The organism is Streptomyces roseolus (assembly GCF_014649855.1).
GTDB lineage: Bacteria > Actinomycetota > Actinomycetes > Streptomycetales > Streptomycetaceae > Streptomyces > Streptomyces roseolus.
In genome coordinates this window covers 114,974-160,501 of record NZ_BMTV01000021.1, presented here as the reverse complement: position 1 = coordinate 160,501, position 45,528 = coordinate 114,974, and the positions used below count along the sequence as shown (strand labels likewise).

Annotated in this window: 44 protein-coding genes, 1 pseudogene and 1 riboswitch (1 of these 46 running past the window's edge); of the genes and pseudogenes, 19 read left to right on the top strand and 26 right to left on the bottom strand. The window is 73.7% G+C overall.

Annotation, left to right across the window (positions count from 1 at the left end):
* Positions 1-603: 603 nt before the first annotated feature.
* Positions 604-2,244, bottom strand: a complete 1,641-nt coding sequence (locus IE245_RS24450) for a recombinase family protein (protein ID WP_189951124.1) — start codon at positions 2,242-2,244, stop codon at positions 604-606.
* Between the two features lie 28 nt (positions 2,245-2,272).
* Here IE245_RS24450 and IE245_RS24445 point away from each other — a divergent pair, with 28 nt between their 5' ends.
* Positions 2,273-3,910, top strand: a complete 1,638-nt coding sequence (locus IE245_RS24445) for a DNA repair helicase XPB (protein ID WP_189951122.1) — start codon at positions 2,273-2,275, stop codon at positions 3,908-3,910.
* Positions 3,911-3,951: 41 nt separating this feature from the next.
* Here IE245_RS24445 and IE245_RS24440 read toward each other — a convergent pair whose 3' ends face one another.
* Both IE245_RS24440 and IE245_RS24435 read right to left on the bottom strand, forming a co-directional pair.
* Positions 3,952-4,248 carry a hypothetical protein gene (locus tag IE245_RS24440; protein WP_189951120.1) on the bottom strand — a complete coding sequence of 99 codons (297 nt, stop codon included), beginning with the start codon at positions 4,246-4,248 and terminating at the stop codon, positions 3,952-3,954.
* A gap of 170 nt (positions 4,249-4,418) precedes the next feature.
* Positions 4,419-4,610, bottom strand: a complete 192-nt coding sequence (locus IE245_RS24435) for a hypothetical protein (protein WP_189951118.1) — start codon at positions 4,608-4,610, stop codon at positions 4,419-4,421.
* Between the two features lie 244 nt (positions 4,611-4,854).
* On the opposite strand from IE245_RS24435, the gene IE245_RS24430 reads away from it, so the two are divergent.
* Entirely contained in the window at positions 4,855-6,894 is a 2,040-nt protein-coding gene (locus IE245_RS24430) for a HelD family protein (RefSeq protein ID WP_229851478.1), read from the top strand.
* A 124-nt stretch (positions 6,895-7,018) separates the two neighbouring features.
* Here the strand turns inward: IE245_RS24430 and IE245_RS24425 are convergent, their stop codons facing one another.
* The 4 genes from IE245_RS24425 to IE245_RS24410 form a co-directional block, all read right to left on the bottom strand.
* Positions 7,019-7,453, bottom strand: coding sequence for a DUF6892 domain-containing protein (locus IE245_RS24425; RefSeq protein ID WP_189951116.1), 435 nt, complete (start codon positions 7,451-7,453; stop codon positions 7,019-7,021).
* 166 nt (positions 7,454-7,619) lie between these two features.
* Positions 7,620-8,540: an aminoglycoside phosphotransferase family protein gene (locus IE245_RS24420; protein ID WP_189951114.1), complete on the bottom strand. Its 921-nt coding sequence runs from the start codon at positions 8,538-8,540 to the stop codon at positions 7,620-7,622.
* Between the two features lie 65 nt (positions 8,541-8,605).
* Positions 8,606-9,298 (bottom strand): copper homeostasis protein CutC, encoded by a 693-nt coding sequence (locus IE245_RS24415; RefSeq protein ID WP_189951112.1) that lies wholly within the window; start codon positions 9,296-9,298, stop codon positions 8,606-8,608.
* Between the two features lie 51 nt (positions 9,299-9,349).
* The gene (locus IE245_RS24410) at positions 9,350-10,279 is read right to left on the bottom strand and encodes a DUF8832 domain-containing protein (protein ID WP_189951111.1); all 930 of its coding nucleotides are present in this window, start codon (positions 10,277-10,279) and stop codon (positions 9,350-9,352) included.
* A 191-nt stretch (positions 10,280-10,470) separates the two neighbouring features.
* Here IE245_RS24410 and IE245_RS24405 point away from each other — a divergent pair, with 191 nt between their 5' ends.
* From IE245_RS24405 to IE245_RS24395, 3 genes are all read left to right on the top strand, one after another.
* The gene (locus tag IE245_RS24405) at positions 10,471-10,749 is read left to right on the top strand and encodes a heavy-metal-associated domain-containing protein (protein WP_189951109.1); all 279 of its coding nucleotides are present in this window, start codon (positions 10,471-10,473) and stop codon (positions 10,747-10,749) included.
* Positions 10,750-10,873: 124 nt separating this feature from the next.
* Positions 10,874-13,141, top strand: a complete 2,268-nt coding sequence (locus tag IE245_RS24400) for a heavy metal translocating P-type ATPase (protein ID WP_189951107.1) — start codon at positions 10,874-10,876, stop codon at positions 13,139-13,141.
* 31 nt (positions 13,142-13,172) lie between these two features.
* On the top strand, positions 13,173-13,454 hold the full coding sequence (locus IE245_RS24395) for a metal-sensitive transcriptional regulator (RefSeq protein WP_189951105.1): 282 nt from the start codon (positions 13,173-13,175) through the stop codon (positions 13,452-13,454).
* Positions 13,455-13,542: 88 nt separating this feature from the next.
* Here IE245_RS24395 and IE245_RS24390 read toward each other — a convergent pair whose 3' ends face one another.
* Entirely contained in the window at positions 13,543-14,172 is a 630-nt protein-coding gene (locus IE245_RS24390; protein WP_189951103.1) for a histidine phosphatase family protein, read from the bottom strand.
* A 284-nt stretch (positions 14,173-14,456) separates the two neighbouring features.
* On the opposite strand from IE245_RS24390, the pseudogene IE245_RS24385 reads away from it, so the two are divergent.
* Together IE245_RS24385 and IE245_RS24380 are read left to right on the top strand one after the other, a co-directional pair.
* Positions 14,457-15,665: pseudogene (locus tag IE245_RS24385) on the top strand (serine hydrolase domain-containing protein).
* Positions 15,666-15,690: 25 nt separating this feature from the next.
* The gene (locus IE245_RS24380) at positions 15,691-16,011 is read left to right on the top strand and encodes a hypothetical protein (RefSeq protein ID WP_189951101.1); all 321 of its coding nucleotides are present in this window, start codon (positions 15,691-15,693) and stop codon (positions 16,009-16,011) included.
* Between the two features lie 83 nt (positions 16,012-16,094).
* On the opposite strand, the gene IE245_RS24375 is transcribed toward IE245_RS24380, so the two are convergent.
* From IE245_RS24375 to IE245_RS24365, 3 genes are all read right to left on the bottom strand, one after another.
* Complete coding sequence (locus tag IE245_RS24375; RefSeq protein WP_189951099.1) at positions 16,095-16,709, bottom strand: LysE family transporter; 615 nt, start codon at positions 16,707-16,709, stop codon at positions 16,095-16,097.
* Positions 16,706-17,017, bottom strand: coding sequence for a DUF2087 domain-containing protein (locus IE245_RS24370; protein WP_189951097.1), 312 nt, complete (start codon positions 17,015-17,017; stop codon positions 16,706-16,708). Before IE245_RS24370 ends, IE245_RS24375 begins: the two co-directional genes overlap by 4 nt.
* Positions 17,018-17,298: 281 nt before the next feature.
* Entirely contained in the window at positions 17,299-18,732 is a 1,434-nt protein-coding gene (locus IE245_RS24365; protein ID WP_189951095.1) for an MFS transporter, read from the bottom strand.
* A 200-nt stretch (positions 18,733-18,932) separates the two neighbouring features.
* Between IE245_RS24365 and IE245_RS24360 the strand changes: the two genes are divergently transcribed.
* A complete protein-coding gene (locus tag IE245_RS24360; protein WP_189951093.1) occupies positions 18,933-19,613 on the top strand; it encodes an HD domain-containing protein in 681 nt (226 codons plus the stop codon).
* Positions 19,614-19,860: 247 nt separating this feature from the next.
* Here IE245_RS24360 and IE245_RS24355 read toward each other — a convergent pair whose 3' ends face one another.
* Both IE245_RS24355 and IE245_RS24350 read right to left on the bottom strand, forming a co-directional pair.
* Positions 19,861-20,133 carry a DUF4031 domain-containing protein gene (locus IE245_RS24355; RefSeq protein WP_189951091.1) on the bottom strand — a complete coding sequence of 91 codons (273 nt, stop codon included), beginning with the start codon at positions 20,131-20,133 and terminating at the stop codon, positions 19,861-19,863.
* 28 nt (positions 20,134-20,161) lie between these two features.
* Complete coding sequence (locus IE245_RS24350; protein WP_031015735.1) at positions 20,162-20,518, bottom strand: DUF8819 family protein; 357 nt, start codon at positions 20,516-20,518, stop codon at positions 20,162-20,164.
* A gap of 101 nt (positions 20,519-20,619) precedes the next feature.
* On the opposite strand from IE245_RS24350, the gene IE245_RS24345 reads away from it, so the two are divergent.
* Genes IE245_RS24345 through IE245_RS24335 form a run of 3 tightly spaced genes read left to right on the top strand, consistent with a single transcriptional unit; the run spans position 20,620 to position 24,057 of the window.
* The gene (locus IE245_RS24345; RefSeq protein WP_189951090.1) at positions 20,620-21,543 is read left to right on the top strand and encodes a MurR/RpiR family transcriptional regulator; all 924 of its coding nucleotides are present in this window, start codon (positions 20,620-20,622) and stop codon (positions 21,541-21,543) included.
* A 25-nt stretch (positions 21,544-21,568) separates the two neighbouring features.
* Positions 21,569-22,495 (top strand): N-acetylmuramic acid 6-phosphate etherase, encoded by a 927-nt coding sequence (gene murQ, locus IE245_RS24340; protein ID WP_189951088.1) that lies wholly within the window; start codon positions 21,569-21,571, stop codon positions 22,493-22,495.
* Between the two features lie 38 nt (positions 22,496-22,533).
* Positions 22,534-24,057 (top strand): PTS transporter subunit EIIC, encoded by a 1,524-nt coding sequence (locus IE245_RS24335; protein WP_189951086.1) that lies wholly within the window; start codon positions 22,534-22,536, stop codon positions 24,055-24,057.
* 60 nt (positions 24,058-24,117) lie between these two features.
* Here the strand turns inward: IE245_RS24335 and IE245_RS24330 are convergent, their stop codons facing one another.
* Positions 24,118-25,062, bottom strand: coding sequence for a helix-turn-helix transcriptional regulator (locus IE245_RS24330; protein WP_189951084.1), 945 nt, complete (start codon positions 25,060-25,062; stop codon positions 24,118-24,120).
* A gap of 120 nt (positions 25,063-25,182) precedes the next feature.
* Here IE245_RS24330 and IE245_RS24325 point away from each other — a divergent pair, with 120 nt between their 5' ends.
* Complete coding sequence (locus IE245_RS24325) at positions 25,183-25,377, top strand: hypothetical protein (protein ID WP_189951082.1); 195 nt, start codon at positions 25,183-25,185, stop codon at positions 25,375-25,377.
* Here the strand turns inward: IE245_RS24325 and IE245_RS24320 are convergent.
* The 5 genes from IE245_RS24320 to IE245_RS24300 all read right to left on the bottom strand — a co-directional run bounded on the left by IE245_RS24320 (position 25,374) and on the right by IE245_RS24300 (position 29,156).
* Positions 25,374-25,829 (bottom strand): S26 family signal peptidase, encoded by a 456-nt coding sequence (locus IE245_RS24320; protein ID WP_229851477.1) that lies wholly within the window; start codon positions 25,827-25,829, stop codon positions 25,374-25,376. The genes IE245_RS24325 and IE245_RS24320 overlap by 4 nt on opposite strands.
* Before the next feature lies 1 nt (position 25,830).
* On the bottom strand, positions 25,831-27,672 hold the full coding sequence (locus IE245_RS24315) for an ABC transporter ATP-binding protein (protein WP_189951079.1): 1,842 nt from the start codon (positions 27,670-27,672) through the stop codon (positions 25,831-25,833).
* A gap of 20 nt (positions 27,673-27,692) precedes the next feature.
* The gene (locus tag IE245_RS37170) at positions 27,693-28,232 is read right to left on the bottom strand and encodes a TlpA family protein disulfide reductase (RefSeq protein WP_229851476.1); all 540 of its coding nucleotides are present in this window, start codon (positions 28,230-28,232) and stop codon (positions 27,693-27,695) included.
* Positions 28,233-28,284: 52 nt separating this feature from the next.
* The gene (locus tag IE245_RS24305) at positions 28,285-28,878 is read right to left on the bottom strand and encodes a MauE/DoxX family redox-associated membrane protein (protein WP_189951078.1); all 594 of its coding nucleotides are present in this window, start codon (positions 28,876-28,878) and stop codon (positions 28,285-28,287) included.
* Positions 28,879-28,976: 98 nt separating this feature from the next.
* Entirely contained in the window at positions 28,977-29,156 is a 180-nt protein-coding gene (locus IE245_RS24300) for a hypothetical protein (protein WP_189951076.1), read from the bottom strand.
* 306 nt (positions 29,157-29,462) lie between these two features.
* Between IE245_RS24300 and IE245_RS24295 the strand changes: the two genes are divergently transcribed.
* Entirely contained in the window at positions 29,463-30,188 is a 726-nt protein-coding gene (locus tag IE245_RS24295) for a transporter substrate-binding domain-containing protein (RefSeq protein WP_189951074.1), read from the top strand.
* A 6-nt stretch (positions 30,189-30,194) separates the two neighbouring features.
* Here IE245_RS24295 and IE245_RS24290 read toward each other — a convergent pair whose 3' ends face one another.
* Positions 30,195-31,184 carry an NAD-dependent epimerase/dehydratase family protein gene (locus IE245_RS24290; RefSeq protein ID WP_189951072.1) on the bottom strand — a complete coding sequence of 330 codons (990 nt, stop codon included), beginning with the start codon at positions 31,182-31,184 and terminating at the stop codon, positions 30,195-30,197.
* 338 nt (positions 31,185-31,522) lie between these two features.
* On the opposite strand from IE245_RS24290, the gene IE245_RS24285 reads away from it, so the two are divergent.
* Positions 31,523-32,269, top strand: coding sequence for a class I SAM-dependent methyltransferase (locus IE245_RS24285; protein WP_189951070.1), 747 nt, complete (start codon positions 31,523-31,525; stop codon positions 32,267-32,269).
* Positions 32,270-32,335: 66 nt separating this feature from the next.
* Here the strand turns inward: IE245_RS24285 and IE245_RS37165 are convergent, their stop codons facing one another.
* Positions 32,336-35,455 carry an FG-GAP repeat domain-containing protein gene (locus IE245_RS37165; RefSeq protein ID WP_229851475.1) on the bottom strand — a complete coding sequence of 1,040 codons (3,120 nt, stop codon included), beginning with the start codon at positions 35,453-35,455 and terminating at the stop codon, positions 32,336-32,338.
* Positions 35,456-35,662: 207 nt separating this feature from the next.
* Here IE245_RS37165 and IE245_RS24275 point away from each other — a divergent pair, with 207 nt between their 5' ends.
* Positions 35,663-35,995 (top strand): deoxyxylulose-5-phosphate synthase, encoded by a 333-nt coding sequence (locus IE245_RS24275; protein WP_189951068.1) that lies wholly within the window; start codon positions 35,663-35,665, stop codon positions 35,993-35,995.
* A gap of 106 nt (positions 35,996-36,101) precedes the next feature.
* Here the strand turns inward: IE245_RS24275 and groL are convergent, their stop codons facing one another.
* The 4 genes from groL to thrC form a co-directional block, all read right to left on the bottom strand.
* Positions 36,102-37,724 (bottom strand): chaperonin GroEL, encoded by a 1,623-nt coding sequence (gene groL, locus IE245_RS24270; RefSeq protein WP_043226129.1) that lies wholly within the window; start codon positions 37,722-37,724, stop codon positions 36,102-36,104.
* Between the two features lie 546 nt (positions 37,725-38,270).
* On the bottom strand, positions 38,271-38,474 hold the full coding sequence (locus tag IE245_RS24265; RefSeq protein WP_030498267.1) for a cold-shock protein: 204 nt from the start codon (positions 38,472-38,474) through the stop codon (positions 38,271-38,273).
* 414 nt (positions 38,475-38,888) lie between these two features.
* Entirely contained in the window at positions 38,889-39,167 is a 279-nt protein-coding gene (locus IE245_RS24260; protein ID WP_128985002.1) for a MoaD/ThiS family protein, read from the bottom strand.
* Between the two features lie 32 nt (positions 39,168-39,199).
* Positions 39,200-40,540, bottom strand: coding sequence for a threonine synthase (gene thrC / locus IE245_RS24255; protein WP_189951066.1), 1,341 nt, complete (start codon positions 40,538-40,540; stop codon positions 39,200-39,202).
* Positions 40,525-40,667: riboswitch (SAM riboswitch) on the bottom strand. (Overlaps the previous gene by 16 nt.)
* A 121-nt stretch (positions 40,668-40,788) precedes the next feature.
* On the opposite strand from thrC, the gene IE245_RS24250 reads away from it, so the two are divergent.
* The 3 genes from IE245_RS24250 to IE245_RS24240 all read left to right on the top strand — a co-directional run bounded on the left by IE245_RS24250 (position 40,789) and on the right by IE245_RS24240 (position 44,883).
* Positions 40,789-41,730: a glucosyl-3-phosphoglycerate synthase gene (locus IE245_RS24250; protein WP_189951146.1), complete on the top strand. Its 942-nt coding sequence runs from the start codon at positions 40,789-40,791 to the stop codon at positions 41,728-41,730.
* Positions 41,731-41,840: 110 nt separating this feature from the next.
* Positions 41,841-43,343, top strand: a complete 1,503-nt coding sequence (locus IE245_RS24245) for a hypothetical protein (RefSeq protein ID WP_189951063.1) — start codon at positions 41,841-41,843, stop codon at positions 43,341-43,343.
* Positions 43,344-43,434: 91 nt separating this feature from the next.
* Entirely contained in the window at positions 43,435-44,883 is a 1,449-nt protein-coding gene (locus tag IE245_RS24240; protein ID WP_189951061.1) for an alpha,alpha-trehalose-phosphate synthase (UDP-forming), read from the top strand.
* Positions 44,884-44,920: 37 nt separating this feature from the next.
* Here the strand turns inward: IE245_RS24240 and IE245_RS24235 are convergent, their stop codons facing one another.
* Positions 44,921-45,271: a winged helix-turn-helix transcriptional regulator gene (locus IE245_RS24235; RefSeq protein ID WP_189951059.1), complete on the bottom strand. Its 351-nt coding sequence runs from the start codon at positions 45,269-45,271 to the stop codon at positions 44,921-44,923.
* A gap of 95 nt (positions 45,272-45,366) precedes the next feature.
* On the opposite strand from IE245_RS24235, the gene IE245_RS24230 reads away from it, so the two are divergent.
* A protein-coding gene (locus tag IE245_RS24230; RefSeq protein ID WP_189951058.1) for an NAD(P)-dependent oxidoreductase crosses the window boundary here: on the top strand, positions 45,367-45,528 show its 5' end (the start). Its footprint extends 723 nt past the window's final position; 162 of the gene's 885 nt are visible here — the first part of the coding sequence; its start codon is at positions 45,367-45,369; the stop codon falls past the right edge of the window.

The following is a 45,528-nucleotide window of genomic DNA, read 5'->3' as shown; positions in this document are numbered from 1 at the left end:
CCCAGCCTCACGGGCACCGCGACCCTGCACTCTGGGAAACCAGCGATAACCCACCGATGCAGGTGAAAACGACCTCTCACAACCCGTCTCATAACCCGAAGGGATTCGAGCGAGTTCTGAGACGGGTTTTGCTACACGGTTTCGAGAGCCGAGAGGGGGTGACGAGATCGTCTCAATAACCATCGTTTCCGAGACGACCGCCGATCGTCACACCGAGCTACGCTGCCTCCGCGAAAACACCCTGACGAGCCAGCGGAGAGTTTTCGCTCCCACACGCGCTGGTCAAGCGTGGAAGGGGGCCACCGCCCACCCCCTCACGCGCAAAGGGATGCGGCTGCGGCTCTCACCCCGCTACTCACACACGCGCAGCGTGCGTGACTCACCCTCAGCTGCACAGGGTTGCGATGACGGGATGACGGATGTACCCCCTGATCTGTTCTTCTCTTATTTTTCTATGTGCAATCAAAAAAAGTAGGGAGAACCGTCATTCCGTCATCGCTCCGCCGCTGAGAGAGCAGCAAGCCGGCGGCACCCCCTGGGAGCGCGGACGGCCCGCCGCCAGGGGTTCCCCGGCAACGGGCCGCGAACAGTGGTCAAGAGAGCTCAGAACAGCTCAAGCGCCTGAGCCGCAGCGCGCTGTACGACCGCTTCGACGTCCTTGCCGTCGGCGTCCGCGCGGCGGATCTCGCCGTCCTCTCCGAAGTGGACCGCGAGGCGGGAAGTGTCCAGTCTCGGGCCGCCCTTGCGGGCCATGCCGACCTCGACGTACGCCCCCGCGTTCAGCAGCAGATCGCGCTTGCCCGCCGTGTCCGCGTCCTTCCAGAGCTGTGCGTGAGTCCGGCCGGTCGGGACCGCCTCCACGCCCGCAGGCTTGGCGGTGCGCTGCTTCTCGTTCAGTGATGCCAGGCGTTCCTCCAGCTTGGCGTACTGAGCCGCGTACCTCGCGTCCCCCTCCTCGCCCTTGAACAGACCACGGTCGTACCGGTCCTTCTCCAGGTCCTCCAGCGCTTCCCTGGCCTGCCGGATCTGCGGGCGGAAGTCCTCCCCCACGTGCTCCACCATGCGCACCACGGGGAACGCCCCGAACTTCTCAAGGAACAGCGCCGTGACGTGCTGCTCCATGCCCTCACCCGCGATGCTCACGCCGTAGCAAGTCAACTCCGTGCCCGCCTGCCGGGCCTTCAGCCGGCCGATGCACCGGTAGCGGATGCGGCCCTTGGCGACGTACGTGTACATGCGGTTGTGGCACACCGCGCAGTAGACGATCCCCCGCAGCAGCGCCGTTCCTTCGCGGCGTCGGTCCCCCGGATTGGCTCGCCGGCTCAGCTCGTCCTGCAACGCCTGCCAGGTGTCCATGTCCAGGATCGGCGTGCGGTTGACCAGCGGTAGTCCGTCCGTCATCAGGATCGGCTTGCCGTCCTCGATCACCTGCCCCAGCAACTGGGGGTTCCCGAGAAGGCTCCGCAGCGTGGAGGGGTACCACCGTTTGGAGTCGCTGCGCTTGCCCGTGGTCTGACGCGACGAGTGGCCGGGCGACGGCTTGTCGGACTCCGTGAGGTCCACTGCGATCTTGAGCAGCGAGTCCTTGTTGAGGACCCGTTCCACGATCTCGCGAATCGTCTTCGCTTCCTCGGGGTTGACCTCCAGGACCTTCCCCGCGCCGTCGGGGTTGGGGGCCACCCGATACCCGTACGGCACCCTGCCGCCCGTATAGCGGCCCTCCCGCCGCAGGTGTTCATGGGCGCTGGAGACACGCATACCGATGGTGTCGGACTCCAGCTCGGCGAAGACCGCGATCACCTTCGCCATCGCGCGCCCCATGGAAGAGGTGAGGTCCAGCGGCTCAGTGGCGGACGCGAGAGCCACGCTCTCCGCCTGCGTCACCTTCATGATCTCCGCGAAGTCCACCGTGGAGCGGGCCAGGCGGTCGATCTTGAAGAACACGATCACGTCGAACTCGGCGAGACGGGCCAGGATCCGCTGAAGCCCGGGACGGTCCAGGCCGCGCGAGTAGCCCGAGACGTCGATGTCCTCTTCCACGGCTATGACCTGCCAGCCACGGGCCGCGCACAGTGCCTCACAGGCCGCACGCTGACGCTCGGGCGAGGTAGAGTTTTCTGTTTCCCGCGAAAGGCGGACATAGATGGCTGCGCGCATTCCCGGCGCGTTGGCCGAGACGCCCTTGGGGCGACGGGCACGGGGCAAGGCCCGGGCCGTAGCGGTGGCAGGTGTGGTGTCTGTCACGCTGACGATCCTATCTGCGGAGGTATGTGTGTCCTGCCTGATCGTCCAGAGCGACAAGACGCTGCTCCTGGAGGTCGACCACGAGCTCGCCGACGCGTGCCGACGGGCGATCGCGCCGTTCGCCGAGCTGGAGCGGGCGCCCGAGCACATCCACACGTACCGGGTGACGCCGCTCGGGCTGTGGAACGCGCGGGCCGCCGGACACGACGCCGAGCAGGTCGTGGACGCGCTGGTCGAGTACTCCCGGTACCCCGTGCCGCACGCGCTGCTCGTGGACATCGCCGAGACCATGGACCGGTACGGGCGGCTCACGCTCACCAAGCATCCCGCGCACGGACTGGTGCTGACCACGACCGACCGGCCGGTCCTCGAGGAGATCCTCCGGTCGAAGCGGGTGCAGCCGCTGGTCGGGGCGCGGATCGACCCCGACACGGTGGTCGTGCACCCCTCCGAGCGCGGCCAGATCAAGCAGACGCTGCTGAAGCTGGGCTGGCCCGCCGAGGACCTCGCCGGGTACGTCGACGGCGAGGCGCACCCGATCGAGCTCGCCGAGGACGGCTGGAGCCTGCGGCCGTACCAGCAGCACGCCGTCGAGGGGTTCTGGCACGGCGGCAGCGGCGTCGTCGTGCTGCCCTGCGGCGCCGGCAAGACGCTGGTCGGCGCCGGGGCGATGGCCAGGGCGAAGGCGACGACGCTGATCCTCGTCACCAACACCGTCTCCGCCCGGCAGTGGAAGAACGAGCTGGTGAGGCGGACCTCGCTGACCGAGGACGAGGTCGGCGAGTACAGCGGGACGAAGAAGGAGATCCGTCCCGTCACCATCGCCACCTACCAGGTCCTCACGACCCGGCGGAAGGGCGTCTACCCGCACCTGGAGCTCTTCGACTCCCGTGACTGGGGCCTGATCGTCTACGACGAGGTGCACCTGCTGCCCGCGCCGGTCTTCAAGTTCACCGCCGACCTCCAGGCCCGGCGGCGGCTCGGCCTGACCGCGACGCTGGTGCGCGAGGACGGCAAGGAGGCGGACGTCTTCTCGCTGATCGGGCCGAAGCGGTTCGACGCGCCGTGGAAGGAGATCGAGGCGCAGGGGTACATCGCGCCCGCCGACTGCGTCGAGGTCCGGGTCAACCTCACGGAGTCGGAGCGGCTCGCCTACGCGACGGCCGAGGCGGAGGAGAAGTACCGCTTCTGCGCGACGACGGCGACGAAGCGGCGGGTGACGGAGGCGCTGGTGAAGAAGTTCGCCGGGCAGCAGATCCTCGTCATCGGCCAGTACATCGACCAGCTCGACGAGCTCGGCGCGCACCTCGACGCGCCCGTCATCAAGGGCGAGACGACGAACAAGGAGCGGGAGCGGCTCTTCGACGCCTTCCGCAACGGCGAGATCAACGTCCTCGTCGTGTCGAAGGTCGCGAACTTCTCCATCGACCTGCCCGAGGCGACCGTCGCCATCCAGGTCTCCGGCACCTTCGGCTCCCGCCAGGAGGAGGCCCAGCGCCTCGGCCGGGTGCTCCGCCCGAAGGCGGACGGCCACCAGGCGCACTTCTACTCGGTCGTCGCCCGCGACACCATCGACCAGGACTTCGCCGCCCACCGGCAGCGGTTCCTGGCGGAGCAGGGGTACGCGTACCGGATCGTCGACGCGGACGAGCTGCTGGCGCCGTAACCCGGCCCGTCCGTCTCCCGGTCCGTCCGTCTCCCGGCCCGTCAGTCCATCAGGGCCAGGACCGGGCCCGCGAGGGCCAGGACGTACTGGGCGGTGACGAGGGCGCGGCGGGGCACGACGAGGGCCGCCACGCCCGCCGCGGCGGCGAGGCCCACGGCCCAGAAGCCGGCCGCGACGAAGCCGCCGCCGACGCCGTCGCCGGAGATCGCGTCGTCGAGGGTGACCGCCATGGCCGCCACCGTGCAGACCGCGACGAGCAGCAGGCCGAAGGCCGCGAAGGCGCGGAGCGCCAGCGGGCTCGGGGCGTACGGGTCGGGAGCGGGGCGCGGTGTCGTCATGGCCCCATCCCAGCACCATGCCGGGCCGCCGTCAGGGGTGCGGGTACTCAGCCGGTGCCGGACGCGTACTCAGTCCCGGTCCCGGTCCCGCGGGTGGGCGGGGACGCCGACGCCCACGTCAGGCCCGTGTCTCGCGGGTGCGCGCGAGGCGGGGGTTCCCGACGCCCGCGTCAGGTCCGGTCCCGCAGGTGCGCCGGGCGGGGGTTTCGGACGCCGGCGCCCTCCGGGCCCAGGTCGCCGAGGAGGGTGACGCCGACGGCGGCGGAGCCGAAGGCGCGGGCCGCGCGGAGGGCCGTGGCCGCGAGGCGGCCGGGCCGGGGGCGGGGGACGGTGGTCACGAGGGTGAAGGTCGTCGCGCTCATGACTCCATTCTGGAATCCGGACATTCGCCGCACATCGCCCTGGGGGCGGAACCCGGCTCACCCTTACGGCGGACCCCGTCCCCTACGGGAAACCGATTCGCCCGGCCCCCCGGTCCGGAGTTAGACTCACCGGCTTCCCCGCCTCCCGTCCGCGTACGGAGAGCGCCGCCGTCCGGTCGGAAACCGGCGGCCACATCGACGTGCCCGTGTGTCCGTGATCCGTGTACCGACCGGAGGCTTCACCGTGTCCGCTGCCGTGCCCACCGACGATCCGCTCGTACGCGAGCGGGCCCACCTCGCCTCCTCCCGTGCCGCCCTGCGCGCCATGCGCGAGGAGGTCGAGGCGCTGGACATCAAGGACGTCACCGCGAACTGGGTGAACTCGATCGTCCTGGAGCGGCAGATCGAGGACCGCATCAAGGCGCTCGCCGACCTCTCCCACACGCCGCTCTTCTTCGGCCGGCTCGACTACCTGCCGCCCACCCAGCACGGACAGCGCTTCTACATCGGCCGCCGGCACGTCCACGACGCGCACGGCGACCCCATGGTCGTCGACTGGCGCGCGCCGGTCTCCCAGCCGTACTACCAGGCGTCGAAGAAGGACCCGCGGGACGTCGGGCTGCGCCGCCGCTTCGGCTACACGGGCGGCGAACTCACCGCGTACGAGGACGAGCGCCTCTCCGACCCGGCCGAGCTCGAACGCACCAGCCGGCTCCTCCAGGCCGAGATCGAGCGCCCGCGCGTCGGCCCCATGCGGGACATCGTGGCGACGATCCAGCCCGAACAGGACGAGATCGTCCGCTCCGACCTGTCCGGCACGCTGTGCGTGCAGGGCGGCCCCGGGACCGGGAAGACGGCCGTCGGCCTCCACCGCGTCGCCTACCTCCTCTACGCGCACCGGGAGCGGCTGGCCCGCACCGGAACCCTCGTCATCGGGCCGAACCGGTCCTTCCTCCAGTACATCGAGCAGGTGCTGCCCGCGCTCGGCGAGCTGGAGGTGAAGCAGGCGACCGTCGACGACCTCGTCGCGCACGTGGAGGTGCGGGGCACGGACGAGGCACCGACCGCGGTCGTGAAGGGCGACGCCCGGATGGCGGAGGTGCTGCGGCGGGCCGTCCGGTCGCACGTCACGATGCCGACGGAACCGCTGATGGTGGTGCGCGGCTCGCGGCGCTGGCGGATTCCCGCGTACGAACTGGAGGAGATCGTCCGGGAGTTGGCCGCGCGCGACATCCGCTACGGGGCGGCCAGGGAGGCGCTGCCGCAGCGCGTCGCGCACGCCGTCCTCGTACGGATGGAGCAGGCCGGCGAGGCGCCCGACGACCGGGTGCAGAACGCGGTCGCGCGGAACGCGGCGGTGAAGGCGATGGTCAAGGAGTGCTGGCCGGCGGTCGACCCCGCGAAGCTGGTGCTCCGGCTGCTCGGCGACGCGGAGTTCCTGGCGGAGCACGCGGAAGGGGTGCTGAGCGAGGAGGAACAGAAGCTGCTGCTGTGGACGAAGCCCGCGCGGAGCGTGAAGACCGCGAAGTGGTCGGCGGCGGACGCGGTGCTGATCGACGAGGCGACGGACCTCGTCGAGCGGACGCCCTCGCTCGGCCACGTGGTCCTCGACGAGGCGCAGGACCTGTCGCCGATGCAGTACCGGGCCGTGGGGCGGCGCTGCACGACCGGTTCGGCGACCGTCCTCGGCGACCTGGCGCAGGGCACCACCCCGTGGGCCACGGCGAGTTGGGAACAGGCCCTGACGCACCTCGGCAAGCCGGGGTCCCGCGTCGAGGAGCTGACGGCGGGCTTCCGCGTCCCCACCGACGTCATCGCCTACGCCTCCCGCCTCCTCCCCCACATGGCGCCGGGCCTCGCGCCGGTGGAGTCCGTACGGGAGAACCCGGGCGACTTCGAGATCCGCGAGGCGGCGGCGCCGTCCGACGCGGCGGTCGTCGCCGCGTGCGTGGACGCGCTCGCGCACGAGGGCTCGATCGGTCTGATCGCCGCGGACGCGCGGATCGCGCCGCTGGCGGAGGCGCTGGAGGCGGCGGGCCTCGCCCACCTCTCCCCCGGCGAGGAGACCACCGCCGAGTCCCGCCTCACCCTCGTCCCGGCCTCGCTCGCGAAGGGCCTGGAGTACGACTACGTGGTCCTCGACGAGCCGGCGGCCGTCGTCTCCGGCGAACCCGACGAACGCACCGGGCTCCGCCGCCTGTACGTCGCCCTCACCCGAGCCGTCTCCGGCCTGACGATCGTCCACGCGGCCCCCCTGCCGGGCCAGTTGGCCCCGTCTGCCTGACGCCACCATCGCCCCTGTGCCTTGGCCTGCGCCCACCGCCCCGGCGGAACGCGGGCCCCTGACGGAACGGCGGCGGCGGGGCGCCCGCGAACGGGAACGGCGGCGGGGGCACGGTGGCGCGGGGTCAGTCCGTGGTGATGCCCCGTGCGGCGAAGACGTCCGCCGCGCCGGGCACCGCGAGGACGCCGTCCTCCACGAACGTGACCTCGCGGAGGTTCGGCAGCAGGTCGAGGTCGTCGAGCGACCGCACGTCGAAGAGGTCGTCCTCGCCGTCCCACGCGGGCGCGCAGTGCCGGAAGACGTCCGCCCCCGCGTCGAAGCACAGTTCCTCGACCGTGGCGAGCAGCTCCGCCGGGATCTCCAGCGCCTCGAAGTACTCCCGGGACTCCGGCAGCACCTCCTCGTGGAGGCCGTTCTCCAGGACGTGGGAGGCGGCGTCGGCGATGCCCCGCCCGGCCATCCGGGCGTGCAGGTCGTAGACCGGGGAGAGGGTCCCCGCCTGGTACATGAGCTCCTCGATGACGAGCAGCTTGAGGTTGAAGTCGTGGAACCGGGTCATGGGGACATGGGTACCACGCCGCTCCGACAGCCCCGGCGGTGGCGTCGGTCGTCGAAGGGCCGGACGAGGGACCGCGTCCGGCACGTCGAGGCGGTGTCCCGGGCGGGGGCGTGCGCCTCGGCCGGGCGGCCGGCGGCGGCGGGCGCTTCGGCGCGCGGCCCGGCCGTCACCCGAACTCGGGGAGGGCCTCGGTCCAGGCTCGGCGGGCCACGGCGGCCAGGACGGGGTTGGGGACGGGGGCGGTGCCGGGGCCGGGCAGGGCGCCGTAGTAGTGGTCGGTGACGAGGCCCCAGCAGAGGGCCCAGCCGCGGCCGCGGGCCCAGGTGGCTGCGTCGAGGCGGGAGGCCTCGCGGAAGAGGGGGCGGGTGGCGGCGGTGAGGAGGGTCCAGGCGGGGAGGAGGTCGGCGGCCGGGTCGCCGGTGCCGAGGCCGCCGAAGTCGATGACGGCGGTCAGGCGGCCGTCGCGGGTGAGGAGGTTGCCGGGGAGGAGGTCGCCGTGGAGCCAGACCGGCGGCCGGTCCCAGGCCGGGAGGGCCAGCACCTCTTCCCAGGCCGCGAGCGCGGTGGGCGCGTCCAGGAGGCCCGCCGAGGCGAGGGCCTCCACCGCGGGCGGGAGGGCGCCGCCCTCCCAGTCGGTGACGGCGCCGCCGCGGAAGGAGCGGGGGCCGCCGGTGGCGTCGGCCGCGCGCAGGGCGACGCCGAAGCGGCCCAGTTCCTCCGCCGCGTGGGCCGGGTCGGTCACCGGCGCCGCCCAGGCGTCGGCGCCGTCGAGCCACCGGTACACGCCCCACGGGCGGCCGAAGCCCTCCCCCGGGACGCCGGTGCCCACGGGGACGGGGGTCGCGAGCGGCAGGGAGGGGGACAGCCTCGGCAGCCAGCGGTGTTCCTTCTCGATCTGGCCCGTCGCCCCTTCCGCCTTGGGGAGGCGTACGACGAGGTCGTCGCCCAGCCGGAACAGCGCGTTGTCGGTCCCGGCCGAGGCGACCTCTCGTACGTCCAGGGCGGCCCACTGGGGGAACTGGGCCGCGATCAGCCGCCGTACCCGTGCCGTGTCGATCCCGTCCGGTGCGTTCCGCGCGTCCGCCATGGGCGGGAGGCTAGCGCCGCGCGTCGCGGCGGCGCACCGGCTTTTCGGGCGGCCCGGCCGCCGGGTCAGGGGGTGTCGATCGCCTCGCGCCAGGTGCGGACCGCTTCGGCGGAGACCGGGGCGGCCCAGCCCCGGGGGCGGGCGGCGCCGCCGATGTGGAAGGCGGTGAGGCCGGCGGCGCGCAGGCGCGGCAGGTGGTCGAGGCGCAGGCCGCCGCCGACGAGGATCCGGGGCTCGTAGCCGGGTTCCCCGGCGCGGGCGGCCTCGGCTTCGAGGACGGGCAGGCCGTCGTCGACGCCGGCGGCGGCACCGGCCGTCAGGTAGGTGTCGAGGCCGGGGAGGTCGGCGAGGCGCTTGCGCAGGCCGTCGCGGTCGGCGGCGCGGTCGATGGCGCGGTGGAAGGTCCACGGGGCGCCGTCGAGGACGGCGATGAGCCGTTCGACGGCGACGAGGTCCGGTGCGCCGTCGGCGGTGAGGAAGCCGAGGACGAACGCGTCGGCGCCGGCGGCGCGGAGCTCGGAGGCCCGTGCGACGAGCGCGTCGACGTCACCGGCGGCGAAGCCGTCCGCCAGGCGGAGCATCACGCGGAGCGGGATGTCGACGGCGCGGCGGACGGCCGTGAAGGTGGCCGTCGACGGGGTGAGGCCGTCCGCCGCCATGTCGGTGACGAGTTCGAGGCGGTCGGCGCCCCCGGTCTGGGCGGCGACCGCGTCCTGCTCGTCGAGGGCGATCACCTCCAGGACAGCACGGTTGCTCATTGCGCCCATTCCTCCATGAATGACGGCTACAGGTCTAGTCCAATGACCAGACTAGCCGTGCGTGTGGCCTCCCGCATCGTGCTCGGCCGTCTCCGAGGGCGCCGGGGAGGCGGTCCGGTCGCCGGCCTTCACCGTGAAGGCGGCCGTGCGGACCTCGCCCCGGTGCTTGAAGTCGAGGAAGAGGCGGTACGTGCCGGGGGTCGGCGCGGTGGCGGTGAAGGAGACGTCGGGGCCGGGGCCGCCCTCGTTCGGGTGGACGTGGAGGTAGGCGAGGTCGCCCTGGCGCAGGGCGACCAGGTGGCCGTACGCACCGAGGTAGGGCTCCAGGTCGGTGACCGGCTCGCCGCCCCTGGAGACCGTGAGGCGCAGCTCGCCGGGCTCGCCGGGGTCGAGGGTGCCGCCGAGGCGGACCTGGTAGCCGTCGACGGTGGCGGTGGGCGCGGGGGCGGGGAGGGGCTGGGGGGCGTAGGCGCCGGGGACGCCGAGGTCGACGCCGAGGGTGAGGGCCTCGGCGCCCTTCGCGGCGGGCTTGAAGTCGGCGAAGGCCTTGTAGGCGCCGGCCCGGGGCAGGTCGGCCTCGACGGTCCAGGTGCCGTCGGGGGCCTTCTCGGGGTGGAGGTGGCGGAAGACCGTCAGGTCGCGCGAGGCGACGATGAAGTGCAGCTCCTTGTCGTGCTCGGTGGTGAAGGCGGTGACCTTCTCGCCCGCGGCGTCCCGGACGGAGAACTTCAGGGTGCTGCGGCCGACGGGCGGGGCGGGGGTCTCCAGGGCGAGGGTGTAGCCGCCCTGGGAGACCTGGAGGCCGCCGGGGAGTTCGGCGGGGGCCGTCTTCTCGGGGGTTCCGGCGGCCGTGGCGTGGTCGCCGTGCTCCGCCTTCCGGGGCTCGTCCACCGGTCCGACGCCCTTCCCGACCCCGTACGCGGCGCCGAAGGTCGCGGCGAGTGCGGCGGCGAAGGCGGTGATCTTCATTCCGGTGTTCATGGCTGCTCTCCCTGTACGGGTGCGGTCTCGGGCGCGCGCTCTCGCACCCTCACTTCACCATACCCCTAGGGGGTATCAAGTCAAGCCGGTCCGACACTTGCGCCGGATACCACTGGGGGGTATACATGGACTCGCACCGCCGATACCCCCCGAGGGTATCCGGTCCCACTGGACACACGATGGAGGACGACATGGGTTCCTGCTGCACCCCCGACCACAGCTGCTCCACCGGCACCACCACGGTCGCCGTCGCCGAGGCCACCAGCACCGTCTACGCCGTCTCGGGCATGACCTGCGGCCACTGCGCGACCTCGGTCAGCCGGTCCGTCGGCGCGGTGGAGGGCGTCCTCTCCGTGGCCGTCGACGTCGCCGGCGGCCTGGTGACCGTCACCACCGACGGCGCCGCCGACGACGCCGCCATCGGCGCCGCGATCGACGAGGCGGGCTACGAGCTGACCGGCCGCGCCTGACCACCGGCCCACCAGTCACCGGCCCCACCGGCCGCCGACCCACGAGCCGCCGGGGCCCGACCCGGACCGCCGCCCGGGCCCCGGCCCCCCGAACCCCCGACCCCGCTGCACCGAGGAGCAGGAAATGACCACGACCACTCCGGGCACCGCCCAGGTCGAGCTCGCCATCGGCGGCATGACCTGCGCCTCCTGCGCCGCCCGCATCGAGAAGAAGCTCAACCGCATGGACGGGGTGGAGGCCACCGTCAACTACGCGACCGAGAAGGCGAAGGTCACCTTCTCCGCCGACATCGACGTCGCCGACCTGATCGCCACCGTCGAGGCCACCGGCTACACCGCCGCCGAACCCGAGCCGGAGCGCCCCGCGCACGACGGCGCCGGGGAAGGCCCCTCCGACGAGGAGAGGGCCGACGCCGAACTGCGGCCCCTGAAGCAGCGGCTGGTCACCGCCGTCGCCCTCGCCGTCCCCGTCATCGCGATGGCGATGGTCCCGGCGCTCCAGATCGAGTACTGGCAGTGGCTGAGCCTCACGCTCGCCGCGCCGGTCGTCACGTACGCCGCCTGGCCCTTCCACCGCGCCGCCTGGACCAACGCGAAGCACGGCGCGGCCACCATGGACACGCTGATCTCGGTCGGCACGACCGCCGCGTTCCTGTGGTCCCTGTGGGCGCTGTTCTTCGGCACCGCCGGCACGCCGGGGATGACGCACCCCTTCGAGTTCACCATCGCCCGCACCGACGGCGCCGGGAACATCTACCTGGAGGCCGCCGCCGGCGTCACCGCCTTCATCCTCGCGGGCCGCTACTTCGAGGCCCGCTCGAAGCGGAAGGCCGGCGCCGCGCTCAAGGCGCTGATGCGGCTCGGCGCCAAGGAGGTCACCGTCCTGAGGAACGGGCGCGAGACCACCGTCCCGACCGCCGAACTCCAGGTCGGCGACCGCTTCCTGGTCCGCCCCGGCGAGAAGATCGCCACCGACGGCACCGTCGTCGAGGGCTCGTCCGCCGTGGACGCCTCGATGCTGACCGGCGAGTCCGTCCCCGTCGAGGTCGGCGTCGGCGACTCCGTCACCGGAGCCACCCTGAACGCCGGCGGCCGGCTCGTCGTCGAGGCCACCCGCGTCGGCGCCGACACCCAGCTCGCCCGGATGGCGAAGCTCGTCGAGGACGCGCAGAACGGCAAGGCCGCCGCCCAGCGCCTCGCCGACCGGATCTCGGCCGTCTTCGTGCCGGTCGTCATCGCGCTCTCGCTCGGCACCCTCGGCTTCTGGCTGGGCACGGGACAGGGCCTGACCGCCGCGTTCACCGCCGCCGTCGCCGTCCTGATCATCGCCTGCCCGTGCGCCCTCGGCCTCGCCACCCCGACCGCCCTCATGGTCGGCACCGGGCGCGGCGCCCAGCTCGGCATCCTGATCAAGGGGCCCGAGGTCCTGGAGACCACCCGCAAGGTCGACACCATCGTCCTGGACAAGACCGGCACCGTCACCACCGGCCGGATGACCCTCCTGAAGGTCCACACCGCCGCCGGCACGGACGAGACCGACGTCCTGCGCCTCGCCGGCGCCCTGGAGCACTCCTCCGAGCACCCGATCGCCCAGGCCGTCGCCACCGGCGCCGCCGCCAAGGTCGGCGCCCTGCCCACCCCCGAGGACTTCGCGAACGTCCCCGGCCTCGGCGTCCAGGGGATCGTCGACGGCCACGCCGTCCTCGTCGGCCGCGAGAAGCTGCTCCAGGAGTGGGCGATGGAGCTGCCCGCGGACCTCGCGTCCGCGAAGGAGGCGGCGGAGAAGGCCGGGAAGACGGCCGTCGCGGTCGCCTGGGACGGGGAGGCCCGCGCGGTCCTGGAGGTCGCCGACGCGGTCAAGGAGACCAGCGCGGAGGCGATCCGCCGGCTCAAGGGCCTGGGCCTGGCGCCGATCCTGCTGACCGGCGACAACAAGGCGGTCGCCGAGTCCGTCGCCGCCGAGGTCGGCATCGGCGAGGTCATCGCCGAGGTCATGCCGCAGGACAAGGTCGACGTCGTCAAGCGCCTCCAGGCCGAGGGCCGTTCGGTCGCCATGGTCGGCGACGGCGTCAACGACGCCGCCGCGCTCGCCCAGGCCGATCTGGGACTCGCGATGGGCACGGGCACGGACGCCGCCATCGAGGCCGGCGACCTCACCCTCGTACGAGGCGACCTGCGGGCCGCGGCGGACGCCATCCGGCTCTCCCGCAAGACCCTCGGCACCATCCGGTCCAACCTCTTCTGGGCCTTCGCCTACAACGTGGCCGCCCTGCCGCTCGCCGCCGCCGGACTGCTCAACCCGATGATCGCCGGTGCCGCGATGGCCTTCTCCTCGGTCTTCGTGGTCGGCAACAGCCTGCGGCTGCGCGGCTTCCGGGCCGCCGGCGAGTGACCTCCGGACCCCTGACCCGACGGGAGCCCCCGTGGCCGGTTACACCCAGCACAAGGAAGACGTCATCCGAAGGCTCCGCCGGATCGAGGGACAGGTCCGGGGAGTGCAGCGGATGGTCGACGAGGACACGTACTGCATCGACGTCCTGACGCAGGTCTCGGCCATCAACGCCGCCCTCCAGTCCTGCGCCGTCGCCCTCCTGGACGAGCACCTGAGCTGCTGCGTCACGGAGGCGATCGCCGCCGGCGGGGACGAGGCGAAGGAGAAGGTCGGCGAGGCGTCCAAGGCGATCGCCCGGCTGATCCGGAGCTGATAGCACCGAAGCGCACGACCGAGGTTCACGACCGCCCCCGTCCTCACACGGGGGCGGTCGTCGTTCCCGGGGCGGAACCGGCGCGGGGTCAGACGTGGAGCGCCGGAGGGAAGCCGGTCCAGCGGAGGTCCTCGGGAAGGTGCCGGGCGTCGTTGAGGACGAGGACGGACGGCGGGCGGCCGGGGGCGTAACGGATCACCGTCAGCGCCGCGTTCGCCTGGTCGACGCCCATCCACCGCCACGCCGGGGCGTCCAGCGCCGCCCGCACCAGCCAGCCGACGAGGAAGTTGTGGGTGACGAGCAGCTCGTGGCGCGGCTCGTCCCCCTCCACCGGCCCCGTGAAGCGCGCGACCGCCTCCGCCGCCAGCTCCGCGCCGCGCGCCCGCTCCTCCGCCGGGAACCCCTCCAGGAAGCCGAGCATCGCGTCGGCCGCCCCGGCCGGCAGCTCCTCCCGGGAGGGCACGTACGGCACGTAGTCCCCGGCCTCCTCGCAGGCGCCGACGGGCACGCCGTCGAGCTGCTCGCCGATCAGCCGGGCCGTCTCCGCGGCGCGGGGCAGCGGCCCGTGGTGGACGGCCGCCAGCGGCACGCCCCGCAGCCGCTCCCCGAGCAGCACGGCCTGCCGCCGCCCCGCCTCCGTCAGCCCGCTCTCGTCGGACGTGGCCTCGCCGTGCCGGGTGACGTAGAGGAAGCGGTCGGCCGTGCTGTCGCTGCTCATGGAGGAGTGCCTTCCGTACGGGACAAGAGAAACGATCTTGCTGTTCTCCTCCCGGACGCGCTTCCGGCGCCCGCCGGTTGCGGGGCGCGCCGCGCCGACCGGGGCGGGCGGCGCGGACCGGGGCGGGCGGCGCGGACCGGGCGGCGCCGAACGAGTGGACTCGCCCCGCTTCCGTCGGCGGGCGGCGCGGCGGCACGGCCGTCGGTGCTGATCTGGCAGCGCGCGTACCCGCTCCTCTCGCTCCCTCGCCCCCACCCCTCGCCCCCCCCCGGAAGACCCTCCCCATGCGACGACGCACCCCCCGCCGGCTCCTCGCCACCGCCCTGCTCCTCGCGGCGGCCGTCCTCGCGCCCGCCGCGCTCCCGGCGACCGCCGCCCCCGTCCCCGTACCGCTCCGGCACGGCGGCGGGGACGACTGCCGGGACGGGGACGGGCTGCCGCCCGCCATGGCCGAGCGCCTCGACGCGACCGTCGAGAAGGTCCGGCGGCAGGCCGGGATCCCCGGACTCGTCGTCAGCGTCCGGATGCCGGGGAAGGGGTGCTACGTCCGGGCCACCGGGGTCGCGGACAAGAGGACCGGCCGGCCGATGTCCGCCGACGGGTACATCCGGATCGGCAGCGGAACGAAGGCGTTCACCGTCACCGCGCTCCTCCAGCTCGTCGACGAGGGGAAGGCCGGGCTCGACGACCCGATCGACGACTACGTCCGGGGCGTGCCGAACGGCCACCGGATCACGCTGCGGCAGCTCGCCGGGATGCGCAGCGGCCTGTTCCCGTACACCGCCGACCAGGACTTCGTCCGCGACCTGCTGAGCGACCCGAAGCGGCCGTTCGACCCGTGGGAGGTGCTGTCGTACGGCTACCGGCACGCGAACACCTTCGAGCCGGGCGCCACCTTCCAGTACTCCAACTCCAACCTCGTCCTCCTCGGCCTCGTCATCGAGAAGGTCACCGGCCGGCCCCTCGCGTAGGTGCTGCACGAGCGGGTGATCCGGCCGGCCGGGCTGCGGCACTCGTTCCTGCCGAAGGGCGCCGAGTTCCCGGAGCCGCACCCGCGCGGCTACACCGACCAGACGCTCGGCGGCGCCGTCGCCGACGCCACCGACTGGAACCCGAGCTGGGCCTGGGCGGCCGGCGCGATGATCTCGGACCTCGACGACCTGAACCGCTGGGCGAAGGTCCTCGCCACCGGCGAACTCCTCAGCCCCGCCACCCAGGCGCAGCGCCTCAAGACCCTCCCGACGGGCTTCCCCGGCACCTCGTACGGCCTCGGCATCCTCGACACCAACGGCTGGATCGGCCACAACGGCTCCCTCCCCGGCTACGAGACCGTGACCGTCCACCTGCCGTCCCGGAAGGCCACGCTCGTCCTGATGCTCAACACCGACGCGCTCAGCGGCGGCCAGGAGCCGTCGACGCTGGTGGCCAGGGCCGTCACCGAGGTCATCACGCCGAAGAACGTGTACGCGGGCTCGGTCACCCCGCGCCGTTGACCGCGGCCGTGTCTACGATCGGGCCATGAGCGCTGACGGTTCACACCGGTCCATCGGTTCGCGGAACTCCTTCCTGTCCATCGGGTCGGTCGGCTCGACGCTGTCGATCGGCTCGGTGGGCTCCTTCCTGTCCGTCGGCTCGGTGGGCTCCTTCCTGTCCGTCGGCTCGGTCGGCTCCGCGGTCTCCGTCCTCTCGGTCGGCTCCTGGGCGAGCCTCGGCTCGCTGCTGTCGGCGGAGTCCCGGTGGTCGGCCCTGTCCTGGCGTTCCCGCGGCGCCGTCCTGGCCGCGGGGGCGGCCCTCACGGCCGTCGCGCTGCCGGCCCTCGCGGCGGCCCGCCGCGACTGAACGCGCCGAACTCCCCTGCCGGGACCAACCGTTCGGCTCCCTCCACCCGGGCGCCGCGCGCGTCCTGGTCCAGCCCTGCCGGGTCACCGGACCACCAGTCCCACCGCCAGGACGGTGATGAGGGCGCTCGACGCCAGGCCCGTGAGGAGCCGGGCCCGGGCGCCCGCCAGGGCGCGGCCGAGGAGGGTGCCGGCGGCGGCGAGCAGCAGCTGCCAGCTCGCCGAGGCGGCGAAGGCCGCGGCGACGAAGACGGCCGCCTCGGCCGGGCCCGTCGTCGCGTGGCCGCCGAGGACGAGCGCCGTGAAGTACAGGACCGTCATCGGGTTCAGGACCGTGATGCCGAGGAAGGTCCAGAAGGCCCGGTGCGGTGCCGTCACCGGCCGGTCCTCCGCCGGGGTCCCGGCGCGGTGGGCGTGGAGCGCGGTACGGGCCGAGGCCGCCGCGAGGGCCAGCAGGACGAGCGCGGACACCCAGCGCAGGGGCGTCGCCACCGGCGCGAGGAGCGGCACGAGCGCGGCCCCGCCGACGACCGCGACCAGGGCGTACGCCCCGTCCGCCGCCGCGATGCCGAGCGCCGCGCCCGCCCCCGTACGCCATGGGCTGCGGGCCGCGACCGCCACCAGGTGGGCGCCGACGGCGCCCACCGGGATCGCGATGCCGTAGCCGGCCAGCAGGCCGGCCACCGCCGCGCCGGTCACGCGACGGCGGGGGTCGCACCTCCGGTGACCGGGGCCGTGCGCTGTCGGTGGTAGGCCGCGCCGTCCTTCGTCCGGGCGAGGAAGCCGCCGACGACGAGGTAGCGGCGCAGGGCCGGGTAGTCGTCGTGGACGGTCTTCAGGGCCTCGTTGACCTCGGACTCGCGGTAGACGCGGCCGGTCTCGAAGAGGCTCTCGGCGAGGTGCGCGAGAAGCGCCTCGCGGCGGGCCGGGCGCCGCGGGATCGCGACGAGCCGCCCGTCGGCGGCGAAGAGATCCGCGACGGGGCGCGGCGAAGGATGACTGCTCATGGGGGAAGGGTCGTCGGCCGCCCCTTCCCCCGCAAAGGGTTTTCGACGGGGGCGGACGGTCATGCGACCGGACGCCCTGCGGGCCCCCCGCACCGCGGGCCCCACACACCGCGGGCCCCCCGCACCGCGGGCCCCGCACGTCGACGGTCCGACGCGCCGGAGGCCGTCACCGCCCGGAGGCCGTCACCGCGACGGGCCCGGACGGGCCGGCGCACGCCGACGAGGGGCCGGCCGGCGCCCGGGGTGGACGCCGGCCGGCCCCTCTCGCGGGCGGGCACCGGTCAGGCGGCGGTCTTCTCGCCCTGGGGGACGGGCGTCGCCCCGGCGGCCACGGCCTTGTCGCTCTTCATCACCAGGAGGGTGACGACGCCGCCGACCGCGGCGATGAACGCCGCGCCGATGAACGCGGCCGAGAAGCCCTCGGTGAGCGCGGGCAGGTCGCGGAGCCGGTCGGCGCCCTGCGACATGGCGACCGCGGTGAGGGCGGCGAGGCCGAGCGCGGAGCCGACGTTGTAGGTGGTGTTGACGATGCCGGAGGCGAGACCGGCCTGCTCCTGCGGGGCGCCGGACATCGCGGCGATCATCGCCGGGATGTAGGCGAGGGACATGCCGAGCGCGGCGACGAGCGAGGCCGGCAGGACGTCGACGAGGAAGGTGCCGGTGGGCTCGACGGCGGCGAGCCAGACCAGGCCGGCGGCGAGGACCAGCAGACCGCCGCCGATGAGCGGCTTGGCGCCGACCTTCGCCATCAGACGGGCGGTGACGGCCGTCATGAAGACCATGAGGAGCACGGTCATCGGGAGCAGCGCGGCGCCGGAGGCGAAGGCCCCGTAGCCGAGGACCTGCTGGAGGTACAGGTTGAGGAAGTACCACATGGGGATCCAGGCGGCGCCGAGCAGCGTCATCGCCAGGTTGGCGGAGCCGAGCCGCGGGACCCGCCAGACGCCGAGCGGCATGAGCGGCTCGCGGACGGACTTCTGGATCACGAGGAACAGCACGAGGAGGACGGCGGCGCCGATCAGCTGGAGGATCGTGCCGGTGGAGCCCCAGCCGGCCTCGGGGGCGCGGACGACGGCGAAGACGGCGAGGGCGAGGCCGGCGGTGACGGCGGCGGCGCCGAGGACGTCGACGGCGCCGCGGCGGGACCCGACCTCCGGGAGGAGCCCGGTGGCGGCGAGGGTGGCCAGGCCGATGGGGATGTAGATGAGGAAGACCCACTGCCAGGAGGCCCACTCGGTGAAGACGCCGCCGAGGAAGACGCCCGCGGTGCCGCCGGCGGGGGCCGCGGCGCCGTAGAGCGCCATCGCCTTGCCGAGCTCCTTCGGGTCGTGCATGAAGAGCATCATCAGGAGGGTCATCGCGGAGGGCGCGATGAGCGCGCCGCCGACGCCCTGCACGGCGCGGCCCGCGATCTCGACCCAGGCGGTCTGCGCGGCGGCGGCGAGCACCGAACCGGCGATCATCACGGACCAGCCGGTGACGAAGATCTTCCGGGCTCCGACGAGGTCCGAGAGGCGTCCGCCGAGGAGCAGCAGGCCGCCGAAGACGATCACGTAGGCGTTGAAGACCCACTGGAGTTCGCCCTGGGAGAAGCCCAGGTCCTTCTGCATCTCGGGGAGCGCCACTCCGATGATCGAGGTGTCCATGATGACCATGAACTGGGCGGTGGCGAGCACGAGGAGTGCCCACCAGCGCCGGGGGTTGACGTTCGACATCGCACTGCCCTTCACTCGCGGCCGACCGGCGAACCGGGCCGTCTACATACCCCCAGGGGGTACCTTCGCGGAGCACCGTAACATACCCATGGGGGGTACGTAAGACCCGAGGGGGACCCACAGCCACCGCCCGGGATCCGGGCACCTGGAGCGGGCCCGACGCACCCGTCCCGGGCACCGGGAACGGGCACAATGCGCCCATGACCGCAACCGAGGACAGCGCGACCGACACCGGCGACCTCCTCCGGCGCTGGAACGCCACCCTGCTCGCCGCCCGCGCCGGCCGCGAGGGCCCCGACCCCGCCCCGTACGGCCGCGACCTGCTCGGCCGCTGGGCCGAACCGCAACGCCGCTACCACACCACCGCCCACCTGCGGGCGGTCCTCGACCGGATCGACGAGCTCACCGACCTGGGCGGCGAGGGCGGGGAGCTCGAACTCGTCCGCCTCGCCGCCTGGTTCCACGACGCCGTCTACCGTCCCGACCGCTCCGAGAACGAGGAACGCTCCGCCCACCTCGCCGAACGCGCCCTGACCGAAGCCGGGTTGACGGCCCACGAGGTCGCGGAGGTGGCCCGCCTGGTCCGCCTCACCGTCACCCACGACCCGGCCCCCGGCGACCTCAACGGCGAGACCCTCTGCGACGCCGACCTCGCGATCCTCGCCACCGACCCCGACACCTACGGGGGGTACGCGGCAGCCGTCCGCGAGGAGTACGCCTTCGTCCCCGACGCCGCCTTCCGCGAAGGCCGCGCCGCCGTCCTCCGCCACCTCCTCGCCCTCCCCCGCCTCTTCCGCACCCCGTACGGCGCGGCGGCCTGGGAGGACCGGGCCCGCGAGAACCTGGAGAAGGAACTCGCGGAACTGACCGCCGGCGGCTGACCACGCACCGCCCGGCGCGCACGAGACGCCCGGCCGGGGCATCGCCCGGCCGGGGCATCCACGGGCAGAGGCATCCCCGGGCGGGGACGTCCGCGGACAGGGCGTCCACGACCGGGCGCCCCAGAGCGCGAGAAGTCCCGCGTGGTGATCGGCGCCCAGGCCGCGCCGTCGAACCGGCAGACGTACGACCACCAGGGCTGACGCCTCCCGCGCGCGGCCCCGGCCGGCCGCACCCCGCCCGCCGGGGCTAGCCCCCCGCCGCCCGCCCCTTCGGCCGCCGCAGGCCCGCCTCCGTCAGGCGGCGGAGGAGTTCCTTGGAGCCGACCGGGACCGCGCCGGCCGCGACGGTCCTGTCGTACCAGTCGGACGGGATGTCGTAGTGGTCGCGGTCGTAGCCGCGGGCGGGGGCGCCGAGGGCGGCGGCGAAGGCGTGGAGTTCCTCGAAGGAGGCGTCGCTGACGAGGTGGGACCACATGCGGCCGTGGCCCGGCCAGGTCGGCGGGTCGATGTAGAGGGTCATCGGCGGAGCCCGGTCCCGGGGGCGGGCCTCACGTCAGGCCTCCCACCCGGGCCACCACCACGCCCTGCTTGCCGCAGACCCAGTGGGGGTCCGGGCCCAGTTCGGGTTCCACGTCGAGGGCGTGCGGGTCGCCGGAGGAGCAGACGGGGCAGAGGGGCCAGCGGCCGTAGGCCTCCAGGAGGGCGTCCTGGACGTCCTGGGCGACGAGGCCGGCGACGTACTCGACGCCCTCGGGCCACTGCTCGACCCACCAGCGGCGGTGCGTCACCGCGTCCTCCACCATCGACACGACCTGCGCGGCGGCCACGTCACGGGCCGCGAGGTCGGCCAGCACCAGGGCGCGCGCGGCGTGCAGCGCCTGCTCCACGGGGTCGATGTCGTCCATGGGGCCATTGTCCCCCGGCCGCCCGGAAGGGCGAAGGCCCCCTCGTCATCCGGGACGTACGGGGTCTTGTCCGCACCGCCCCATGAAAGTATCTTTCAAGCGTGACCAATGATGTGAAGGAAACTTTCAGCGGGGAGGCGCCGCCCGCCCCCGCCGCCCTCGCCGCCAAGGTGCGGACCCTCGCCCCCTCCATGACCCGTTCCATGCAGCGGGTCGCCGAGGCCGTCGCCGGGGACCCCGCCGGGTGCGCCGCCCTCACGGTCACCGGTCTCGCCGAGCTGACCGGCACCAGCGAGGCCACCGTGGTCCGCACCGCGCGGATCCTCGGCTACCCGGGCTACCGCGACCTGCGGCTCGCGCTCGCCGGGCTCGCCGCCCAGCAGCAGTCGGGGCGCGCGCCCTCCGTCACCGCCGACATCGCCGTCGACGACCCGGTCGCCGACGTCGTCGCCAAGCTCGCCCACGACGAGCGGCAGACCCTCGCCGACACCGCCGCCGGTCTCGACACCGCACAGCTCGGCGCCGTCGCCGCCGCCTGCGCCGGCGCCCGCCGGATCGACGTGTACGGCGTCGGCGCCTCCGGCCTCGTCGCCCAGGACCTCGCGCAGAAGCTGCTGCGGATCGGGCTGATCGCCCACGCCCACAGCGACCCGCACCTCGCCGTCACCAACGCCGTGCAGCTCCGCCCCGGCGACGTCGCCCTCGCGATCACCCACTCCGGCTCCACCGGCGACGTCATAGAACCGCTCCGGGTGGCCTTCGAGCACGGCGCCACCACGGTCGCGGTCACCGGCCGCCCCGACGGCCCCGTCAGCCAGTACGCCGATCACGTGCTGACCACCTCCACCGCCCGCGAGAGCGAGCTCCGGCCGGCCGCCATGTCGTCCCGCACCAGTCAACTCCTGGTCGTGGACTGCCTGTTCACCGTCATCACGCAGCGCACGTACGAGACCGCGGCCCCCGCCCTCGCGGCCTCCTACGAAGCCCTCGCCCACCGGCACTCGCCCCGGACCACCACCCGCTGACCCGACGACCACGAAAGAGCGGCCCGTGTCCACCACGTACTCCGAGCTCCGCGCCCAGCTGGCCACCCTCACCACCGAGGCGTTCCGCCCCGAACTGGCCGAGATCGACCGGCTGTCCACCCTGGAGATCGCCCGCACCATGAACGGCGAGGACCAGTCCGTCCCCGCCGCCGTCGCCCGCGAGCTCCCCGCCATCGCCGCCGCCATCGACGCCACCGCCGAGCGGATGGCCCGCGGCGGACGCCTCCTCTATCTGGGCGCCGGCACCGCCGGGCGGCTCGGCGTCCTCGACGCCAGCGAGTGCCCGCCCACCTTCAACACCGCCCCCTCCCAGGTCGTCGGCCTGATCGCCGGCGGCCCCTCCGCCATGGTCCAGGCCGTCGAGGGCGCCGAGGACTCCAAGGAGCTGGCCGCCGCCGACCTCGACGCGCTCGGCGTCGGCCCCGACGACACCGTCGTCGGCATCTCCGCCTCCGGCCGCACCCCGTACGCCATCGGTGCCGTCGAGCACGCCCGGAGCCTCGGCGCGCTCACCATCGGGCTCTCCTGCAACGCGGACAGCGCCCTCGCCGCGGCCGCCGAGCACGGCATCGAGGTCGTCCCCGGCCCCGAACTCCTCACCGGCTCCACCCGGTTGAAGGCCGGCACGGCCCAGAAGCTCGTCCTCAACATGATCTCGACGATCACCATGATCCGGCTGGGCAAGACCTACGGGAACCTCATGGTCGACGTCCGCGCCTCCAACGAGAAGCTCCGGGCCCGCTCGCGCCGCATCGTCGCACTCGCGACCGGCGCCCCCGACGAGCAGATCGAGGCCGCGCTCACCGCCGCCGAGGGCGAGGTGAAGAACGCCATCCTGATCCTCCTCGCCGACGTCGACGCCGCCACCGCGGCCCGCCGCCTGGAGGAGTCCCACGGCCATCTGCGCGCGGCGCTGCACGCGACCCCCTGAGCCGCCCCCCGCCCCCGTACCGAAGGCACCACCGCACCATGAGCACAGACGACAAGAACCGCGCCATCGCCGCCGCGATCCTCCCCCTCGTCGGCGGCGCCGGGAACATCTCCTCCGTCGCCCACTGCATGACCCGCCTCCGGCTGGGCCTGCGCGACCGCTCGCTCGTCCGGGACGAGGCCCTCAAGGCCCTGCCGTCCGTGATGGGCGTGGTGGAGGACGACACGTACCAGATCGTCCTCGGTCCGGGCACGGTCGCCCGCGTCACCCCCGAGTTCGAGGCCCTGGTGGCCGCGGGCGCCGCGGAGGCCCCCGCGCGCTCCGCCGAGGAGCCGGCCGACCGGGGCGCCGCCCTCAAGGCGGCCCGCAAGGCGAAGAACGCGACCCCGTTCAAGCTCTTCCTCCGGAAGATCGCGAACATCTTCGTCCCGCTGATCCCCGCCCTCATCGGCTGCGGCATCATCGCCGGTCTCAACGGCCTGCTGGTCAACCTCGGCTGGCTGCCCGGCGTCACCCCGGCGCTCGCCGCCATCGCCAGCGGCTTCATGGCGCTCATCGCGGTCTTCGTCGGTTACAACACCGCCAAGGAGTTCGGCGGCACGCCGATCCTCGGCGGCGCGGTCGCCGCCATCATCGTCTACGCGGGCGTCGCCAAGGTCGAGGTCTTCGGCCAGACCCTCTCCCCCGGCCAGGGCGGGGTCCTCGGCGCGCTCGGCGCGGCCGTCCTCGCCGTGTACGTGGAGAAGTGGTGCCGCCGCCGGGTGCCGGAGGCCCTGGACGTCCTGGTCACCCCGACGCTCACCGTGCTCGTCTCGGGCCTCGTCACGATCTACGGCCTGATGTTCGTCGCGGGCGAGGTGTCGGGGGCCATCGGCGACTTCGCCGACTGGCTCCTGGAGAACGCGGGCGCCGGCGCCGGCTTCCTCCTCGGCGGCCTCTTCCTGCCGCTGGTGATGCTCGGCCTCCACCAGGCCCTCATCCCCATCCACACCACCCTCATCGAGCAGCAGGGCTACACCGTCCTCCTCCCGATCCTGGCGATGGCGGGCGCGGGCCAGGTCGGCGCGGCCATGGCCGTCTACCTGAAGCTGCCGCGCAACGGCTCCCTCCGCCGCACCATCAGGTCCGCCCTCCCGGCCGGTTTCCTCGGCGTCGGCGAACCGCTCATCTACGGCGTCTCCCTGCCCCTGGGCCGCCCCTTCGTCACGGCCTGCGTCGGCGGCGCGTTCGGCGGCGGCTTCGTCGGCCTCTTCAGCATGCTGGGCGACAAGGTCGGTTCCACCGCGATCGGCCCGTCCGGCTGGGCGCTCTTCCCGCTCCTCGACGGCGACAAGGGCCTCGGCACGACCCTCGCGATCTACGCGGGCGGCCTGATCGTCGGCTACCTCGTCGGCTTCGCCGCCACCTACTTCTGGGGCTTCAGCCGCGAGCTGATCGAGGAGTTCGACGTGGACACGGAGGCGGTGGCGGCCTCCGCGCCGGTGGCCGCCGGCCCGGGAGCCGTCGACCCGGGAGCCGTCGGCCGTGACCCCGAGCCCGAGCCGGAGCCCGCGCAGACCTGACGCCTCGTCACTAGCCTTCCGTACGGCTCCGGGGGCGGCGCGGGCGCGGGGCCCCGGGCGTCAGTCCAGCCAGCCCTTCTCGTGCGCGAGGAGCGCCGCCTCCACCCGGTTCGCGGCACCCAGGCGGCGGGTGACCGCGGCCAGGTGCTTCCGGTAGGTGCGCACGGACATGCCGAGGCGCCGCGCCGCCGTCTCGTCCTTGTCGGCCTCCCGCAGCATCGCCAGGACCGACCGCTCCACGTCCGACGGCAGTCCGGCGTCCTCGCCGGGAAGTTCCTCCGCCGCCTCCCACATCCGCTCGAAGAGGGCGACGAGGGTCGCCACCAGGCCCGGCTCGCGCACCAGGAGGGCGCCCCGCGCGGTGTGGGCCGGGTCGATCGGGGTGAGCGCCGCCGAGCGGTCGACGACGATCATCCGCTCGACCGGCTGCCGCGCGACCCGCACCCGGGCGCCGTGCGCGACCAGCTCCCGCATGTACGCGAGCGTGGCCCGGTCCCGGAGCAGTCCCGCGCCCATCAGGGTCCGCAGCCGCACCCCGCGCCGCAGCAGCCGCATGTTGATGGGGTGCGAGAAGGCGATGGACTCCTCGGTGAGGACCCCGGTGGGCTCGGTGGTCAGGTCCTCGGCGCGGGCGAAGAACGTCAGCTCGTCGATGGCCTCGCGGACGGCGTCGATGCCGTGCAGGGTGACGATCGTCCCGGCTCCGGCCGGCGGCGACGCGGGCCGGGTCTCCTCGAAGAGCGTCTCGACGACCGCGCGCCGCGCGGCCTCGGCCTCCAGCTCCTCCCGCACGGTGCGCAGCCGCCGCTCCACGAGGGCGTCGACGGCACGCGCCGGCGGGACGGCCCGTACCTCTCCGTCCGCGCCCCCGGCGGCCAGCCCGAGCACCAGCAGCCGGGCGACCGCCTCCGCGGCGGGGCCCGGGCCGGGGTCGCGGCGGAGCAGTGCCCGGTAGGCCTCCTCCTCTTCCCCGGTCACCCCGAGGAACGAGAGCACCTTCCCCACCCGCTCCCCCTTGTCCGCGGTGCAGCATCCGGAACACCGGCCTGCAGCAAGCTGCGCGCGGGCGGCCCTCCGCCGGCCCCCGCGTCACGGCAGAGTCTTCCGCATCAGGAAAGGAGCCCCATGTCCCCCACCCCTCCCGGCCGCGTCACTCCGCGGAGGCGCCCGGCCGCCCCGCTCTCCCTCCTCGCCGCCCTCGCCTGCGCCGAGATCGTCCTGGTCACCGGGGACGCCCCCGACGGCATCCGTTACGGCGGCGGCGCGGTCCTGCTGGCCGCCGTCCTGGCCGTCGTGCACCGGATCGCGAAGGCCCGCTAGACAGCCGCCCGTTCGACGACGACGCCGACGACGCTGGTCACCGGCAGCAGGCCCCAGAAGCGGGAGTCGGTGCTGAAGGCGGGGTTGTCGCCGAGGAGGGCGATCCGGCCGGGCGGGACGAGCGCGCCCTCGGGGACGCCGGCGGCGGCGCACACCTCGGGCGGGACCGGTTCCCCGGCCAGCGCGGCGACCCGCTTCACCACCAGCGGCGGCCGGACCGCCGGGCCGGCGCCCGGGCGGGGGCGGACGAGGCCCTCGGGCGGGGCGACGACGACGATCCGGCCGGTGCGCAGCCGGGCCGCGCCGGTACGGACGACGAGGACCCGCTGGCCGTCCCGCAGCGCCGGCATCATGCTCGGCCCGTTGATCCGGAGCCGGGAGAGGAAGCGGCGCAGCACGACCAGGAGCAGGGCCAGTCCGGCGGCGCCGCCCAGGAACACGTACACGTACACGTCACCCTCCTCGGGACACCGGCACCGCGCCCGGCGCGTCGGTACGGTAGCCGTCGGCCTGGAGCGTGAACAGCTCCGCGTACCGGCCGCCGCGCTCCATCAGCGTCCCGTGCGTGCCCTCCTCGACGACCCGGCCGTCGCCGAGGACGACGATGCGGTCGGCGTCGCGGACGGCACCGAGCCGGTGCGAGATCACCACGCCGGTCGCGCCGTCCCGCAGGGTGCGCAGGCTGTCGTGGATCTCCTTCTCGGCCTCCGCGTCCAAGCCGGCGCTGGGCTCGTCCAGGATCAGCAGGTCGGCGTCGGCGCGCATGAACGCCCTTGCCACCGCGACCCGTTGCCACTCGCCGCCGGAGAGCGACTGGCCGGCGAAGGACGGTCCGGGGCCGCCCTGCTCCGCGTCCGGGACGAAGATCCGGCTGAGGAGGGTGGCGTATCCGGCGGGCAGCCGGGTGAGCCGGTCGTGGACGCCCGCGGCCCGCGCCGCCGCGGTGACGGCGCCGCTGTCGCCGGCCCGGTCGAGCCGGCCGAGGCCGACGTTCTCGCCGGCGGTGAGGTCGTAGCGGCCGTAGTCCTGGAAGACGACGCCGATCCGGCGGCGGTACTCGTCCGGGGTGAAGCGGCGGATGTCGGTGCCGTCCCACAGGATCCGGCCCTCGGTCGGGTCGTAGAGCCGGCACAGCAGCTTCACCAGGGTGCTCTTGCCGGCGCCGTTCAGTCCGACGAGCGCGGTCGCCGCGCCGGCGGTGAGCGTCAGGTCCACCCCGCGCAGCACCCACGGCGAGGAGTCGTCGTACCGGAACCAGACGTTCTCGAAGGTGATCGAGGAGCGCAGCGGGCGCGGCTCCTCGGCGGGCCCGTCCAGCTGCCGCAGGTCGGGGGCGCGGTGCCGCAGGGCCCGGTAGGAGACGAAGGTGAGGAGGGCCTGGTAGGCGTTGCTGCCGGTGCCGGCCAGCTGGCCGACGCCGGTCTGGATGGCGGCGGTGGCGGCGAGGAAGACGGAGACGTCGCCGACGGAGAGCGTCCCGGCGCCGACGGCGCCGACGACCCAGACGAGGCCGGCGCCGTAGACGGCGACGCCGAGCACGGACGGCCCGACGCCCCTGAGGAGGTTGCGGAGTTCGGTGCGCCGCTCGGCCTCGGAGGCGGCGGCGAGTTCGGCCCGGGCCCGGTCCTTGAAGTGGTCCTGGAGCCCGAAGAGCCGGATCTCCTTCACCGCGTCGGTGTCGGTGAGCAGGCTCGCGTAGAACATCTGGCGGCGGCTGCGCGCCACGATGTCCCGGATGACGGCGGCGCGGCGGCGGCCGGCGGTGAGCTGGGTCCGGAAGGTCGGCAGGGCCATGACGACGGTGAGCGCGCCGAGCAGCGGGTTGAGGACGCAGACGGTGATCAGGAAGCCGAGGAAGGTCACCAGCGCCTGCACGCCGCCCACGACCGAGCCGATCAGCATGCCGGGAGCGGAGGAGCCGGCCTCCTGGGCGAGCCGCAGCTCGTCCTGGAAGGCCGGGTCCTCGAAGTGCCGCAGTCCGGGCAGCCGGTTGACGCCCTCGAACAGCTCGTCCTGCACGCGGAGTTGGACCCTGCGGGCGTGCTGTTCGCGGAGGAAGTCGGTGACGGCGGGGACGAGCGCGATGCCGAGGCTGACGCCCACCAGGAGGGCGGCGACGCGGACGAGGGCGTCCGTGGGCCGGTGCTGGGCGATGGCGTCGAAGAGCTCGCGGACGAGGAGCGCGGCGGCGGTGGGCAGCAGCCCCGCGACGACGCTCCCCGCCAGATAGAGCAGGAGCGTGCCGCGGCCGGCCCGCCAGGCGAGCGCCGCGGCGGTCCGCCCGGCGCCGAGCACGTCCGTCCTCGGCCGGCGCGTCACCGGGAGGCGGAGGCCGTCGGGGCGGCGGGGGCGACCTGACCTCGGTCGCTGATCCGGCCCTCGGCGTCGACGTCGAGGTAGCTGGGCCAGCGGACGATGCCGAAGGAGGCGGAGGCACCCCCGGTGCCGGCGGCCTCGGTGACGACGCGGGCGACCGGGTCGAGCAGCTCGATCATCCGCTGCCGTTCGGGGCCGCCGCCCTTGAGGAAGACGAGCACATGGTCCCGGCCACCCGGGAATTCCTTCGCCATGGCGGCGAATTCCGGCGCCTGCTCGACGCAGGGGGTGCAGGTGGTGGAGAGGAATCCGATGACGGATCCGTTCGCGACGGAATTCCGGTCGATCTCTTCTCCGGAATGCGCGTGGGCGTGGAATTCGGGAACGGGAGAACCGTCGGGAAGGGTGTTCTCCGGGGCGTCGGAGACGTATGCGCCGGAATTGCCGGCGGATCCGGAGGTGCGGCGCGCGAGGGCGAGCAGCAGGAAGAGGTTGAAGACGGAGAGACAGCCGATCAGCACGACGGCGGCGACGAGCATGGGAAGGGCCTCGCTTGGGTTCGCGGCGGATGCGGAGGGGGCGGTCGGACGGTCAGGAGCTCCGCCGGCCGGCCCCGCGGGAACCGGCTCCGCCGGCTTCCGCGGGGCCGGTTCCCGAGAAGACGGCGGCGAGCAGGTCGGTGGAGAGGACGAGCGCGCTCACGCAGACCGCGCCGAGCAGGCTGACGAGGACGCCGGCGGGGTCGAGGGAGCCGGCCACCGGGACGGGTCCCGGGCCGCCCGCGGCGAGCGAGGCGGCGAAGCCGGTGGCGGTCGCCGCCAGGAGGGCGGCGTTGCGGACGAGGTGGGCGGGCCCGACCCGGGTCCGGGAGGCGCCGAAGCACGAGCAGGAGGTGTCGATCCCCCGGCGGAGGACGGAGGCGAGGGCCGCGGTGAAGACCGCGATCAGCCCGAAGGAGAGGGCGAACGCCCAGGTGGTGAGGGCCGGCACCCAGACGGCGACGGCGAGCAGCGCCTCCAGGACGGGCACGGCGAGGGCGACCGGGCCGAGTGCCCGCAGCGGCACGATCCGCATCTCGCGGACGCTCGTGCGGAACGTGCCGGGGGCGCGCGCCTTGCCCAGCGCGGAGGCCGCGAGGACGACGGCGACGACGCAGCGGAAGGCGAGGATCAGGGGGTCGGTCACGGTCGTTCCTCCGTCGTCCGGTCCGGCCGGGGCCCTCCTCCCCGGGCCGCGCGGGGCGGCGCCGGGGAGGGGGGTTCACCGAGGGGTGCGGGAGGCGGTCAGCAGTCGCCCGGGTACGACTTGGTGACGCAGGTGGGCGCCGCCGCGCAGTTCCAGGAACAGCAGACCTTGACGTAGAGCGTGGAGCCGGAGCACCAGCTGCTGCCGCCCGCGGGGCAGGCGCAGTACGCCTCGGCGCTCTCCTCGCGGAGAACGCGTCCGAGAAGGCGGTCCGCCATGCCGACAATTGCCTTGACCATAGGATCCCTCACATAGTGGAGACGGATTTTCGGGTCGTGCAAACGTTCACGAGAACTCGCGTCCCGCAATTTACCCGGCTCCCGGAATACATGTCTAGACCAACTCCGATCTTCGTCGTCGCACAGGAACCACGACCGGAAATCACGAGGTCAGAGCGGCAGGAGAAAAGAACCAGCCATCCGGAACGACCACCCCCATATGGAATTCGATCTTCCGAAAGCACGTGCGCCTGGCCGGAACCAGATGCCCCGACGGAAGCCGACACCGCCCTAGACTCCGCAACCATGACGACCACGCACCACGACCTCGCCGCGATCGCCGCCGACCTCGCCCCCACCGGCACCCTGCGGGCCTCCGTCAACCTCGGGAACCCGGTGCTCGCCCAGGGCACGCCGGAGGCACCCGCCGGCATCACGGTCGACCTCGCCGCCGAGATCGGCCGGCGTCTCGCGCTCCCCGTCGAGACGCTCTGCTTCGACGCGGCGCGCAAGTCGTTCGAGGCGATGGCCGACGGCCGCGCCGACCTCTGCTTCCTCGCCGTCGACCCCGCGCGCGAGAAGGAGGTCGCCTTCACCTCCCCGTACGTCGTCATCGAGGGCGTGTACGCGGTCCTCCGCGACTCGCCCCTCGTCACCGTCGAGGACGTGGACGCGCCCGGCGTCCGCGTCGGCGTCAAGCAGGGCTCGGCCTACGACCTCCACCTCACCCGCACCCTCACCCGCGCGACCGTCGTCCGCGGCGCGGAGGGCATCGACGTCTTCCGCACCCTGGACCTGGAGGCCGGCGCCGGCATCCGCCAGCCCATGGCCGCGTACGTCGCCGCCCACCCCGAAGTCCGCCTGATCGACGGCCGCTTCATGGAGATCCGCCAGGCCGTCGGCACCACGAGGAGCAGGGCCCCGGAGACGATCGCCTACCTCACCGCCCTCGTCGAGGAGCTGAAGAAGAACGGCTTCGTCACCGACGCGCTGCGCCGCTCCCACCAGGACCCGGCCCTGGTGGCGCCGTGAGCGGCCCTACTCCCCCAGCAACCCCAGCAGTTCGGCCTCCCGCTCCACGCTGAGGCCGGCCCGCCGCTCCCGGTCGAGGCCCTGCTCCCGCTCCCAGGCGAGGGTGTCGGCGATCAGCTCCGCACGCGGCCGCCGGCGGAGCCCGGCGGCGGCCGCCGCGGCGCCGGAACGCGCCTGGAAGCCGCTCCAGTCCTCCGCCACGATCCACAGCGGCAGCGACTCGGGCCCCATGAACTCCGCCACGCCCTGCTCCAGGAGCCAGGCCGACCCGGCGCGCACCACGGGCCCGCGGTGACCGGCGGCCGCGCGGGACAGCTCGATCCACTCGCCGAGGGGCACGTTCGGCCCCACCGCGTCGTACGCCCCGGTCAGCCCCTTCCCGGCCGAGTCGAGGATCCAGTCGACGAGGTCCCGCACGTCGACGACGCGGGTGGGCAGCCCGGGCTCGTCCGGCACCAGCAGCGGCGCCTCAGGATCCCGGGCGGCCCGGGCGGCCCAGTAGCCGGTGCGGCCGCTGACGTCACCGGGCCCGCCGATGAGTCCGGCCCGGGCGACCAGCAGCCGGTCCCCGACGGCGGCGGCGGACGCGAGCTCGCAGGCCGCCTTCGCCTCCCCGTACGACTCCCGGTCCACCTCGTCGCGTTCGGTCGGCGGCAGCAGCGCGGCGGACTCGTCGGCCCCGATCTCGGCGTGCGAGGCGTACACGTTCCCCGACGACACGTACGTCCAGTGCCGGGCCCGCTCCCCGAGCGCCGCGAGCGCCCCCTTCACGAACCCCGGCTGCCACGACACCTCGACCACGGCGTCCCACTCCCGCCCGGCCAACCCGTCGTACGCCCCCGGCTCCCGCCGGTCCGCGACGACCAGCTCGGCCCCCTCGGCCACCTCCCCGCTCTCCCCGCGCGCGAGACACGTCACCGCGTGCCCCCGCTCCAACGCCCGCCGCGACACCTCACGGCCCACCCAAGCGGTCCCGCCCAGCACCAGAATGTCCATGAGCCCAGTCGACCGCCGAACACCCGCCCCGCAGGGGCGGGTTCGCCGTCGGCACACCGAATGCGCCGACGGCGAACACCGGGAACCCGACCGCCCCGGCCCCGCCCGCGGACACCCCCGAAAACCCGCCTCGGCCCGCCGCCCCGGGCCCCCTTCCCGCCCTCCGAGCCCCCCGGGAAGCCCCCTTCGGGCGCCGCGCGCGGTCCGGCCCCACGCCCCCTCCAGCAGCCCTTCCCGACCCCGCACACGCCCTCGGCCCGCACCCCTCACACCCGCTCCGACCTGGGCATTCACCCCCCGGCCCCCTACCCTGGACATCACGTCGAGGGGAGATCCACATGGCAGGGACGGACCGCGGCATCCGCACGGTCGAGGACGTACTGGTGCTGCTGGACGGGCTGTTCGCGCCCGGCGCCGACCGGTGGACGGAGGGCGGGGCGGACTGGTGGGACGGCTTCTACGCGGACCGCGACCGGCCCGTGCCGTTCTTCGTCCCGAAGCCGGACGAGAACCTGGTGTCGTACGCCGACCGAGGCCTGCTCCAGGGAGGCGGGCGGGCGCTCGACCTGGGCTGCGGGCCCGGCCGCAACTCCCTCCACCTGGCCTCGCTGGGCTACCGGGTGGACGCCGTCGACCTCTCCGCGACCGCCGTCCGCTGGGCGGAGGAGCGCGCCCGGGAGGCCGGCGCGACGGGCGTCCGCTTCCGCCGCAGCGACGCCTTCGCCCCCGGCACCGTCGAGGGCCCCTACGACCTCGTGTACGACTCCGGCTGCTTCCACCACCTCCCGCCGCACCGCCGCGTCAGCTACCTCGCCCTCCTGGACCGCGTCCTCGCCCCCGGCGGCACGTTCGCGCTGACCGCCTTCGCGGCCGGCGAGGGCGGCATGGGCTCGGAACGGGACGACGCCGACTTCTACCGGGCGGGCGCCCTGGAAGGCGGCCTCGCCTACACCGACACCGACCTCCGCGCCGTCTTCGCGGACCTGACCCCCCTGGAGGTCCGCCGCATGCGCGCCGAACCCGTGGAATCCCCCCGCTTCGGCGCGAGCTTCCTCTGGACGGCCCTCTTCCGCCGCGAGCCGTGACGGCGGAGAAAACGGGGGAGGCCCGGGGCACGACGCCCCGGGCCTCCCCCTCTTCGTCCGCCGCCGCTAGAACAGCGCCTTGAAGGTGTTCCAGCCGCCGCTGCCGATCAGCACCCGGCCGCCGAAGTTCCCCGCGCCGTTGGACGCGTACCGGTACAGCTTCCCGTCCGTCGTGCGCGCCACCAGGTCGGCCCGCCCGTCCCCGGACAGGTCGCCGACGCCGACGAGGGCCGAGTACACGCCCCAGCCGCCGCCCACCTGCGCCCGCGCGGTGACCCCGCCGGTCGCGGTCCCGTAGTACCGCCACAGGACGCCGGCCGCGTCGACCCCGAGAAGGTCGCCGCGCCCGTCGCCGTTCAGGTCACCGGCCCCGACAACGCGCTTGTAAAGCTTCCAGTTGGTCCCGATCCGCACCCGCGCCTTCACGGCGTGCGTGGCGGTCCCGGCGTAGAAGTACATGTCACCGGTGGACGCCTGCCGGGCGATCAGGTCGACGTACCCGTCGCCGTTCACGTCGCCCGGAGACGTCAGCTGGTCGTACTGCCCCCAGCCCGAACCGACCGGCGTGTACGGCGACGAGGCCGTGAGGACCTTCCCGCAGCCGGGCCGGTACGCGCGCAGCTGGTCGCCGACCCGCACCAGCACGTCGGCACAGCGGTCCCCGTTCACGTCCCCGACCGGCACGAGCGGCGACGCGGTGGGGAACGCCGTCCCCGAGCCGGCGATCCGGGCCGACACCGCGCCCGTTCCCGTGCCCCGGTACATGGACATCGCGCCGGCCGTGTCCATCGCCAGCAGGTCGCCGAACCCGTCGTCCCCGGCCATGTCCCGCCACACGGCACCGGCGCCGGAGACGGCCACGGCCCCGGAGAGGACCAGGTCCGCGCCCTGCCCGTCGGCCGGCCTCACCGCCAGCGACCAGGTGTACGCCCCGTTCGGCACGTACTTCCCTGCCGCGTCCTTGCCGTCCCACGAGGGCGCCACGATCCCGCGCGCCTCCCCGCCGGTCAGCGTCCGCACGGTCTTCCCGGTCACCTTGTGCCTCAGCGTCAGCGTCCAGGAGGCACCCGGCTTCGACAGCCACCAACGCGGCTTCCACGCACCCGACTTGATGTTCGCGGCGGGGGTGTCGGCGTCGATGGCGGCGAGCCGGCTGGTGGCACCGCCGAGACCGGTGACGCGGATCGCCTGCGTCCGGTCGATGAAGGACACGCCTCCGCCGAACCGGTCGAGCGCCCACCACCGGCCGTCGTACTCCTCCCCGTCGTAGGGAAGGACACCGAGTTCCGTCCACTCGTCGTCGCCGCTCCGGAAGTCGACCGCCCACAGGGACGGCGTACCGTCCGCGACGTCGACGGCCAGGAACCCGTCGCCCAGGTGGAGCGGCGCGTCGTACGGGACGCGGGCCCAGACCGAGACGTGCTTCTCGCGGTCGTGGACCACCACGGAGCCGGTGCCGGTCGCGCACCGCGCGGAGACCCACCTGCCGACGACCTCCAGGCCGGTGAAGCGGCAGCTCGTGCCGAGGTCGACGGTCGCGACCGCCGCACCGGTGCGCACGTCGACCGCGGTGGCCTTCCCGTCCGTCGCGGACATCGTCCACAACTGGCCGCCCCACAGGGACTGGTTCTCGTTCGTCGAGTCCCGGAGCACCGCGCCCGTCTCGATGTCGGCGACGATCGAGTGGGTGGCGCCACCGGCGTACGCGAGGAAATGGACGTATCGTCCGGAGGCTCCGACGACGCGGAGCGGTTCCATCGCGTACGCGGCGCGGATCGTCGTGGCGCGGACGGCACCGCCCGCGCCCGGGGTGGTCACCCGCGCCACGACGGCGCAGTTCCGGCAGGCGGTCTGCGTGCCGGAGGCGGCCCGGTCCACCGCGTCCAGCACGACCAGACGCCCGTCGCCCGTGTCCGCCCACGGGCGTCCCCCGGTGCCGGAGATGTGGGCCGGCGGGCAGGCGGCGGCCGTCGACGTGGGGGCGCAGCTCCACGCGGCCGTGGCCCGGTGCGTCCCCGTGAGCGCGAGGTCGTGGCCCTGGAGGAGGGAGCCGCCGCCGGGGGTGGCCGTCCCGCTCACGACCCGCCCCTGGGACAGGGAGACGTTTTCGCGCGCGAGCGGCGCGCCGAAGGGCAGGGCCCGCGTCGTGACGGGCACTCCTTCCGCGCCGGTGGCGACACGCCGCACCTCCCACGGGCCGTTTCCGGCGCGGCCCGTCACATACGCGGCGCCACCCGGACCGGGCACGATCCGGTCGCCGGCCCGGACGGTGACACCAAGGTCGCGGGGTTCTCCGCCGGCGAGGGGAACGGCGTGGAGGGCGGCGTACTCGCCGCCGTCGGCGGCCTCGGGAAGGGCCGCCTGGACGACGAACCAGTCGCCGACCGTCGCGAAGTGCGCCGGGGCGGCCGCCACGGCAGGCGGCAGCGTCACCGTCCGGCCGGGGGCGGCGAGGTCCGCGCGGGATAGCACGACGACCTCGCTGGGCCTGGTCCCGCCGGCGAGGACGACCCGGTCGGCGTCGAGCGCGCCCCAGCGCACCTCGGTGGCGCCCGGCGGCGTGGGCAGCGGCGTGAGGTCCCCGGTCGCGAGGTCGAGGAGGACGGCGGTCTCCGCGTCGGCGACGAGGTAGCTGAGCAGCACGTCGTCACCGTGGTGGGCGAGGACGAGCGGCTGCGACGCGGCCCCGGGCAGGAAAACCTCCCGGTCGGCCGGGGCGTTCTCGCCGTAGCCGAGCAGGCTGAGGGTGACCCCCTCGCTGCCGGGCCGCACATGGACGAACCGGCCTCCGGCGACCACGGGCAGCAGCGTCCCGGCACCGGCCCACCGCCTGGCGGTGACGCCGGTCGCGAAGTCGTGGACGACCGCGTCGTCGGCGTCGTCGAAGCACACGGCCGTGTCGCCGACCGAGAACGCGCGGTAGGAGTCGCAGACCGGGGCATGGGCGATCCGCCCGTCGGCGAGGCTGTGCCAGCGCGCCTGGTAGCCGTCGTTGGACAGCTGGACGCCGGTGTCCACGCCCACGACGGCGCCGTCGGCGGCCTTCGACGGATCGGTCAGCGGCGCGACCGTCACCTCGTACGGCGCCGTGTCGGCCGCCAGGGCGGACGGGGCGACGGTGGTGGCGAGGCCGGTGACGGCCAGGGCCGCGATCGACGCGAGCGCGACGGCTCTTCGAACGGACAAGAAAGGCGTTCCCCTCATACGGGCTCATACGAAACCGTCGATGCCGACGGGGCGCGGAGGGGTACGCGGTGCGGCGGCACGGCACAGGACGGCCGCGGCGGCACACGCGCAGGCGCCGGCCCGATGCCCCCACCTGCCGGCTGGCGTGATCGTACAGTCGGCGGGAATTCACTGGGAAGCGGAGGACACCGCCCCTACCCTGCCCCCATGGGGATCCGCAGGAGTTCGTACGTCTGTCTGCCGTGCCGCGCCTCGTACAAGCAGGGGTACGAGCACGGGCCCGAGCACCGATGCCCGCGCTGCGGGGAGCAGATGACCGGGGTCGGCACCGCGTTCCAGCCGCCGCGGCGGCGGGACGCCGAGGGGTGGCGGGTGCTGTCGGTGCTGCTGCACGCGGGCGTGCGGTTCCGCACCAGCTGCTGTCAGGGGTGCGGGCCCGGCTATCGGCCCCGGACGCTCTCCGAGGTGAAGGCGCGGGTGGCGTACGCGCGCCGGACCGGGGAGCCGCTCGCCGAGGCGCTCGTCCGGCCTGTCGTCTGAGACGCGCGCGGAACGCGCCGAGGGCGGCACCCCCCTTCGCGGGGAGTGCCGCCCTCGGCGTTCGCGTTCGACTCGCGTCAGCGATGAACCACCGATCCGTTCAGGATCAGAAGTCCATGTCACCGCCCGGCATGCCGCCGCCGGCCGGGGCCGCGGCCTTCTCCGGCTTGTCGGCGATGACGGCCTCGGTGGTGAGGAAGAGCGCGGCGATCGACGCGGCGTTCTGCAGCGCGGAGCGCGTCACCTTGGCCGGGTCGATGATGCCCTCGGCGACCAGGTCGACGTACTCGCCGGTCGCGGCGTTGAGGCCGTGGCCCGGGGTCAGGTTGCGCACCTTCTCGACCACGACGCCGCCCTCGAGGCCGGCGTTGACCGCGATCTGCTTGATCGGGGCCTCCAGGGCGAGCTTGACGATCGCGGCACCGGTGGCCTCGTCGCCGTCCAGCTCCAGCTTCTCGAAGACGCTGGAGGCCTGGAGCAGGGCCACGCCACCGCCGGCGACGATGCCCTCCTCGACGGCCGCCTTGGCGTTGCGCACGGCGTCCTCGATGCGGTGCTTGCGCTCCTTGAGCTCGACCTCGGTCGCGGCACCGGCCTTGATGACCGCCACGCCGCCGGCGAGCTTCGCGAGGCGCTCCTGGAGCTTCTCGCGGTCGTAGTCGGAGTCGCTGTTCTCGATCTCGGCGCGGATCTGGTTCACGCGGCCCGCGACCTGCTCGCTGTCACCGGCACCGTCGACGATGGTGGTCTCGTCCTTGGTGATGACGACCTTGCGGGCGCGGCCCAGCAGGTCGAGACCGGCCGACTCCAGCTTGAGGCCGACCTCCTCGGAGATGACCGTGCCGCCGGTGAGGATGGCGATGTCCTGGAGCATGGCCTTGCGGCGGTCGCCGAAGCCCGGGGCCTTGACCGCGACGGAGCGGAAGGTGCCGCGGATCTTGTTGACGACCAGGGTCGACAGGGCCTCGCCCTCGACGTCCTCGGCGATGATCAGCAGCGGCTTGCCCGACTGCATGACCTTCTCCAGGAGCGGGAGGAGGTCCTTCACCGAGGAGATCTTGGAGTTGACGATCAGGAGGTAGGGGTCCTCCAGGGAGGCCTCCATGCGCTCCATGTCGGTCGCGAAGTACGCCGAGATGTAGCCCTTGTCGAAGCGCATGCCCTCGGTGAGCTCGAGCTCCAGACCGAAGGTCTGCGACTCCTCGACGGTGATGACGCCTTCCTTGCCGACCTTGTCCATGGCCTCGGCGATGAGCTCGCCGATCTGGGTGTCGGCGGCGGAGATGGAGGCGGTGGAGGCGATCTGCTCCTTCGTCTCGACCTCCTTCGCCTGGTCGAGCAGGGCGCCGGAGACGGCCTCGACGGCCTTCTCGATGCCGCGCTTGAGGGCCATCGGGTTGGCGCCGGCGGCGACGTTGCGGAGGCCCTCGCGGACGAGCGCCTGGGCGAGGACGGTGGCGGTGGTCGTACCGTCGCCGGCGACGTCGTCCGTCTTCTTGGCGACTTCCTTGACCAGCTCGGCGCCGATCTTCTCGTACGGGTCCTCGAGCTCGATCTCCTTGGCGATGGAGACACCATCGTTGGTGATCGTGGGGGCGCCCCACTTCTTCTCGAGGACGACGTTACGGCCCTTGGGGCCGAGGGTGACCTTGACGGCGTCAGCGAGCTGGTTCATGCCGCGCTCGAGACCGCGCCGGGCCTCCTCGTCGAACGCGATGATCTTGGCCATGTGAAGTGGTCCTCCCGGACATGGGGTGGATAACGCTCCAGGACCGCGCCGACGCCCGCGACGGACGGCCTCCGCGTTCCGCGTGGTTCCTTGCCCCACCCGGGTCGGCGACCTCGTCTGCCCGATCCTCGTAGCACTCTCACCTTCCGAGTGCTAACGCCAATGATTAGCACTCGACCCATGCGAGTGCAAGCGACTCTCGTGGATCGGGCAGCTCCACGCCGCCCGCGCGCGGGGGCGACGTCCGGCAGTCGACGGCGGCCGCGCCCCCGGGCGCCGGGGTGGACGGCCGCGGGGCGCGGCGGGACGGCCGCAGGATGCACGGCGGACGTCCGGCAGGCGTCCACAGGCGCGCGGCAGGCATCCGGCAGCCGCTCACAGGCGCGCAGCAGACGCCCGAAAGGGGCCCACAGGCGCGCGGCAGGCGTCCGCCGAGCGCCCCCGCAGGCCCCCCCCCGCGGGCGTCCGGGAACGCGTGAGGGGCCCGCATCCCAGAGGATGCGGGCCCCTCGACGACGAGACGTCGGTGGCCGATCGCGCCGCGCCTCAGGCGGTCACCTTGACCATGTCCGCCTGCGGACCCTTCTGACCCTGCGAGATCTCGAACTCGACTCGCTGGCCCTCTTCGAGGCTGCGGTACCCATCCATCTGGATGGCGCTGTAGTGGACGAAAACATCCGCACCACCGTCGACCGCGATGAAGCCGTAGCCCTTCTCCGCGTTGAACCACTTGACGGTGCCCTGAGCCATGCCTAACTCCCCTATTACTTACTGGCCCTTGCGCGGATCCGCACTTCACGGACCCGGGTCAGAACCTGCGCCGGAACGCGTCGACCGCGGCTGAATGTATCTGTCCAACTGCCCTCTGCAACAGGGCAATCCGCCGGGAATTCTGGAAGGCGCGGAAAGGGGAATCGGGGAGGAATGCATGAATTGCAGGGCAACTCGGGCCGGGCGAAAGCGGCATAAGGGGCAGAGTGCCTATGCTTTTCGGCCGCTTGTTGGCCCGTTCTCGTCAGGTCCGAGACCGCGCTCATATGCGGATGGCATGAGCGGCTGAGGGGGCTTCCCCAACTCTATCGCGCTCAACCATGCAGAATTGCCCCCTCCGCTTTCTCTCGCGGAAGGGGCAATTCTGGAGCGAAGGCTACCAACGGGTAAGGATCAGCAGCCGCCGGCGACGGCCGGGATGATCGAGACGCCCGCGCCGTCCGGCGTGGCGGTCTCCAGGCCCTGCTCGAAGCGGACGTCGTCGTCGTTCACGTAGACGTTCACGAAGCGGCGCAGCTTGCCCTGGTCGTCCAGGACGCGGGCGGCGATGCCGGTGTGGTTCTTCTCCAGGTCGGCGATGACCTCGGCGAGGGTGGCGCCCTCGGCGGGGACCTCGGCCTGGCCGCCGGTGTAGGTGCGGAGGATGGTGGGGATGCGGACGTTCACGGCCATGTCGATGCTCTCCGTACGGGTGTCGGCGGGTGTCAGTGGGCCAGGCCCGCGTCGCGGAACGCGTCCAGGCTCGGGCGGATGGTGGCGGTCGCCTGAGAACTGTCGGCGACGGCGTCCAGGGTCTTGAGCCCGTCACCGGTGTTGAGGACGACGGTGGTGAGGTTCGGGTCGATGACGCCGGCCTCGACGAGCTTGCGCGTCACGCCGACGGTCACGCCGCCCGCCGTCTCGGCGAAGATGCCCTCGGTCCGGGCGAGCAGCTTGATCGCGTCGACGACCTGCTCGTCGTTCACGTCCTCCACCGCGCCGCCGGTGCGGCGGGCGATGTCGAGGACGTACGGGCCGTCGGCCGGGTTGCCGATCGCCAGGGACTTGGCGATGGTGTTCGGCTTCTGGGGCCGCACGACGTCGTGGCCGGCCTTGAAGGCCGTCGACACCGGGGAGCAGCCCTCGGCCTGGGCGCCGAAGATCTTGTACGGCTTGTCCTCGACGAGGCCCAGCTTGACGAGCTCCTGGAGCCCCTTGTCGATCTTGGTGAGCTGGGAGCCGGAGGCGATCGGGATGACCAGCTGGTCGGGGATTACCCAGCCGAGCTGCTCGCAGATCTCGTAGGCGAGCGTCTTGGAGCCCTCGCCGTAGTACGGGCGGAGGTTGACGTTCACGAAGCCCCAGCCCTCGCCGAGCGGGTCGCCGATGAGCTCCGAGCAGAAGCGGTTGACGTCGTCGTAGTTGCCCTCGATGGCGACCAGGTCGCCGCCGTACACGCCGGCCATGACGACCTTGCCCTGCTCCAGGTCGTGCGGGATGAAGACGCAGGAGCGGAAGCCGGCGCGGGCGGCGGCGGCGCCGACGGCGCCGGCGAGGTTGCCGGTGGAGGAGCAGGAGAGGGTGGTGAAGCCGAAGGCGCGGGCGGCCTCGATGGCCTGGGCGACGACCCGGTCCTTGAAGGAGTGGGTCGGGTTGCCGGAGTCGTCCTTGACGAAGAGCTTGCCGGGGGCGACGCCGAGCTCGCGGGCGAGGTTGTCGGCCCGGACGAGCGGGGTCCAGCCGGGGTTCAGGTTCGGCTTCTCGGCGACGTCGGCGGGGACGGGCAGCAGGGGCGCGTAGCGCCAGATGTTCGCGGGGCCGGCCTCGATCCGCTTCCGCAGCTCCTCCGGGTCGCCGACGGGCAGTTCGTAGGCGACTTCGAGGGGTCCGAAGCAGAGCTCGCAGGCGAAGATCGGGCCGAGGGCGAAGACCTCGCCGCATTCGCGACAGGAAAGCCCGGACGCGGGGCCGAGATCGACGGTGGCGCCGGTGGTGTCGGCGGCGGCAGCGGGTGCGGAGGTCTGTACAGCCATGGAGGGGAGGCCCTTTCTCCTCATCTTCCTCATGACGCATTTCGCCATGAGACGGATTTGGCACCTTCCCTAGCCGGGGGCCTCGCTGGCGCAAGACAAACCGACTGGAGGGTTGCCGGGGCTTCAACGGGCCGTATCCCTCTGCCCCTCTGGATGAGCGGTATTCGATTGTGAGACGCGGGCGGCACCCCGACATGCATCGGGCATCCGCGTTGTTCAAGACTGTAACCGAAGGCTTCGAAGGTGGAGACGGTCGTCCGATCCGCGAGATGGAGATCACGTTGCTGGAAGAAGTGGAGCGCTGGCTGCCCCGGCGGTCCTGGTCCGTGTCCGACCGCCCCCTGGAGCGGGTGCTCGCCGCGAAGCGGGGGACGACGGTCAGCGTGGTGCTGCCCGCGCTGAACGAGGAGGCGACGGTCGGCGACATCGTCGGCGTGATCCGGCGCGAGCTGATGACCGGGGCGGTGCCGCTCGTCGACGAGCTGGTGGTGATCGACTCGGGCTCCACGGACCGCACCGCCGAGGTCGCGGCCGCGGCCGGCGCGCGCGTGGTCGCCCGCGACGACATCCTCCCCCGGATCCCGGCGGTCCCGGGCAAGGGCGAGGTCCTGTGGCGCTCACTCATGGTGACCAGCGGGGAGGTCGTCTGCTTCGTCGACGCGGACCTGAAGGACTTCTCCGCGGACTTCGTCACGGGGATCGTGGGCCCGCTCCTCACCGACCCGGACGTCGACTTCGTGAAGGCGATGTACGACCGCCCCTTCGGTGACACCCCAGGCCAGGGCGGCCGGGTGACGGAGCTGGTGGCGCGCCCGCTGCTCAATCTGCACTGGCCGCGCCTCGCCGGCTTCGTGCAGCCGCTGGGCGGCGAGTACGCGGCCCGGCGCTCGCTGCTCGAACGGCTCCCCTTCCCCGTCGGTTACGGAGTGGAACTGGGGCTCCTCGTCGACGCGCTGCACACGGTGGGCCTGGACGCCCTCGCGCAGGTCGACGTCGGGGTCCGCAAGCACCGGCACCAGGACGGCCAGGCGCTGGGCCGGATGGCGGCGGCGATCTACCGCACGGCGCAGCTGAGGCTCTCCCGGGGCCATCTCGTGCGCCCCCGGCTCACCCAGTTCGAGCGGGGCGAGAACGGCTTCGTGCCGCACACGTACGCGGTGGACACGGAGGAGCGCCCGCCGATGGCCGAGATCACGGAGTACGCGCGGCGCCGCGTGGCGTAAGGCGGTGGGGAGCAGGGCGGCGCCGCGTGGCGTAGGACGCCGGGGGCGTACGGGCGGCAGCGCGTGGCGTAACGTCCGCAGATGATGCGCTTTGCCTACATTGCCCTTTCATGCGCTTCAGATCATCGCACCCGCTCCTCCGGGTGCTCGCGGTGGGTCTGCTCGCCGCGGGCCCGCTCTGGCCCGCGGCGGCCCCACCGGCCGCCGCCGACGTCGTCGAGCCCTTCGGCGAGCGGTACCGGGCGTCCCTGTACGGGGACTTCGCCACCATCGGCAACACCGTCATGGGCTGCCCGCGGGCCCCCGCCGACCTGGCGGCCCGCTGCGCGGCCGCCACCGGGGGCGGGGGCGCGAACCGCGACGACGCCTTCGTGACGCGGCGCCTCGACACCGCCGGCACCGGCGACGCGTACGGCTCCAGCACCGGCCGGGTCCGGATCCCCGAGGGCGCCGAGGTGGCGTACGCCCGCCTCTACTGGGGCGGCAACGACGGCACGCACCGGGGGCCCGGCGGGACGGAGCTGAAGCGCTGCGACCCCTCCGGCGCCGACGCGGCCCCCTCCCCCGGCGACCCGGCGACCACCGCCCCGCTGCTGGCGGTCGGGGCGAAGGCGGCGGCGCCCGTCTCGATCGACAGCATGGTCGTCGACCCCGCCGAGGCCGACGGGCCGCACTACTACACGGGCGAGTCCGACGTCACCGCCGCCTTCGCGGGCGTCACGGGGACGGGCGCGCCGGTGGCGGTCGGCGTGAGCGGCGTCTGGGCGCCGAACGGCAAGGGCTGCGTCGCCGGCTGGTCCCTCACCGTCGTCCACCGCTTCCCGGGCCCCGACCCGGCGGAGGCGCCGGAGCGGCGCTCCGTCCACCTCTACGGCGGGCACGTCCTCCAGCGCCCGGCCTCCCCGGCGACGACGGTGACGGTGGACGGCTTCCGCCGCTCCCCGGGGAAGGTACGGGCGGGCGTGGTCGCGTACGACGGCGACCGGAACGCCCCCGGCGACCGGTTCCTCGTCGGCGGGAAGGGCGTCACCGGGGACACCGGCACCACGGACGACTTCTTCGCCGGCGAGGACGACGGCGCGGTCTCCCCCGACCTGGTCGACAACCTTTCGGTCGACGCGAAGGAGTTCGACGTCCCCGACGGCGCGATCCCGGTCGGCGCGACCTCCGCCGAGCTGGCCTTCGCCACCGACGGAGACGCCTACGTGCCCGCCGGCCTCGCCCTCTCGGTGCCGGTGCCGGACCTGGAGGTCACCAGGACGGCGGGCCCGGGCCCGGCGGGACGGGACCCGGTTCCGTCCCCGAGCCCGACGACACCGGAACCGCCGGAGCCGGCGGAGCCGTCGCCACCGGAACCGACGGCGGAGCCCACGGATCCGGCCGTGAGGCCCGCTTCCGCGCCGAGCTTCCCGACCGTCCCGCCGGCCCCCTCGTCCTCCGTGGCCGCCACCACGGCCGCCCCGGCCCCGGGCCCCCGCCACGGCGGCACCGGCGGCTCCATGGCCGACACCGGCTCCCACGGCGAGCGGCTGTGGCTGCTCGGCGCGCTGGCCGTGGTGCTCGCCGGCACGGGCCTGGTGGCGAAGGCGGCGATGCGCGGCCGACGCGACTGACCCGGCTGACCTGCGGCGACGCAGCGTGGCCGGATCCCTCCGTCTCGTATACGTACGTTTGAGCGTTTACGAGACGGGCTAGGTTCGCCACATGGCTTCCGTACTCGTGGCATCCAACCGAGGCCCCGTCTCGTACACGCTCGGAGACGACGGCACGCTCTCCTCCCGCAGGGGCGGCGGCGGCCTCGTCTCCGGTCTGAGCGCCGTGGACTCCCAGGACAGCCTGTGGGTGTGCGCGGCGCTCGGCGACGGCGACCGCGAAGCCGTCCGGCGCGGCGTCGCCGAGCCCGGGGTGCGGATGCTGGACATCGACCCGGAGGTGTACCACGACGCGTACAACGGCATCGCGAACTCGATGCTGTGGTTCCTCCACCACCACCTGTACGACGTCCCCCGCGAGCCCGTCTTCGACGCCGCCTTCCGCCGCCGCTGGGCCTCCTACCGCGCCTACAACCGCGCCTTCGCCGAGGCGCTGGCGGCCGAGGCGGCCGAGGGCGCGGCGGTCCTGGTGCAGGACTACCACCTGGCGCTCGTCCCCGGGATGCTGCGCGAGCTGCGCCCCGACCTCAGGATCGGCCACTTCACGCACACCCCGTGGGTGTCGCCGGAGTACCTGCGGATGGTGCCGGACGACATCGTCGAGGAGCTGCTGTGGGGCATGCTCGGCGCGGACGAGCTCGGTTTCCACACCTGGGGATGGGCGTCCTTCTTCATCGGCTGCTTCCAGCAGCGCGAGGACTCCACCGGCCACGCCCAGGGGCTGTGGCCCAGCGGCGACCCCTGGTACGGCGTGGAGTGGCGCCGGCACGACACCGGGAAGGGCCGCACCCGCGTCCGGGTGTACGCGCTCGGCGTCGACGGCGACGAGCTGCGGGCCCTCGCCCACCGTCCCCAGGTCGACGAACGCCTGGCCCGGCTCCGCGAGGAGGTCGGGGGCCGGAAGACCATCGTGCGCGTCGACCGCACCGAACTGTCGAAGAACATCCTGCGCGGCCTGATGGCCTACCGGGAGCTGCTGACGGAGCACCCCGAGTGGCGCGGCGAGGTCGTCCACCTGGCCTCCGCCTACCCGTCCCGGCAGGACCTGGAGTCGTACCGCGCGTACACGGCGTCCGTGGTCGCCCTCGCCGAGGAGATCAACGCCGAGTTCGGCACGGACGACTGGCAGCCGGTCCTGGTCTCCGTCGAGGACGACTTCACCCGCTCCCTCGCCGCCTACCGCCTCGCCGACGTGGCCCTGGTCAACCCGGTCAGGGACGGCATGAACCTGGTGGCGAAGGAGATACCCGTCGTCTCCGACGCGGGCTGCGCCCTGGTCCTGTCGACCGGCGCGGGCGCCCACCGCGAGCTGGGGAAGGACGCCCTCACCGTCGACCCCTTCGACGTCTCGGCCACCGCCGAGGCCCTCCACACGGCCCTCACCATGCCGGCCGGGGAGCGCGCCGAGCGCACCGCGCGCCTCGCCGAGGCCGCCACCGCCCTCCCCCCGCAGCGCTGGTTCCTCGACCAGCTGGACGCCCTGCGCGCCCCGTCCGACTGACCGCCCCGCCCTCCCGCCCGGGCCGGGCGGGGGAGGATCACGGCCGGACGTCGCCCTCCCGCCGCTCCCGCCCCCAGGCGGCGAGCGGTTCGAGCGCGTCGTTCAGCCGGAGGCCGTCCTTGGTGAGCCCGTACTCGACCCGGGGCGGCACCTCGTCGTAGGAGACCCGGCGCACGATGCCGTCCGCCTCCATCTCCCGCAGGTGGGAGGCGAGCACCTTCTCGGTGACGCCCGGCACCATCCGCCGCAGCTCCCCGAACCGCCGCTCGGGCCCCTCGCGCAGCGCCCAGAGGATCAGCACCTTCCACTTCCCGCCGATCACCTCCATGGCGGTGTCGATGCCACACACGTGCCCGTCGTCGTCCAGGGGCCGATTCACCGTCGTCATGCCGCACCCTCCTGACCTGCTCGCTCACCCCAGGGTAACCACCCACTCCGAAGTGGGTACTTGAGCGGGTCAGACCCCTGCCACAGCCTTGGGGCATGACAGCGAACTCTCCCTCCGCCGCCCCCGTCACCCTCCTCGGCCTCGGCGCCATGGGCACCGCCCTCGCCCGCACCTGGCTCGCCGCCGGCCACCCGCTCACCGTCTGGAACCGCTCCGCCGCCCGCACCGAGCCCCTGGTGGCCGAGGGCGCGAAGGCC

Bases quoted from the DNA above. Each gene is read 5' to 3' on its own strand.
- IE245_RS24440 (WP_189951120.1), bottom strand. From the start codon at position 4,248: ATGACGACACCGCGCCCCGCTCCCGACCCGTACGCCCCGAGCCCGCTG.
- IE245_RS24435 (WP_189951118.1), bottom strand. From the start codon at position 4,610: ATGAGCGCGACGACCTTCACCCTCGTGACCACCGTCCCCCGCCCCCGG.
- IE245_RS24425 (WP_189951116.1), bottom strand. From the start codon at position 7,453: ATGACCCGGTTCCACGACTTCAACCTCAAGCTGCTCGTCATCGAGGAG.
- IE245_RS24420 (WP_189951114.1), bottom strand. From the start codon at position 8,540: ATGGCGGACGCGCGGAACGCACCGGACGGGATCGACACGGCACGGGTA.
- IE245_RS24415 (WP_189951112.1), bottom strand. From the start codon at position 9,298: ATGAGCAACCGTGCTGTCCTGGAGGTGATCGCCCTCGACGAGCAGGAC.
- IE245_RS24410 (WP_189951111.1), bottom strand. From the start codon at position 10,279: ATGAACACCGGAATGAAGATCACCGCCTTCGCCGCCGCACTCGCCGCG.
- IE245_RS24405 (WP_189951109.1), top strand. From the start codon at position 10,471: ATGGGTTCCTGCTGCACCCCCGACCACAGCTGCTCCACCGGCACCACC.
- IE245_RS24400 (WP_189951107.1), top strand. From the start codon at position 10,874: ATGACCACGACCACTCCGGGCACCGCCCAGGTCGAGCTCGCCATCGGC.
- IE245_RS24390 (WP_189951103.1), bottom strand. From the start codon at position 14,172: ATGAGCAGCGACAGCACGGCCGACCGCTTCCTCTACGTCACCCGGCAC.
- IE245_RS24380 (WP_189951101.1), top strand. From the start codon at position 15,691: ATGAGCGCTGACGGTTCACACCGGTCCATCGGTTCGCGGAACTCCTTC.
- IE245_RS24370 (WP_189951097.1), bottom strand. From the start codon at position 17,017: ATGAGCAGTCATCCTTCGCCGCGCCCCGTCGCGGATCTCTTCGCCGCC.
- IE245_RS24365 (WP_189951095.1), bottom strand. From the start codon at position 18,732: ATGTCGAACGTCAACCCCCGGCGCTGGTGGGCACTCCTCGTGCTCGCC.
- IE245_RS24360 (WP_189951093.1), top strand. From the start codon at position 18,933: ATGACCGCAACCGAGGACAGCGCGACCGACACCGGCGACCTCCTCCGG.
- IE245_RS24355 (WP_189951091.1), bottom strand. From the start codon at position 20,133: ATGACCCTCTACATCGACCCGCCGACCTGGCCGGGCCACGGCCGCATG.
- IE245_RS24350 (WP_031015735.1), bottom strand. From the start codon at position 20,518: ATGGACGACATCGACCCCGTGGAGCAGGCGCTGCACGCCGCGCGCGCC.
- IE245_RS24335 (WP_189951086.1), top strand. From the start codon at position 22,534: ATGAGCACAGACGACAAGAACCGCGCCATCGCCGCCGCGATCCTCCCC.
- IE245_RS24325 (WP_189951082.1), top strand. From the start codon at position 25,183: ATGTCCCCCACCCCTCCCGGCCGCGTCACTCCGCGGAGGCGCCCGGCC.
- IE245_RS37170 (WP_229851476.1), bottom strand. From the start codon at position 28,232: ATGCTCGTCGCCGCCGTCGTGCTGATCGGCTGTCTCTCCGTCTTCAAC.
- IE245_RS24300 (WP_189951076.1), bottom strand. From the start codon at position 29,156: ATGGCGGACCGCCTTCTCGGACGCGTTCTCCGCGAGGAGAGCGCCGAG.
- IE245_RS24295 (WP_189951074.1), top strand. From the start codon at position 29,463: ATGACGACCACGCACCACGACCTCGCCGCGATCGCCGCCGACCTCGCC.
- IE245_RS24290 (WP_189951072.1), bottom strand. From the start codon at position 31,184: ATGGACATTCTGGTGCTGGGCGGGACCGCTTGGGTGGGCCGTGAGGTG.
- IE245_RS24285 (WP_189951070.1), top strand. From the start codon at position 31,523: ATGGCAGGGACGGACCGCGGCATCCGCACGGTCGAGGACGTACTGGTG.
- IE245_RS24275 (WP_189951068.1), top strand. From the start codon at position 35,663: ATGGGGATCCGCAGGAGTTCGTACGTCTGTCTGCCGTGCCGCGCCTCG.
- groL (WP_043226129.1), bottom strand. From the start codon at position 37,724: ATGGCCAAGATCATCGCGTTCGACGAGGAGGCCCGGCGCGGTCTCGAG.
- IE245_RS24265 (WP_030498267.1), bottom strand. From the start codon at position 38,474: ATGGCTCAGGGCACCGTCAAGTGGTTCAACGCGGAGAAGGGCTACGGC.
- IE245_RS24260 (WP_128985002.1), bottom strand. From the start codon at position 39,167: ATGGCCGTGAACGTCCGCATCCCCACCATCCTCCGCACCTACACCGGC.
- thrC (WP_189951066.1), bottom strand. From the start codon at position 40,540: ATGAGGAAGATGAGGAGAAAGGGCCTCCCCTCCATGGCTGTACAGACC.
- IE245_RS24245 (WP_189951063.1), top strand. From the start codon at position 41,841: ATGCGCTTCAGATCATCGCACCCGCTCCTCCGGGTGCTCGCGGTGGGT.
- IE245_RS24240 (WP_189951061.1), top strand. From the start codon at position 43,435: ATGGCTTCCGTACTCGTGGCATCCAACCGAGGCCCCGTCTCGTACACG.
- IE245_RS24235 (WP_189951059.1), bottom strand. From the start codon at position 45,271: ATGACGACGGTGAATCGGCCCCTGGACGACGACGGGCACGTGTGTGGC.